Here is a 51,436-nt window from a genome sequence, read left to right as displayed (position 1 = left end):
CCCCCGCCCCCCCCGCCCCCCCCGCCCCGGCGCCCCCCCCCCCGCCCCCCCCCCCCCCCCCCCCCCCGCGGGGGCGGGCGGCCCCCCCCCCCCCCCCCCCCCCGGGCCGATCGGCAGGACCGATCACCCCTCCCTCTCCCAAGGAGTCCAGCATGTCCAGAATGCGCGCCCGCCTGGCCTCGTCCGGCGCCGCCGTCGTCCTCGCCGTGACCGCAGCGAGCGGTGCGGCCGTCGCGGACACCACTACCACGCCGGCCGCCGGTCAGGCCGTGATCACCACCGATGTGGCCTTCCTGTCGAACGCCGCGCGCAACGGCATCGTGGTCATTCCGCTCCAGCCCGCCAACCCGGCGTTCGACCCGAACGCCGGGCTCACCGTGACCCTCCCGGTGAGCGGTGGCGCCGCGAACATCCCGGCCTTCTACGGCGACGTGCAGTTCGGCGGCGGCCTGCTCTTCCTGAACCTCGCCACCGGCAAGAGCGTGACCTTGAAGCAGTTCGACTTCTCGGTCGCCAACGGCTACTTCACCGCCGTGCCGAACGGCTCCACCACGCCCGTGCCGCTGCTGGACCCGGCCGGCGACAACGTGATCAACCGCACCGGCCTCACCCAGAGCCTGAACTCCTCCAGCTTCCAGGTGGACGCGGAGGGCGCGAACTACCTCGACGCCAAGCTCGGCACCACCTACTTCACCGCCGGCCAGCAGATCGGCTCGCTCGCGCTGTCCTACACCCCGGCGCACTGAGCGGCGCCGCATCGGACCGCAGGTCGGCGGGCCTGCGCCTCGGCGCCGGCCAGCCGCTTGCGGATTTCTGAACTCCGGTACGGAGTCGCCGCGTTGTGGTCTCGTACACCTGGCCGACCGGATCCCGCCACATCCGGCTGGCCGAATAGTACGCACGGGACCGTCCGTCCCCAGCGCGATCGACGTCCTCGCGCCGCCTCCCCCGGCGGCCCGCACCTCCCGGAGGCCTCGCCATGAGAAACCGCGTACCCGACCCGAGAGGCCGAGGGCGGTGGCGCCGTAGACTGCCGGCCCTGGCGCTCGTCTGGGCCGTGGTGGCGGCGCTCGCCGTCGTTCCGATCGGGTTGGGCGCGGTGCCGCAGGCGCACGCCGACTCGGCCGTCACGGTCAAGGGCCCGAAGGTCTGGATCCCGGCCACCAAGCAGTACGGCCCCGAGGGCAGCGTGACGGTCTCCCAGACGGCCAACCTGACCAACCAGGTGCTCCAGGTCTCCTGGAGCGGCTTCACGCCGACCGTCTGGCTGGGCTCCAAGGCCCCCGTCGCGGTGGCGCAGAAGGAGTCGAACGTCATCCTCTACGCGGTGCGGGTCTACCAGTGCCGCGGCACCGACCCGGAGGTGACGGACTGCTACGGCAGCACGCTCTACGGCGGCGACCGGTCGAAGGGCTTCGAGCAGCCGCCCCGTCCCACCCGCCTGGAGACACCGGAATGGCCCACCAACCAGGTGATCGCCGCGACCGGGCCGGACGGCTCCGGCACCGCCTCGATCGAGGTGTGGAGCGCCAAGGAGAGCGCCACACTCGGCTGCGACGCGACCCACCCCTGCTCCCTGGTGGTCGAGCCGAACTACGGCGGTGACCCGCTGGACCTCTTCCAGGTCCACGACGGCGGGGCCGACTGCGAGTTCCACGACCTGGACGACGACCCGGACGGCTACACCGCCGCTGACGGCATCATGAAGCCCGGCCCCGCCTTCCAGAACTGGAAGACGGGCAACCGGACCAGCGAGCAGTGCGCCTGGAAGCACCGGACCGTGATCCCGCTCAGCTTCGCCGCCACGCCGGACTCCTGCGCGGCGAGCGCCCAGGCCTTCGGTGCCGCCGGGCTGGAGATGGCCAACCGGGCCATGCAGCAGTGGCGGGCCGGGCTGTGCCTGGGCAGCTCGCCGATGACCGTGGGCTACGTCCCGGCCGGCGGCGAGCCGCAGGCCCGCGCGGCGTTCCTGGCCGGCAGCGGCACCACGGAGGTCGCGCTGACGGCCCGCCCGGACGGTTCACCGCCCCCGCGGCCGTACGTCTACGCCCCGCTCGCCACGACCGGCATCTCGGTCACCTACGTGGTCGACGATCCGACCACCGGCCGCCAGATCCGCGACATGAGGCTGAACGCCCGGCTGCTGGCCAAACTGCTGACCCAGTCCTACGCCTCGCCCGGCGCGACGATCCCCTCCGTGGCCGGAAACCCGGTCTGCCTCTTCACCGACCCGGAGTTCAAGCAGCTGAACCCGGAGACCGCGGCCAACGGGATCCACTGGCCGACCAGCTGCGGCGGGATCCTGACGATCTACCCCGGCGTTCCCGGCGGCACCACCGACCTCACCTACCTGACGACCTCGTGGGTGGCCGCCGACCCGGACGCGGCCCGCTTCCTCGACGGCGAGCCGGACCCGTGGGGCATGCACGTCGACAGCTTCTACCTGAAGCCGAAGTTCGCCGGCTACCCGGCGGAGGCCTTCCAGACCCAGGACTTCACCGGACCCGAGCAGGACAGCACGGGCGTGGACCTGCGGCACTGGAAGCAGTACGAGTGGAACCCCTCCCTCGACGGTGTCGGTCGGGTGGCCCGCAACCTGATGCAGAGCCAGCCGAACTGCCAGGACCCGAACGTCGACCCGGCCACCAACGGCCACAAGCCGTGCGCCACGCAGGCCGTCGGCCAGCGCGCGATGCTCGCCATCATGGACACCGCCCAGGCCAAGGCGTTCTCGCTGCCCGAGGCCGCGCTGCTCAACCCGGCCGGCTCCTACGTGGCGCCCTCCACAGCCGGCTTCCAGGCCGCGCTGGCCGACATGCCGACCGACGCCGCCACCGGGGTCCAGCAGCTGCCGTACGGCACGCCCGACACCGCCTTCGCGCGTGACCAGCGGGCGTACCCGCTGAGCGTCGTCCAGTACGCGATGGTGCCGACCGGCGGCGTGCCGGCCGACAAGGCGGCCGCGATCGCGCAGTTCCTGAAGACGGTGACCACCGACGGCCAGACCTACGGCCTCGGGCCGGGCCAGCTCGCCCAGGGCTACCTGGCGCTGACCGGCGCCCAGCGGCAGCAGGCCCAGGAGGCCGTGCAGCACGTCGCCGCGCAGGACGGCAAGCTGCCCGGCAACCAGACCGCGCCGACGACCCCGGGCACCGACCAGGGCGCCCCGGAGAGCGGGAACGGCGGCGGTTCCGGCTCCGGCGGCACTACCGGCGGCACCACCGCGGTGAACGAAGCCGGCACCGGCGGCACCACCGCGGACGGCAACTCCGGCGGCACCGGCGCCAGGTCCTCCGACGTCCTGTCCTCCGACGGCCTGTCCGGCAGCGGCCTCTCCGGCACCGGTTCCACCGGGACGGGCACGGCCGGCGGCGCAGCGGCGCCCGGCACCGCGGCGGCCGGCGGCGGCAAGCCCGGCGCGACCGCCAACCCCTCCGCCAACCCCTCCGCCGCCCCGCTCGCCGCAGCCCCGGTCGGCACCCCGGTGCCCGACCGGCCCGGCACCGCCCGGCTGCTGCTGCCCATCGCGCTGATCGCCGGCCTGGTGCTGCTGGTCGGCGGACCGGCCGCGCTGTTCCTCGGCGGCACCCCGGCCGGGGCGAAGGTGCTGGCCGGCGCCCGCACCCAGTGGTCGCGGCTGCGCCGCAGGTAGGAAGCCGTGCTCGGCGGGGCCGCCCGTTCCGGCCCCGCCGAGCGCTTCGCCGTCCACCGAGGCAGCGCCCCGGACCGTCACCGAGCAGGGCCGTCACCGCGCACGTTCGTTCCCGAGCAGGGCCGTCACCGCACGTCCGTCACCGAGCACGTCCGTCACCGAGCACGTCCGTCACCGAGCACGGAGAGCAGACCATGACATCCGCCGCTGAGCCCGCGGCACCGTACGCCGGGGTGCCACGCCAACCCGACCACGGCCCCGAGCAGGACGTCCCGCGCGCCATCACCGCCCCCGCGACCCCGGGCGACCGGGTGTTCCGCGGCGTGCTGCGGCTGGCCGGCCTCTCGGTCTTCGCGATCATGGGACTGATCGCCTTCTTCCTGGTCCTGCGCGGCACCGACGCGCTGCGCGCGGTCGGCTGGTCCTTCCTGACCGAGCAGAAGTGGCAGACCGCCGCCCACAACTTCGGCATCGCCGCCGTCCTGCCGAACGGCCTGCTGATCGCCGTGATCGCGCTGGTCATCGCCGTCCCGGTGGCGCTCGGCACTGCGATCTTCATCTCCGAGTACGCGCCGGTGCGCCTGCGCGCCGCGCTGATCTCGCTCATCGACCTGATGGCGGCGATCCCCAGCATCGTCTACGGCCTGTGGGGCCTGTTCTTCCTCCAACCGCGGATCATCGGCTTCGTCCGCTGGATGGCCAACCACCTGGGCGACACGATCCCGTTCCTCAAGGTGCGCATCGGCGACATCGGCACCTCGTACACGTCCTCGACCTTCATCGCCGGCGTGGTGGTCTCCCTGATGATCATCCCGATCATCACCTCGCTGAGCCGGGAGGTGTTCTCCCAGGCCCCGCAGGGCGAGCGGGAGGGCGCGTACGCGCTGGGCTCGACCCGCTGGGGGATGGTCCGCGCGGTCGTCCTGCCGTTCGGCAAGGGCGGCGTGATCGGTGCGGTGATGCTGGGCTTCGGCCGCGCGATGGGCGAGACGATCGCCGTCGCGCTGATCATCTCGCCGAACTTCGAGGTCATCACGCACATCCTGGAGAACGGCGCCAACTCGATCTCCGCGCTGATCGCCCTGCGCTTCGGCGAGTCGGACTCGCTGTCGCTCTCCGCGCTGATGGCCGCCGGTCTGGTGCTGTTCGCGCTCACCCTGCTGGTCAACGTGCTGGCCGGGATCGTCATCAACCGCTCGCGCTCCGGCGCCGCGACGGCGGACTGACCGTGACGAACCGCCAGCCCGCCCGCCGGGCACGCCGTCACCCGAACCGTGAAGGGACCATCCGATGACCACGCTCGACCTGCCGCCGGTCACGGCGCCCGGGCCTGCCGGAGGCCCCGTACCCGCCGGGCCCGCCGCGGTCGACGCCCCGCGCCCCGAGAAGAAGCTCCGGATCGGCGGCGTCACCCGCGACGACGTCCTCACCGTGGCGGGCGCGTCGGCCGGCTCGCTCGCGCTGGACTGGGTGCTGTACGAGCGGGTGCTGCCGTTCAGCGGCGCCCTCGGCTTCCTGGTCTGCTGGTACCTGTTCTTCCTGACCGGCTACTACCTGCTCGGCCGGCTCCAGTGGCACCCGATGATGGTGCGGGACCGGCTGGTCGCCGTGGTCGCCTGGAGCTCCGGGCTGCTGGTGGTCGGGCTGATCGCCGACCAGATCGGCTACGTCGCCGGCCGGGGCTGGGAGGCGGCCCAGCACCTCAACTTCTTCACCGAGTCGATGGAGCACACCGGCCCGCTCGACCCGCTCTCCTCGGGCGGCGCGCTGAACGCGGTCGTCGGATCGCTCGAACAGCTGGGCCTGGCAACGCTGTTCGCCGTTCCGCTGGGCATCGCGGCGGCCGTCTTCATGTCCGAGGTCGGCGGCCGGATGGCCCGCCCGGTGCGCACCCTGGTCGAGGCGATGACGGCGCTGCCGTCCATCGTGGCCGGCCTGTTCATCCTCGGCGTCGTGATCATCACCTTCGGCTTCGAGAAGAGCGGCTTCGCAGCCTCGCTCGCGCTCACCGTGATGATGATGCCGATCGTCACCCGGGCCGCCGAGGTGGTGATCCGGCTGGTGCCCGGCACCCTGCGCGAGGCCTCGTACGCGCTCGGCGGCAGCCAGTGGCGCACGGTGTGGAACGTCGTGCTGCCGACCGCCCGGCCCGGCCTGGTGACGGCGGTGGTGCTCGGCATGGCGCGCGGCGTCGGCGAGACCTCGCCGGTGCTGCTCACCTCCGGGTTCACCTCGCAGTTCAACGGCAGCCCGTTCGACGAGCACCAGGTCTCGCTGCCGCTGTACATCTGGAACTACGTCAAGCAGCCGTACGACGGGATGGTCGCGCGCGGCTTCGCCGCCGGCCTGACCCTGATGGGCGTCGTGCTGATCCTCTTCGTCACCGCGCGCGTGATCGGCGGCCGCCGCCCCGGGCAGCTGACCCGGGCCCAGAAGCGCCGGATCGACCGGGAGGCCCGCCGCCTGGAGGCGGCCGCCGCCCGTGCCGCCACCCGCCCGTACGCCCTCCGGCCGCGGGCGCAGCAGTGATGCCCCGACCAACCACCCTCCGTCCCAGAGGAGTTCACATGTTCCGGGAGGCCGCAAGGCGCTCCATGGCCCGGCTGCTGGCAGGGGCGCTGTCCCTGTCGCTCGCCACGGCCTCCCTGCTGCTCGGGCAGACCCCGGCCCACGCGGCCTCCGTGTCGCTGAGCGCGGACGGCTCCAGCTGGGCCGGCCCCGCCATCGACCAGTGGCGGCAGGACGTGTCCCCGCAGGGCATCCAGATCAACTTCAACCCGGTCGGCTCGGCGGCCGGCCGCACCCAGTGGTCGATCGGGCAGGACGACTTCACCGCCTCGGACGTGCCGTTCCGGTCCGCGCCGGACACCGGTGTGGGCCAGGGCGGCCAGGCCTCCGGCACCGGCAGCAAGGAGAACCCGGTCTTCGGCTTCTCCTACGTGCCGATCACCGCGGGCGGCACCACCTTCATGTACAACCTGGTGGTCGGCGGCAAGCGGGTCACCGACCTGCGACTCTCCCCGCAGACCATCGTGGACGTCTTCACCGGCAAGATCACCAACTGGAACGACCCGAAGATCACCGCCGACTACGGCAAGCTCCTGCCCAACCTGCAGATCACCCCGGTGATCCGCTCCGACGGCTCCGGCGCCACCGCGCAGTTCACCCGCTGGATGGAGCACACCCACAAGGACCAGTGGGACGCCTACTGCACCTCGGTCAACGGCGTGAACTGCGGCGACTACACCGAGTTCTTCCCGAAGTCCGGCCGGATGGTCGCCCAGAACGGCTCCGACGTGGTGGCCGGCTACATCAAGTCCCCGTCCAACCTCGGCACCATCGGCTACGACGAGTACGCCTTCGCCAAGCGCAGCAACTGGCCGGTCGTGAAGGTGCTCAACACGGCCGGCTACTACGCGCTGCCGACCGCCTCCAACGTCGCCGTCGCGCTCACCGCCGCCAAGGTCCGCGGCGTGGACGACAGCACCCCGCCGAACGACCCGAACTACCTGCAGCAGAACCTCGACGGCGTCTACACCATGAACGACCCGCGCGCCTACCCGATCTCCAGCTACAGCTACCTGATCGTGCCGCGCGCCGGAGCCGCCCAGCCCCCGCCGCCGCGCTTCAACAACGACAAGGGCTCCGCGCTCAGCCGCTTCCTCGCCTACGTGCTGTGCGAGGGCCAGGGCAAGGCGGACGACCTCGGGTACTCGCCGATCCCGCGTGGCCTGGTCCGCGGCGGTCTGCTGCAGACCAAGGCCATTCCCGGCAACGCCAGCCCGGTCGACCCGGACACCCTCGCCAACTGCGCCAACCCGACCTTCAACTCGGCCGGTGAGCTGACCGTCCTCAAGAACGCGCCGCAGCCGAGCGAGTGCGACAAGCAGGGCGCGCCGCTCAACTGCGTCGTGCAGGGCGGCAAGGCGACGCCGACCGGTTCGGGCTCCGGCTCCGGCTCCGGCACCGGTGGTGCGGGCGGCGCGGCCGGTGCCGCAGGCGGTACCGGTGGTACCGGCGGGTCCGGCACCGGTGGCTCCGGGGGCGGCAGCGGGACCGGGGGCGGTACGGGCGGCGCCGGGGCCGGTGCGGGCACCGGTGGGGCCGGTGGCACCGCCGGCGGCGACCCGAACGCGCCCGGCGGTGCGGCCGCCGGTGACCCCGACGCGCCCGGCGGCGGTGACGGCACCGGAGACGTGATCGACCCGCAGACCGGCCAGGTGGTCGCCCGCGGCCGCGGCGGCGCCACCGAGGTGGCGGCCAACGTGGTCGAGGTCAGCGGCAAGCCCGAGGACTGGACGCTGTCCACCCTCACCGCGGTGGAACTGCTCGCCGTGGTGCTCGTCCCGCCGCTGCTCGGCCGCCGTCTGCTGCGCCGCCGCAACGGCTCGGGCGGCACCTCGTGACCGCCCCGGTGCTGGAGAAGCCGACCGCCCGGCCGGCACCCGCGGCCGCGCCGCCGCCCGCCGCCACCGGGGCCGCCCCGGCCCGGCCCGCCGGCCCGCCCGGGCGGCGGCGGTTCCTCCAGGGCGCCTGGGCGGTCAGCCTGGCGGCCGCGCTGGTGCTGGGCTTCGTCGGCTACCTGTTCACGCTCTCGCACGTCCAGGAGAAGCACTACCAGTCCACCGCGTACAAGACCTTCCGCGACCGGCTGGCCCGGGCCGTCGCCCCGACCGGCGCGGCCGCCGACGGCGACCCGGTGGCCCTGCTGGACATCCCCGCGATCGGCCTGCACCAGGCGGTCGTGGTCGAGGGCACCACCGGCCGGGACCTGATGCGCGGCCCCGGCCACCGCCGGGACACCGCGCTGCCCGGCCAGAGCGGCGTCGCGGTGGTCTTCGGCCGCGGCGCCACCTTCGGCGCGCCGTTCGCCGAACTGTCCAGGCTGCGGGTCGGCGACAGGATCGAAGCCACCACCGGGCAGGGCAAGTTCACCTACACCGTCAACGTGTACGGCGACGGCGACCACCCGATCGGCGACCAGGCCCGCAACCGGCTGGTGCTGGTCACCGGCGACTCCGACTGGATCCCCGGCTCCACCGTGCTGATCGGCGCCCGGCTCGAGGGCGCCCCCGAGCAGAACCCCGGCGGCCGGCCCGCGACCGTCCCGTACGACAAGGCGCTGGCCGCGGACAAGGGCGCGCTGGCCACGCTGCAGCTGTGGTCGCTCGGCCTGCTGGGCGCGGTGCTCGGCGCGCTGGTGCTGGCCCGGTACTGGCGGCGCTCGGCCGCGTACCTGAGCCTCGCGCCGGTGGTCGGCGCGCTGCTCTGGGCGGTCTACGAGAACGCCGCCGCCCTGCTGCCCAACCTCTACTGACGCGCGCCCGGAGGACCGTACCGATGACCGACGCACCACTGGCCGACGTACCGCTGGCCCACGCACCACTGGCCGACAACCCGGCGACCGACCCGGCCGCCGACACCCTCACCCTCCCCCCGGTCGCCCCCGCCCCGCACGCCGCCCCGCACGCCGAGGGGTCGGCCGACGGCGAGCCGCTGGCAGGGCTGGAGACCCGCGACGTCTCCGCCTGGTTCGGCAGCCGCAAGGTGCTGGAGCGGGTCTCGCTGGCGATGCCGGCCGGCGGGGTCACCGCGCTGATCGGCCCGTCCGGCTGCGGCAAGTCCACCTACCTGCGGATCCTCAACCGGATGCACGAGATGGTGCGCGGCGCCGCCCTCGCCGGCGAGGTGCTGCTGGACGGGGACGACGTCTGCCGGCCCGGGCGGCGCCCCGCCGAGGTGCGGCGCCGGATCGGGATGGTGTTCCAGCGGCCCAATCCCTTCCCGGCGATGTCCATCCAGGACAACGTCTCCAGCGGGCTCAAGCTCGCCGGGATCAAGGTGTCCAAGGAGGAGCGCCAACACCTGGTGGAGACCAGCCTGCGCCGCGCCGGCCTGTGGGACGAGGTCGCCACCCGGCTGCACACCCCGGGCGGCGCGCTCTCCGGCGGGCAGCAGCAACGCCTGTGCATCGCACGGTCGTTGGCCGTCTCGCCGGACATCCTGCTGATGGACGAGCCGTGCTCCGCGCTCGACCCGACCTCCACCCGGCGGGTCGAGGAGACCATCGCCGAACTGCGCGGGCGGCTCACCATCGTGATCGTCACCCACAACATGCAGCAGGCCCAGCGGGTCTCGCAGACCTGCGCGTTCTTCCTGGCCACCCATGACACCCCGGGCCGGATCGTCGAGGCCGGGCCGACCGAGCAGGTCTTCGGCAGCCCGCGCGACCAGCGGACCTCGGACTACGTCAACGGGCGCTTCGGGTAAGGGCGTCAGCGGCGTCGAGGGCGTCAGCGGCGCTCAGGGCGTCAAGGGCGGCAAGGGCGTTGACGGCGTTACCGCGTGGGGCTGCTCGGCCGGCCGAGTCCGAGCAGCTCCTCCAGCACCGCCGCGACGCCGTCCTGCTCGTTGCTCACCGTGTGCAGCGGCACCGCCGCCAGCACCTGCGGGTGGGCGTTGGCGACGGCGTACGCGGTGCCGGCCCAGGCCAGCATCTCCAGGTCGTTCGGCATGTCGCCGAAGGCCACCACCTCGCTCCGGTCGATCCCGTGTCCGGCGCACCAACGGGCCAGCGTGCTGGCCTTGGTGACGCCGGGCGCGCTGATCTCCAGCAGCGGGATCGGCGCCGAGCGGGTGATCTCGGCCAGGTGCCCGGCCGCCGACCGGGCCTGGGTGAGGAAGGTGTCCGGGTCGAGTTCCGGGTGTTTGGCGAGCAGCTTGAACAGGCCCCGGACCGGCCCGTCGGCCCCCAGCAGCTCCTCCGCCGAGCCGACTGCCTGCCCCAGGTCGTCGCCCCACATCGGCACCGCGTAGTCGGCCTCGCGGGCCCAGCCGCCCGGGTACTCGAAGGCGAACGCGGTGCCGGGCAGCTTGGCCCGCAGCACCTCGACCACCGCCAGCGTGGTCTCCACCGGCAGCGGGAAGGACTCCAGCAGCTCGCCGCGCCGCACGTCCACCACCGCGCCGCCGTTCGAGCAGATCGCCACCCCGTGGCCGCCGATGTGCGGGCTCACCTGCTGCATCCAGCGCGGCGGCCGCCCGGTCACGAACACCACCTGCACCCCGGCCGCCTCGGCCGCCGCCAGCGCCGCGGCGGTGCGGTCGGTGACGGTGCCGCCGGAGCAGAGCAGCGTGCCGTCCAGGTCGGTGGCGATGAGGCGCGGAGCGCTACGGGGTTCGGTCACCGGTCCATCTTCGCCCATCGGCGCCGCCCGGTCACCGCCGCGGTCGGGGCCGGGTCCGGAGGTGCCCAGGGGGCCGGGCGCGCCCCGATCCGGCCCTTCGTACGCCGTTTCCGGCCGATCCGCCCCCGCCCGGGGTGTCCCGGCACCGTACGGCGGGCAGGCACTGCCCACGGCCACCCCGTCGGCAGGAAGAGCCATGCCCACTCGCCAGCTCCGTGACCAGCCGCCCCCGACCGTCCGTCCTGGCCCCTGCGGCCCGGACGAGCCCGACACCTCGCGCGACCCGGTCCTGCTCGGTGACGTCCTCTTCCACACCCTCGCGGACCTCGCCCGCCGCACCGAGGCCCCCAGCCTCCCGGCGCAGCGCACCCGCCCGCACCCGTAGGGCCCCTTCGTCTTCGTCGGGGCGCGCCGGTGCCCGGAAACGCCGGGGGCCTCCCGGCCGCTCGCGGTGCGAGCTGCCGGGAGGCCCCTTTCACGGGTTCCTGAGCGCGTCGTCCTAGTGGAGCGCCAGCGACAGGGCCGTCACGTTAGTGCTGTTGACCGGCAGCAGGCCGTCGAACCAGTTGCCGTCGGCGCTGTGCACCTCGTGCAGCTTGCCGTCCTCGATGGCCTGGATCACGCGGTCACCGCCCGGGGCGATCTTGCCCGAGAGGGCGGTGATGTTGCCGCCGACACCGGGGATCACGCCGTCGTGCCAGCCGTCGGAGGCGCTGTACACCTCGTGCAGCTGGTTGTTCTTGATGGCCTCGATCACGCGGACACCGGCGGAGTTGTAGTTGAAGCTCAGCGTGGTGATGCCGGACAGGCCCGGGATCACGCCGTCGTGCCAGCCGTCGGAGGCGCTGTAGATCTCGTGCAGCTCGCCGCCCTTGATGGCCTCGATGACGCGGTCGCCCGAGGGGCTGTAGCTGAAGCTCATCGCGGTGATGCCGGACAGGCCCGGGATCACGCCGTCGTGCCAGCCGTCGGAGGCGCTGTAGATCTCGTGCAGCTCGCCGCCCTTGATGGCCTCGATCACGCGGTCGCCCGAGGGGCTGAAGCCGAAGCTCATCGCGGTGATGCCGGACAGGCCCGGGATCACGCCGTCGTGCCAGCCGGTGGCGTCGGTGTAGATCTCGTGCAGCTCACCGTTCTCGATGGCCTCGATCACCCGGTTGCCGTTGGCGTTGTAGGTGAAGCTCAGCGCGGAGAGGCCGGTGACGCCGGGGACGGCGCCGTCGTGCCAGCCGGTCACGTCGGTGTAGACCTCGTGCAGCTGGCCGTTCTCCACGACCTCGATCGTCCGGTCGTAGCCGGCGTTCGGGTTGCAGACCAGCTTCATCACCTTGTCGGCGTCAGGGGTGCCCAGGCCGGTGGCCATGTCGTAGCCCTGCCCGGCCCAGTACAGGCCGCCCTGGATGCCGATGTCGTTGTTGCCGGAGGTGACGTCCCGCAGCGCGTTGATGCCGTTCTTCGCGGCCCAGTAGAACGCCGGGGCGATGAAGCCCACCCGGCCGCTGCAGCCCGGGTTGTTCTGGTGCGCCGTGATGGCGGCCCAGAGCGGAGCGGAGCCGCTGGTGCCGCCGATGATCATCCAGGAGCCGGCGCCGGTGGCGACCACGTAGCCGGTCGACGGGTCGGCGTTGGCGGCCACGTCGGGGACCTGGCGGCAGGTCGTGCCGGCCGCGCCCTGGCACCGGTTGGTGTAGCCCGGGCCGTAGTAGCCGGCCTGGTAGGAGGTGCTGAGGGCCCAGCGGGAGACGCCGCCGCCGCTCGCGCCGCCGTTGTGGTTCCACACCGACTCGGAGACGGCGCCGCCGTTGCTGCTCAGGGTGGTGCCGCCGACACCGGTGACGAGCGGCTGGCTCGCCGGGTCGGAGGTGCTCAGCAGGTTGGTGACGGAAGCCGGCGCGCCGGCGTTCGCCAGGTAGTTGCAGCCGCTGGAGCCGTCGTCACCCGAGGCCGCCACCACGGTCTGGCCCTGCAGCGCGGCCTGGAGGAAGATGTCGCGCTCGGCCGACAGGTCGCTGCCCGACATCACCTGGTCGCAGACGCCCCAGCTGGTGGTGACCACCTGGGCGTGGTTGTCCGAGACGATCTGGCGGTAGGTGTTCTGGATGTCCACCTGGGTGGCGCGCGAGGCGTCCGGACCCTGGTAGACCAGCACGTTCGCGCGGGGCGCGAGACCGATGACGGTGTCGATGTCCAGCGCGGTCTCGACGCCGACGCCGTTGTTGGTCGGCGGGGCCTGGTAACCCGAGTTGACCTTGACCCGCTGCACCGAGGCGTTGGTGCCGTAGCAGGACTGGAAGGTGCTCAGACCGGCGTCCGAGTAGTCCTCCAGCGCGAAGACGGCGACGGTCGTGCCGAAGCCGCCGTCGGTCATGCCGTTCAGGCCGTAGGCCGAGGCGAGCGCGGACGGGCTGAAGTAGTCCTTGCCGTCCGTCTTGCCCGGGAACTGCGAGGCCGCGCCGGTGCACATCGCCGGGTAGCCGCCGGTCGCGGCGGGCGTCGCGGCCGGGTGCGCGAGCCCCGCGCCGCCCTGGCCGGTGGCCCCGATCACGTGGCTGCTGTGCGCCTGGGCCAGCGTGTTCAGGCCGACGACGCCGGTGATCGCCCCGGCCACGTCGGAACGCACGGCGGGGGCGGCGGTGTTGAGGAAGCCGGTCCGGCCGTCGGGCGTCGCGTAGCCGGCCAGGTCCACGTCGAAGGACTTCTTGGCCTCGGCGACGGTGGTGGCGACCGGGATGGTCAGGCCGTCGGCCGCGAGCGCGCCGGGCTTCAGGCCCTGGGCCTTGAGGGCCTGGCTGACCTTGGCGACGGTGGCCGGGTCGGCGCCGAAGCGCTGCGCGAACTCACCGGTCTGCAGGAAGTGGTGGTACTGCGGCGACGCCTGGTCGCTCACCGCCGCGGCGAGCGCGTTGGCGCCGGCCTCGTTGCGGGACTTCAGGTGCACGCTCAGCTGCACCGGCGTGTCGTCCGCGGGTGCGGCGGTCTTGGTGGCGTTCCCCGGGGCGGTCGGCACGGTGCCGACGCGCTGCGTCGTCGGAGCGTCGGCGTGGGCGGCCGGCAGGCCCGCGTAGGTGACCAGGGCCGCGGTGGCTATGGCCAGGACGGCCGTGCGGGACAGTGGTCTCGCGGTCCACACCGGCCGGGCGTGTGGCGTCGGATGGGACATCCGCGCTCCCCCCAATTTGATGATTCGATGGACTCTCGAACGAAGGTCCGACCGGAGTTCTATCAGGCCGTGCGGACACCTCCGCAACCGAATACCCCCCTCGCCGCGCGCGGAGGCCCCCGGCTCGCCTCCCGTGGGGTCGTCGGCGTGCGACTGAGCACGGTGGTCCTCCCCGACCACCGGTGGAGCGAGGGGCAGAAGATCCGGCGTCAGGCCGAAGACCTCGGCTTCCACGCTGCATACACCTACGACCACCTGTCCTGACGGACCTTCCGGGACGAGCCCCGGTGCGGCTCGGTCCCGACCCTGACCGCCGCCGCCACGGCGACCGAGTTCGGGGCCCGCTCCGCCCGGCGGCGCGGGCGGAGCGGCCCGGCCGTTCAGGAGGAGAGGCGGTTCAGTGCTGCGGTGGCGATGCCTTCGACGCGGGCCGGGGCGTCGGTGGGGCGGCCGGTGAGCTCGACGATGGCGACCTTGGTGCCGCTGCGCAGGACCGCGACCCCGCCGCTGACGGTGCCGTCGCCGTTGTAGGCCGGGTACCAGTGGGCGGTGCCGCCGGTGACGGTCAGGGTGTGGGCCGCGCCGTAGTGCCAGTGGCCGGCGGGCTCGTCCTGGCAGTCCTGAACGAGCGCGACGAGCTGCTTCTCCCAGGTGGCGGCCGCGGTCTCGGTGGGGGCGCTCGCGGCCGACTCGAACAGCCGGCCATCGGTGTCGAAGGTCCAGGTCACGGACGCGTACGCGGTGGCCTTGTCCTTGGTCAGGTCGCGCATCGTCTCCTCGCCGGAGCACGCGGACAGCGCCTGGCGTCCGGTCAGCGCAACGGTCGCGCCAACCGGGTTCAGGCCCTGCTGGAAGTCCTCGCTCTGGACGAGGTCGGCGGAGCCGAGTCCGGGCGCGGCGACCACAGCCGGGTGGGCGGCGACCGCGGTGCGGTGCGGTGCGTTGTGCGCGGCCCCGTCGGCGGCGGCCGACTGGGTGCCGACGACGCCGGCCGTGATCAGTGCGGCGGCGAAGCAGGCCGCGGCGGCGATCCGGTTGCGGCGAACGGACTTCTGCTGGACGGTCTGGTTCTCGGTCATCTGGTCCCCCTGCTGGTCGGGACGCCTGCTGCGTCCTCGTACAACCGGGGAGATGCCGCCGGGGGAGGGAAAGTTGGAGCCCTGACCGGCTGTTTCACAGCTGTGACAGAGCGGTCCTGACGACGCGATCCATCGCGGCCGTGCCCAGGCAGGCATCGACCTCCAGCACCCCGTAGTGGTTGCCGCTGCGCAGCACGGCGATGCCGCCGCAGGGCTCCTTGCCCTCGGGCGCTCTGCCGGTGGTGTTGAGCGATCCCTGGTAGGTGCCCATCCAGCTCGCGGTGACGTCCGGGGCGAGTCGCACCGTCGTGGTCCTTCCGTAAATCCAGTGCCCTGGCTGTTCCTCCTGGCAGGGCACCTCCTCCAGCAGCAGGCGCTCGGTGAAGTTCTGCGCCCGGGAAGGGCTCGGGGCATCGGCGGCGACCTCGCGGGCGACCTGGTCGACGCCGGCGGCGGCCAGCGTGGGGTCGTCCGGGTTGGTGTGGGGGCTGGTCATCAGCCCGCGGAAGTGGGCGCCGGGCCCGCCCAGGGTCTGAGTGAGGGTCTTCTCGCCGGAGCAGGCCGCGTTGGCGTAAATTCCGTCGCCGTACCGGTCGGTGACGTGGATCTGCCCGATGGCGACGTCCGGGCTGAACGCCGCGGGTTCCAGAAGGTTCGCGGTCGTCACCGGCCCGGTCGCACCGGTCGGCGAGGCGGAGCCGGAGGCCGAGGACGCGGGCGTCGGGACGGGCACACCGGGCGTCGCGAGAGCGGACGCGCCCTGGGATGCCCCGCCGACCGCGGCACCCGAGCGCGCTGCCGGGTGCGCGGTGGCGCCGGGGGGCGGTGGCAGGACGAATCGGCCGGTCGCCAGCCCGAGCACGACCGCAGCCACCAGGGCGGCGACGGCGGACCGGGGCCGGACGACGGCGCGGCCGCCGCCCGCCGCGGGACCGTCGTTCACAGACCGGTGACCAGGCGCTCGCGCATGAAGCGGCGGGCCTGGTGGATACGGTCCTTGACCGTGCCCAACGGGGCGTCCAGTTCCTCGGCCACCTGGACGTAGGTCAGGTCGCACAGGTCGCGCAGCACGAAGGCCTCCACCAGGGTGGGGTGCTGTCGTTCCAGCGCGGCCAGCGCCTCCATCAGGTCGAGCCGGGTCCCGGCGATGACGCTGGTGGTGCGCGGGTCGACGGACTCGGGGAGGTCGGCGTGGCTGTCCTCGGCGCGCCGGCGCATCGAGCGGTAGGTGGACCGGGCGGCGTTCGAGGCGATCACCGTCACCCAGCCCAGGAAAGAGCCGCGGCCGCCGTACTCGCCCAGGTGCGTGCTGATGGACAGTAGCGCGTCCTGCGCGGCCTCCTCCGCGTCGGCGTGGTGGGGCAGGAAGCGCGAGCAGCGGCGCAGCAGCACCGGCCGCAGCTTGGCCAGCAGGTGCTCCATCGACCCCGGGTCCCCTGCCTGAGCAGCCGCCACGAGCCGTTCCAGCCCGCCGTCCTCGAACACCGGATCCCCCGTTTCGTCCCGCCTGGCATCCCGCTCGTCGAACGGGAGTTCCGCACTCCCCCCGACTCCGGCAGAATGCTGCCACATGCGCAAGCTCGGCCGTTACCTCCTCCTGGAGCGGCTCGGAGCCGGCTCCTTCGCGACGGTCTGGAAGGCCTACGATCCGGAGCTCGACACCGAGGTCGCGGTGAAGGTGCTGGCCGAGAACTGGGCCGCCAACGCCGATGTGCGCGAGCGGTTCCTGGCGGAGGCGAGGCTGCTGCGCCGCATCGCCAGCCCGCGGGTGGTCCGGGTGCACGACGTCGGGGTGCAGGAGGACCGGCCCTACTTCGTCATGGACTACGTACGCGGCGGCACCCTGGCGGACCGGGTCGGGCAGTGCGACCCGCAGGAGGCGCTGCGGCTGGCCGCGGAGGCGAGCTACGCGGTCCAGGTCCTGCACGAGGCGGGCGTGGTGCACCGCGACGTCAAGCCGTCCAACCTGCTGCTCGCCGCCGGCCCTGCGCCCGCCGCGGTGCTGGTGGCGGATCTGGGCAGCGCCAAGCAACTGGCCGACGCATCCGGGCTTACGGTGACCACGGGCACGCCCGCGTACATGGCACCGGAACAGGCCTTCCAGACCGGTGGGTTCGACGGGAGGGCCGACGTGTACGCGTTGGCCGTCGTGGCCTACGAGCTGCTGACCGGGCAGAAGCCGTTCGGTCCGGGCGGACGCGCCACAGCCCTGATGACCGACCGGCAGTCCGCCTCGACGCTGCCGGCGCTCCCAGCCGGAGCGGAGCTCCCACCGAACGTCGCCGTGCTGCTACGGGCCGCGATGTCCGTCGAGCCGGCGGACCGACCGCCGACCGCCCAGGCCTTCGCAGACGCGCTGCTGGCTCCGGTCCCGCAGTCCCAGCCCCTGGAAGGCCCCGGGTGGCTGACCCCGCGCGCGGTCTGTCTGGCGTCGGGCACGGTGTTCACGGCGACGACCCTGCTGAGCTGGCTGCAGCGTTGAATCCGCGTTGCCCCGACTGCTGCGAATCCCGCAGGCCAGGGCTCCGTACCGGCTTCATCACGGGGCAAAGAGGTCGTCCGGTCAGAGGGCGTCGGCCGCTGACGGCTGCCGTAGGGTCGTTGCCATGCGACTGAGCACGGTGATCCTCCCCATCCACCGGTGGAGCGAGGGGCAGAAGATCTGGCGTCGGGCCGAGGACCTCGGCTTCCATGCCGCGTACACCTACGACCATCTGTCCTGGCGGTCCTTCCGCGACGAGCCGTGGTTCGGGTCGGTCCCGACCCTGACGGCGGCGGCCACCGCCACCGAGCGGCTACGGCTCGGGACCCTCGTCACCTCGCCGAACTTCCGGCACCCGGTGACGCTGGCGAAGGAACTGGTCACGCTGGACGACGTGTCCGGCGGACGGCTCACCCTGGGGATCGGGGCCGGCGGCACGGGATTCGACGCGACGGCGATGGGCCAGGAGGCGTGGTCGCCGAAGGAGCGGGCGGCCCGGTTCGGCGAGTTCCTGCCGCTGCTGGACGAGTTGCTGCGCGAGGACGCCACCACCCGCGAGGGCACCTACTACTCGGCGGTCGAGGCGCGGAACATCCCCGGCTGCGTGCAGACGCCGCGGGTGCCGTTCTACGTCGCCGCGACCGGCCCGCGCGGCCTGAAGCTGGCCGCCGAGTACGGGCAGGGCTGGGTCACGTACGGCGACCCGAAGGGCCCGGCGGACGTGCCGGTCGAGCAGGCGCCCGGGGTGATCGCGCAGCAGATCGGGAAGCTCACGGCGGCCTGCGAGGAGACCGGCCGGGACGTGGCCACGCTGGAGAAGGTGCTGCTCCAGGGCTCGACGGCGGAGAAGCCGCTGGCGTCCGTGGACGCCTTCGTCGACTGGGCGGGCACCTACCGGGAGTTGGGCATCACCGAGCTGGTGGTCCACTGGCCGGTCCCCGACTCGATCTTCGAGAACGACCTCGCCGTCTTCGAGCGGATCGCCACCGAGGGTCTGGCGCAGCTGGGTTGACCCCTCCCGCCGGAGCGCCCGACGCCCCGGGCGCTCCGGCGGGACGGACGGGGCCCTTCGGCGGGCCGGGTGGGGCGTCGGCGGGCGGGACGGGGAGGGAGGGCCCCGGAGGGCGTCGGGACGAGGCGCTAGTCTGTCCGCCGCACCTTCAATCTGATCATGCGTTACAACGGGGGTTCCTTCTTCATGTCTGCATCCAGGAGACTGCTCGCCACCGCTCTGGTCGCCACCGCCGCGTTCGGCCTGGCCGCCTGCGGACCGGACAACTCGTCGGACCAGGGCGCGGGAAGCGGGTCGAACACCGCGTCCGCCGCCCCGACCGCCGCGGCTCCCGCCTCGCCCACCGCCGCCCCGGCCGGCACCGGGAAGCCCGCGCCGTCCGGCACCCCGGGCAGTGAGGAGGGCTTCTGCACCCACGACCCGCTGCCGGCCGGCCAGAAGTGGATCTACCCGGTGAAGGGCACCACCGCGACCAACCTGGTCTACAAGGAGACCAAGGACGTCTGCGGCGTCGACGACGTCGGCTTCGACCCGGTGGGCCCCGACAAGACCGCCGCGTTCGCGCCCGCCGCCAAGGGCCACCTCCGGTCGGTGATCGCCGCGCCCAAGGACGTCAACGTGGCCGACCTGGTCAAGCACATCACCGAGTGCCTCGCGACCCCGCACAACGAGAAGGGCTCGTACCCCTGCTCGGCCGGCGACTACAAGCTGGCGCTCGACGCCTCCGGCAAGGTCACCGAGCTGTGGGAGCGCCCGCACTCCTGATCCGGCACTCCTGATCCGGCACTCCTGATCCGGCGGGCCTGACCCCGCACGCCTGACCCGCCCGCCTGACCTGCACCCCTGACGGCGGGCTGCTGACCCCGGGCCGATCCCCCCTACCCCTAGGGGAGATCGGCCCGCGCGTCATACCGCAGCAGCAGACGGGCTCGTCATTCCAGCTCATGACCCCTGCCGCGCAGGGCCATTACGTTGAAGGCGTGTCCACAGCTGTCATCAAGACGGACGGCCTCACCAAGAGGTTCCCCCGGGTCACCGCCCTCGACCAGCTCACCGTCGAGGTGCAGCCGGGGGTGGTCGGGCTGGTCGGGTCCAACGGGGCGGGCAAGTCCACACTGATCAAGATCCTGCTCGGGCTCGCCCCGGCGACCTCCGGCCGCGGCGAGGTCCTCGGCCTGGACATCGCCACCCGGGGCTCCGAGATCCGCGAGCGGGTCGGCTACATGCCCGAGAACGACTGCCTGCCACCGGACGTCTCCGCCACCGAGTTCGTCGTGCACATGGCCCGGATGGCGGGCCTGCCCGCCACCGCCGCCCGTGAGCGCACCGCGGACACCCTGCGGCACGTCGGCCTCCACGAGGAGCGGTACCGGCCGATGGGCGGGTACTCGACCGGCATGAAGCAGCGGGTCAAGCTCGCCCAGGCCCTGGTGCACGACCCCAAGTTGGTGCTGCTGGACGAGCCGACCAACGGCCTCGACCCGGCCGGCCGGGACGAGATGCTGGCGCTGATCCGCCGCGTGCACACCGACTTCGGCATCTCGGTGCTGGTCACCACCCACCTGCTCGGCGAGCTGGAACGCACCTGCGACCACCTGGTCGTCATCGACGGCGGCAAGCTGCTGCGCTCCTCCTCCACCGCCTCCTTCACCGAGGCGACGGCGGTCCTCGCGGTCGAGGTCACCGACCACCCGCAGGACCACGCCCTCGAACCCGGCACGGCGCTCCGCGAACGCCTCGCCGCCGCCGGCATCGACGTCCAACCGGAGGGCTCGCACCTGGTGCTGGTCCGGCTGGCCGACGAGTCGACGTACGACACCATCCGCGACACCGTCGCCGACCTGGGCCTCGGCCTGGTCCGGCTGGAACAGCGTCGGCACCGGGTCGCCGAACTCTTCACCTCCCCGGCCGACGGCACCCGGGCCCCCGACTCCCGGGCCGACGACACCCGGGCCACCGAGCAGAGCAAGGGAGGGACGGACGATGTCGCTGCCTCCTGAGACCAGGCCCGCCGACACCGGCGTCATCCACGACATCGGCTACCGCGGCTACACCGGCCCCCGGCTCGGCCGCGGCTACGCCACCCGTTCGCTCTTCACCCAGAGCCTGCGCGCCGCGTACGGCCTCGGCCGCTCCGGCAAGTCCAAGGTGCTGCCGATGCTGGTGCTGGGCGTGGTCACCGTGCCCGCCGTGATCATCGTGGCGCTCGCGATCACCCTGAAGCGCGACCAACTGCCGGTCGAGTACGCGGGCTACCTCGCCAGCCTCAACCTGGTGGTCTCGGTCTTCCTCGCCTCCCAGGCGCCGGTGCTGCTCTCCCGGGACCTGCGGTACCAGACCGTCCCGCTCTACTTCTCCCGCCCGATCACCCGCACCGACTACGTCCGGGCCAAGTTCGCGGCCATGGTCTGCGCCCAACTGCTGCTGATGGCAGCCCCGTTGCTGGTGCTGTACCTGGGCGCGCTGCTCGGCGGGATGGACTTCTCGTACAACACCGGGCACTTCCTCTACGGCCTGGCCGCGGCGGTGCTGTACGCCCTGGTGCCGACCTCGGTGGCACTGGTGATCGCGGCCGCCACCCCGCGCCGGGGCTTCGGGGTCGCCGCCATCATGGGCTACCTGGCGATCAGCGCCGCGGTGGCCGGGATCGCGGTCGGCATCAGCAACCCGGGCACGACCGGCTCCGACGCCGCGCAGTGGACCTCGCTGATCTCGCCCACCAACCTGGTGGAGTCGCTGGTCAACGAGGTGTTCGACCTCGGCGCCGGCCTCGACCGCCGGTACGCCCCGGGCGGGCTCGGCACGGCGGTGTTCGCACTCGTGGCCGCGGCCCTGGTGGTCGGCTCCTACCGGCTGCTGCTGAGCCGCTACAAGAAGGTTTGAGAGGGCGGCATGGCCACCATCAGCATCGACAAGGTCTCCCGCTGGTTCGGGAACGTGGTCGCGGTCAACGACATCACCATGGTCATCGGCCCCGGCATCACCGGCCTGCTCGGGCCCAACGGCGCGGGCAAGTCCACCCTCATCCACATGATGAGCGGCTTCCTCGCGCCCTCCAGCGGCGCGGTCACCCTGGACGGCGTGCCGATCTGGCGCAACCAGCAGGTGTACCGGCAGATCGGCCTGGTTCCCGAGCGGGAGTCGATGTACGACTACCTGACCGGCTGGGAGTTCGTCCTCGCCAACGCCGAACTGCACGGCCTGCCCCAGCCGGGCGCCGCCGCCCGCCGGGCCCTGGACCTGGTGGAGATGGCGTACGCCAAGGATCGTCGCACCGGGACGTACTCCAAGGGCATGAAGCAGCGGGTCAAGATGGCCTCCGCGCTGGTCCACGACCCGGCCGTGCTGCTGCTCGACGAGCCCTTCAACGGCATGGACCCGCGCCAGCGGCTCCAGCTGATGGAACTGCTGCGCCGCTTCGGCGCGGACGGCCGCACCGTGCTGTTCTCCTCGCACATCCTGGAGGAAGTCGAACAACTGGCCCGGCACATCGAGGTCGTGGTGGCCGGACGGCACGCGGCCTCCGGCGACTTCCGCAAGATCCGCCGACTGATGACCGACCGCCCGCACCGCTACCTGGTCCGCTCCAGCGACGACCGCCGGCTCGCCGCCGCGCTGATCGCCGACGGCTCCACCACCGGCATCGAGGTGGACGAGCGGGAGCGGGCCCTGCGGATCGAGGCGGTCAACTTCCAGGGCTTCACCACCCTGCTGCCCAGGGTCGCCCGGGAGGCCGGCATCCGGCTGTACACCGTCTCCCCGGCCGACGAGTCGCTGGAGAGCGTCTTCTCGTACCTGGTCTCCGCGTGAGCGCCGCCGTGACCCCGGGGACCGCCGCCCTGACCGCCGGGACCGCCCTGACCGCCGCCCTGACCGCCGTTGCCCAGGAAGGGGCCGACCGACCATGAACCCCACCGTCGCCAGGCTCACCCTGCGCGGGCTGCTGGGCCGCCGCCGCGGCCTCCTGCTGCTGGTGGTCCCCGCGCTGCTGCTGCTCATCTCCGCCATCGCGAGCGGGTCGAGCGCCGACGCACACGGCCTGACCGTCAAGATCCTCGGCCAGCTCGGCCTCGGCACCCTGGTCCCGATCCTCGGCCTGGTGGTCGGCACCGGGGCCATCGCCACCGAGATCGACGACGGCTCGATCGTCTACCTGCTCGCCAAGCCGCTGCCCCGCTGGCGGATCATCACCACCAAGCTGGCCGTCGCGACCGGCGTCACCTGGCTGTTCTCGGTCGTCCCGACCCTGCTGTCCGGGCTGCTGCTGTACGGCACCCGGGACGGCATGGTGCTCGGCTACACCGTGGCGGTCCTGGTCGCCGGCGCCGCGTACAGCGCCCTGTTCCTGCTGCTCGGCGTGGTCACCCGGCACGCGGTGGTCGCCGGACTGGCCTACGCCCTGATCTGGGAGTCGGTGGTCGGCAACTTCGTCGAGGGCGCCCGGACGCTGAGCGTCCAGCAGTGGGGCCGGGCGGTGGCCGAGGCGGTCGCCGGGGACACCGCGATCGGCGCCGACGTCTCCCTCGGGGCGGCCGTCCCGCTGCTGCTGGTGGTCACCGTCGGGGCGACGGTGCTGGCCTCGGTGAAGCTGGCCGGACTGACCCTGGCCGGCGAGGAGTGAGCCGCGAGCCGTAGACCGTAGGGCCGCGAGCCGTAGGGCCGCGAGCGGTAGAGCCGCGAGCCGTAGGGCGGCACGCGGCCCGGCCGTGAACCGTACGGCTGAAAGCCGAACGGCGCTCCGGTCCACCGTCGGGTGGTCCGGAGCGCCGTGCGGAGAGCCTCAGAGCGTACGGTTGCGGCCCGCGCCCCAGCCGGCCGCGCCGACCACCGCGACCAGCACCAGCATCAGCACCAGGGTGGTCTCCCAGCCGCCGGTGAGCTGGTGCAGCGCGCCCGCGCCGACCGGGCCGATCGCCGCGACCAGGTAGCCGATCGCCTGCGACATCCCGCCCAGCTGGGCGGCACCGGCCGCGTTGCCGGTGCGCAGCACGATGAACGCCAGGCCCAGGCCCAGCGAACCGCCCTGGGCCACGCCGAGGACCGCCGCCGACAGCCACGCCGCGGAGACCGGTGCGACCAGCAGCATCGCGATGCCCAGCCCGTTCAGCGCGGCCATGGTCACCGCCAGGGCGCGCTGGTTGGTCATCCGGCCGGCCATCAGCGGCACCAGGAAGGCACCGGCCACCTGCACCAGGTTGGAGAAGGCGAAGACCAGGCCGGCCTGGCCGCGGTCCATGCCGTGGTCGGCCAGGATGGTCGGCATCCAGGCCACCAGGGTGTAGACCAGCAGCGACGAGATGCCCATGAACAGGCTGATCTGCCAGGCCAGCGGGGACTTCCAGATGCCCTCGATCGGCTTGCCCGGCACCGCCGCCGCGGCCACCGCGCCCCGCTCCTGACGGCTGCGCAGCACCTGCGGCAGCCACGCCACCGCCGCGACCAGCGCGAGCAGCGACCACGCGCCGAGCGAGGCCCGCCAGCCGCCGCCGAGCACGTGCTCCAGCGGCACGGAGGTGCCGGCGGCGAGGGTCGCGCCGACCAGCATGGTGGTCGAGTAGACGCCGGTCATGGTCGCCGCGCGGTCCGGGAACTCCCGCTTGACCAGACCCGGCATCGACACGTTCAGCACCGCGATGGCCACGCCGATCACCACGCAGCCCGCGTACAGCGCCGCCACCGAGGGCAGCACCCGCAGCAGCACGCCCGCGCCCAGCACCAGCACCGCGCCCAGCACCACCCGCTCGGCGCCGAACCGGCGGGTGAGCCGGGGGGTGAGCGGGGCGCCGACGCCCTGGAACAGGACCGGCACGGTGGTGATCAGGCCGCTCGCGGTCGCGGAGAGTCCGAAGGTCCGCTGGATCTCGTTGACCATCGGGGAGATCGCGGCCAGGCAGGCCCGCATGTTCAGCGCGACCAGCAGGATGCCGGTCAGCAGCAGGAGCGGATGGGCCAGCCGGGCGCGGACGGGGAGCGGGGCAGGGGTGGTGGCAACCGGCTGCTGGGCACGGGTGACGGCCATGGGTGTGCTGTTCTCTCTCGGATGTGCGTGGATGCGGGCGGGAAGGGGGAGGAGGCTCGCGCCGTCCTACTTCCGGGCCGCGATGGCCGCGAGCAGCTGCTCGACGGCCGCGGTCGGGCCGGCGAGCAGCGCACGACACGCCGCCTCGGCCCGGTCCGGGTCACCGCTCTCGATCGCGTCGACCAGCGCCTCGTGGGTCGCCACGACCGCCTCGGGCATGTCGTGGTCGCCGAAGGCGGAGGTCATCGCCTCGCGTACGGAGGCGCCGAAGTAGCGGTACACCTCGGCCAGCGCGGGGTTGTGCGCGGCCTCGACGACGGCGGTGTGGAACTCCAGGTCGTGCTCGACGGTGGCCTCGCGGCTCGCCCGCTCGGGGTGCGCCGCGAACACCTCGGCCTCACGGGCCAGCGCGGCCCGCATCCGCCGGATGTCCTCGGGGGTGTGCCGCAGCGCGGCCAGCCGGGCGCCCTCGGCCTCCAGTGCCGCGCGGACCTCCAGGACGTCCCGGATGCCCGAACGCTGGACGCCGCGCAGGACGGCCGCCGGGTCGCTGGTCGAGCGGACGAACGTCCCCTCGCCCTGCCGGGAGACCAGCATCCCGGCGTGCACCAGCACCCGGATCGCCTCCCGCACGGTGTTCCGCCCGACCTGCAGCCGTTCGGCCAGCTCGTGCTCGGTGGGAATCCGCGACCCCACCGGCCAGACCCCGCCGGCCAGTTGCTCGCGCAGCTGGTCGATCGCGGTGTCCACCAGGGATCGCCGTCCGGCTGCCTGCAGGCCGCTGCCGTCGCCGCTCATTCCGGACCTCCCTTCGCCACCGCAACACGCGCCTTGACCAGTCGTGGGTCATCCTACAACTGCTTGCCCGGTCATCCTACAACTGGTGGGGAACAGTGCGTGAACGCCGAACCGGCGACACGCCGCACCCTCTCCGGCGCCCGGTCAGCGGGCGGGGTCAGCGAGCCCGGTCAGCGGGCCGGCTCGGCGGGCGCGGGGTCGGCGGGCGGGGTCAGCGGGCCGGGTAGAGGCGCTCCAGGACGGCCGCGACGCCGTCCTCGTCGTTGCTGGTGGTGACGGCGTCGGCGACGGCGAGGAGCTCTTCGTGGGCGTTGGCCATGGCCACGCCGTAGGCGGCCCAGCCGAACATCGGGACGTCGTTGGGCATGTCGCCGAAGGCGATGGTGTCGGCGGCGCGCAGGCCCAGGCGGCGGGCGGCGACGGCCAGGCCGGTGGCCTTGGACAGGCCCAGCGGGAGCAGTTCGACCACGCCGGGGCCGGCCATCACGACGCCGACCAGATCGCCGGCGGCGCGGCGGGCGGCTTCGGCGAGGGCGTCGTCGGTGAGCGCGTGGTGCTGGATGTAGAGCTTGCTGACCGGGGAGGCGAGCAGTCCGTCGCGGTTGACCCGGACGACGGGCAGGTCGGAGCCGATCAGCAGTTCGTAGCCGGGGCCGGCCAGCACCTGGCCGTCGAGGCCGTCCTGGTTGGCGGCGACGGCGAGCGGGCCGGTCTCGGCCTCGATCTTCTCGATGGCGAGCGCGGCGAGCCGGCGGTCCAGGGTGAGCGAGGTGAGCAGCTTGTGCGCGCCGGCGTCGTAGACCTGGGCGCCCTGGCCGCAGACGGCTATCCCGGTGTAGCCGATCTCGTCGAAGACCGGACGGGCCCAGACGGCTGAGCGGCCGGTGACGACGATGTGCAGCGCGCCCGCGCCGGTGGCCGTGGCCAGGGCGGCGCGGGTGCGCTCGGAGACGGTTTCCTCGCTGGTCAGCAGGGTGCCGTCGAGGTCGGTGGCGACCAGCCGGTAGGGCAGGTCGCCACCGTCCCGGGTGCCTGCCGGGGAGACGGGGCTGGGGCTGGTGGTGCTCATGGGCCGGTCGTCTCCCGGGAGTTGCGGGTGGAGCGGGTGGAGCGGGTGGAGCGGGTGGAGCGGGTGCTGCGCGGTGGTGCGGGTGATGCGAGTGGTTACTTGACCGGCTCGAGGACGGTCCGCCCGCCGAGGAACGGCCGCAGCGCCTCGGGCACGACGACGGAGCCGTCGGCCTGCTGGTGGTTCTCGAGGATCGCCACGATGGTGCGCGGGATCGCGACCAGGGTGCCGTTCAGGGTGGCGAGCGGGCGGGTCTTGCCCTCTTCGCGCATCCGGATCGACAGGCGGCGGGCCTGGTACTCGGTGGTGTTGGAGGTCGAGGTGACCTCGCGGTACTTGCCCTGGGTGGGGATCCAGGCCTCGATGTCGAACTTGCGCGCGGCCGAGGCCCCGAGGTCGCCGGAGGCGACGTCGATGACCCGGTACGGCAGCTCCAGCGCGTTGAGGAAGTCCTTCTCCCACTGGAGCAGGCGGCGGTGCTCGTTCTCCGCGTCCTCCGGCGTGGTGTAGACGAACATCTCCACCTTCTCGAACTGGTGGACGCGGATGATGCCGCGGGTGTCCTTGCCGTAGGTGCCGGCCTCGCGGCGGAAGCAGGACGAGTAGCCGGCGTAGCGCAGCGGCAGCTTCTCGGCGTCGAGGATCTCGTCCATGTGGTACGCCGCGAGCGGGACCTCGCTGGTGCCGACCAGGTACCGGTCGTCCTCGGCGAGGTGGTACACGTTCTCGGCGGCCTGGCCGAGGAAGCCGGTGCCGTCCATGGCGGCCGGGCGGACCAGGGTCGGGGTGATCATCGGGGTGAAGCCGGCCGCGGTGGCCTGGGCGATCGCCATGTTGACCAGGGCGAGCTCCAGCAGCGCGCCGACACCGGTCAGGTAGTAGGAGCGGGCACCGGCGACCTTGGCGCCGCGCTCGGTGTCGATCGCGCCCAGGATCTGGCCGAGTTCGACGTGGTCGCGCGGCTCGAAGCCCTCGGCGGCGAAGTCGCGCGGGGTGCCGATCTCCTCGAGGGTGACGAAGTCCTCCTCGCCGCCGACCGGAGCGGCCGGGTCGATGAGGTTCGCCAGCGAGCGGAGCAGGCGGTCGGCCTCCTCCTTGGCGGCACTCTGCTCGGCGTCCGCGGCCTTGACCGCGGCGGCCAGGTCCTTGGTGCGCTGCAGCAGGGCGGTCTTCTCGTCGCCCTTGGCCTGGGCGACCTGCTTGCCGAGCACTCGCTGCTCGCTGCGCAGTTCGTCGAAGCGGCTGCCCGAGGACCGGCGCCGTTCGTCGGCGGAGAGGAGGGCGTCGACCAGGTCGACGTCCTCGCCACGGACGCGCTGCGAGGCGCGCACTCGGTCAGGGTCCTCACGGAGCAGGCGAAGGTCAATCACAGGCCCAAGCGTACCGGGCGGGCGTTCCTCCACCGGTACCGGTTTTTCCCTGGGGATAACCGGCCCGATCCTGTGGATAACTTCTGTGGGGAACTCGCCGTAGGCGGGTTATCCACAGGGCTGGGGCCGGGGCTGTGGATCGAAGAGGAGGATCACCCTCCGCGTGGCCGAACCAGGGAATTGATGTTTCAAACCTCATTCGACCTTCTCGAGTGAGGGAATTGAAGCACTCAGACGGGTGATTTGCTGGCAACCAGGTGACTCTGGTCCGATTAGTCATCTCTGCGGCGCAAACCGATGATCCGACCAGTTCTGGGCAATGGCTATACCGGTTTGTCGACTCATCCCCAGGCCTGTGGATAACTTCCGGCTGTGGACAGCGGAGAGGCCTGTGGACAGTGGCCCCCGGTGCCGGACCGCCCTGTGGATGACGGGGACGGTCGCCCGCCCCGCCTGATCGGCCCGATCCAAAACGGTCGGAAAAGGTCAGAAAGACAACAGGTGTCGCTCAGATGTCTCAGATGTCCCCGCGCCCGTCGAGCGCACGGGAGAGCCAGTCCGCTGCCGAGGTGAAATCCTCGTCCGAGGTCCCCGGCCGCCGGTGGGTGGAGACCTGCCGGTCGGCGCGCGGATAGGAGCCGAGGTAGCGCACCTGCGGGCAGATCCGCTTGAGCCCCATGATCGCCTCGCCCACCCGGCGCTCGGACAGGTGGCCCTCGCAGTCGATCAGGAAGCAGTAGTTGCCCAGGCCCTCGCCGGTCGGCCGGGACTCGATCCGCATCAGGTTGACCCCGCGCACCGCGAACTCCTGCAGCAGCTCCAGCAGCGCGCCCGGGTGGTCGTCCGGCAGCCAGACCACCATCGAGGTCTTGTCCGCGCCGGTCGGCGAGGAGACCCGGCCCGGGCGGCCCACCAGGACGAACCGGGTGGCCGCGCTCTTGGCGTCCGCGATGTCCTTGACCAGCGGGTCCAGCCCGTAGATCGGCGCCGCGAACTCGCCCGCGAACGCCCCGTCGTAGCGGCCCTCGGAGACCAGCCGGGCGCCGTCCGCGTTGGAGGCGGCCGACTCCCAGGTAGCCTCCGGCAGGTTGGCCGCCAGCCAGCGGCGCACCTGCGGCTGGGCCACCGGGTGGCTGGTCACCGTCTTGACCCCGGACAGCTCGGTGCCCGGCCGCACCAGCAGCGCGAAGGAGATCGGCAGCAGCACCTCGCGGTAAATCATCAGCGGTGCGCCGGAAGCCAGTTCGTCGTTGGTCGCGGTGACCGCGCCCTCCACCGAGTTCTCGATCGGCACGAACGCCCCCGCGGCCTCCCCCACGCGCACCGCGTCCAGCGCCAGAGCCACCGAGGACAGCGGCACCAGCTCCCGCGTCCCCGCCTCGGGCAGGGTGTGCAGCGCCGCCTCGGTGAAGGTGCCGGCCGGGCCGAGGTAGGTGTAGCGGGTGGCCGACATGACGCCTCCGTGGGACTCGGTGCTGCAGGGTGGTGCCGAAACAGTCACCCTAACGATTCCGCGGTCCCGGCAGGAAAGCGTTCCAATGGCCGGGACCGCCTGTGCTAAGGGCCTCGGGCGCCTGGGCCGGGTGCCCCGGGCAGCGGCCTGCGGCTACCCCTCCAACAGCTGCTGACCGAGGTAGCCCCCGGCCGGCGCGGCCGGCGGCACCGCGTACAGGCCGCTCGCCTCGTGCCGCAGGAAGCGGGAGAGGCCGTCGCCCCGGGAGAGCTTGCGCTGCACCGGGGTGAAGCCCTGGCGCGGGTCGGCCTGGAAGGCGAGGAAGAGCAGCCCGGCGTCCGGCGAGCCGTCCGGCAGCAGCCCGTCGTGGTACGAGAAGCCGCGCCGCAGCATGGCCGCCCCGCCGTTGGCCGCCGGGGCGGCGACCCGGATGTGCGCGTCGGCGGGGATCGCCAGGGCGCCGTCCGGGCCCTGCGCGGACAGGTCGACCGGGGTGTGCTCGCCGGCTCCGGCGGGCGAGCCGAGCGGGGCGCCGTCCGCCTTGCGCCGGCCGATCACCCGCTCCTGCCGGTCCACCGGGAGCGCCTCCCAGTGGTCCAGCAGCATCCGGATCCGCCGGAACACCAGGTACGAGCCGCCCGCCGACCAGCCCGGCCGGTCGCCGTCGGCGGTGCAGAACACCTTGGCGGCGAAGCCGTCCTCGCCCGGCTTCGGGTTGTTGGTGCCGTCGACCTGGCCCATCAGGTTGCGGCCGGTCACCGGCCGTGCGGCGGCCCCGGGGGTCCGGGCGAAGCCGGCCGACTGCCAGCGCAGCGCCGCCGTACCGGCCGCCAGCCGCTGCAGCACCCGCAGCGCGTGCACCGCCACCAGCGCGTCGTCGGCGCCGATCTGGACGAACAGGTCGCCGTCGCCGCGGGCCGGGTCGAGCGCGTCGCCGGGGAAGGCGGGCAGCGGTTCGAGCCCGGGCGGGCGGCGGTCGGCGAGCCCGGCCTTGTCGAAGAGCGCCGCGCCGAAGCCGACGGTGAGGGTGAGCGAGCAGGGCCCGGCGTCCAGGGCGATCTGGTTGTCGAACTCCTCGGCCGGCTCCCCGGCGGTCAGCCGCTCGGCCGCCTTCGTCCAGCGCTGCAGCAGGGCGCGCAGCCCGTCCCGGCCCGCCCCCTCGGCCAGGTCGAACGCGGCCAGCTGGACCCGGGCCTGCTGCGGTTCGAGGATCCCGGCCTGGTGCTCGCCGCGGAACGGCACCCGGGCCGCGCCGAGCGCGCCGCCCGCGGGTGCCGCACCGGCGGGGTGGTCGGTGCCGTCCAGGGCGACCGCCCCGGCGACGCCCGCGCCCGCGCCGACCAGCAGCCCGGCGCCGGCGGTGCCGAGCAGCGCCCGCCGGGTGAAACCCGTACGGCCCGCCGGGTCCTGCCCTGCCGAGGCCTGCTCCGTCGGGTCCTGCCCTGCCGAGGCCTGCTCCGTCGTCGTCACGTCGTCCATCGCCGTCAGCCGATCTTGAACTGCCGGGTCGGCGTGGTCTGGTCGATGTCGGAGGAGCGGATCTGCACCGACACCACCCAGGTGCCCGCCAGCGGCAGCTGCGCGGTACCGCTCCAGCGGCCGGTGCCTTCCGGGGTGAGCGCGACCGGCAGTGGGCCGAGGTCGCGGTCCGGCAGGGTGAAGGCGAGCTGCACCTCGGGGACGTCCACCGGCTGCCCGTCCGCGCCGTCCAGCGCGAGCTTCACCTCGTTCGGGCCGGTCCGGGCCGGGTTGAGGGTGACGGTCGCGGTGCCCTTGGCGTTCGGCGTCCGGCCCTTGGTGTCGTACGGGAGCTTGAGCTCGACGGTGCGGCCCGGCTCGGTCTGCGGCGCGGCCACGGCCCCGCCGGCGGCCGGCGCGGCGGTTCCGGCCGTGACCTCGCTCGCGACCCGTCCGGGCGGGGAGTTGGTGAGCATGGTGGTGACCACCAGCACCGCGACCGCGACCAGGGCCTCGACCAGCACCGAGCGGCGCAGTCCGGCCCGGGTCGGGGTCAGTCCGCGTTCGCGTCCGGCGTTCTGGCGGGCGGCCCGCTGGCGGGCCAGCTGGGCCCGGCGGACCGGGTCCTCGCCGTGCGCCGTGGCGCCGACCGGCTCCGGCACCTCGGCCTGTTCGACCTCGGCCGCCTCGGCCGGGGCCGACCGCAGCCGGGCCAGCCAGGAACGGGACATCCAGGCGACGCCGATCATCACGACCACGCAGCCGCTCTTCACCAGCAGCAGCCGCCCGTACGCGGTGCCGGTCAGCGCGCCCCAGCTGCCGAGGCCCCGCCAGGACTGGTAGATCCCGGTCGCGGCGAGGACGGCCACCGAGCCGAAGGCGATCCTGGAGAAGCGGTCGACCACCTCGGCGCCCACGCCCTCGCGCAGCGCGACCAGCAGCGCGGCCAGCCCACCCAGCCAGAGCGCCATCGCGATCAGGTGCAGGATGCCGAGCGGCAGCGCCAGCCAGACCTGGATGCCCACCGAGGCGTGGTCGGCGCCGACCCAGGTCGCCGAGAGGGCGACCGCCAGCAGCAGCCCGGCCACGCCGAGGCCGAGCCGGGTCTCCCGCTGCGGCCGTTCGGCGGCCCGCTGCTCCAGCTCGCGCAGTTCGGCGGCCTCGGCGTCCTCGCCCTCGTCGCCGCTGTCCTCGGCGGGCTTCGCGGGGAGCGGCCGTGGCGGCTGTCCCAGCTGGCCGACCAGCAGCGACAGGAACACCCCGCCCGCCGCGAGCAGCAGCAGCCGGGCGGCCAGCGCGGTGCCGATCCGCTCGTCGAGCGTGGCGCGCACCAGCGACAGGTCGAAGGCCTGCCCGACGCCCGAGCCGCGCTCGTACGGGCCGCGCAGCATCAGCACCGCGACGGTGGAGACCAGCAGTGTCGTCCAGCCGGTCATCAACAGCCGCTGCACCGGGCGCCGGGCGGTGCCGGCCGGCCAGCAGATCAGCACGAAGGCGGCGACGCCGGCCAGGAGCGCGAACGCGGCGTACGCGACCGTGCGCCCGGTGCCGTAGAGGGCGGCGACCACGTCGTCGGCCTTGGCGCCCTGCAGCGCGGTGGCCGACACCGAGGTGTCCGAGGGGGCGCCGATGGAGAAGGTGAACGCCCCGCCGACCGGGTGCGAGTCCTCCGAGACCGCCCGCCAGGCCACCGTGTACGTGCCGTTGGCGAGCCCGCCCTTCAGCCCGACCCGGGCGGTGTTGCCCTTGCCGTCGGCGTGCGCGGGGTTGCCGGTGTCCACGGCCTTGCCGGCCGGGTCGAGCACCCGGACGGAGTCGGAGGAGAGCGACACGGACTCGCTGAAGGTCAGGGTGACCTCCGGCGGGGCGGTGGCGACCACCGAGTTCTGCCGGGGGTCGGTGGAATCCAGGGTGGCGTGCGCGGAGGCCGGAACGGCGCCCGCGAGCATCAGCGCGAGCAACGCGCCGAGCACTCCGAGTACCCCGGCGGTCCGGCGGTGCGAGGCCTTCTCCAGGCCGGCCGACTGCATGGTGGCGGTCCCCTTAACTCTGGCCGGGGCGGTAGGTGAGCTCCTTGACCGGCACCTTGACCGAGATGGTGCCGGACTTGGCGAAGGTGAGGTCGAGTTCGACCTCGTCGCCCAGGGTGGGGGCCTTCTGCCAGCCCATGATCATGAGGTGGGTGCCGCCGCGGGCGAACTGCAGCGCGCCGTGGGCGGGCACGTCCAGGGTGTCGACCTGTTCCATGCTCGACGGGGTCGAGCGGTGCATGGTGACCGACTCGGCGCCCGGGCTGGTCACCTTGACCAGCTGGTCCTGCCCGCCGTCGTTGCGGACGGTCAGGTAGCCGGCCGCCATGCCGCCGGCCGGCGGCAGCGGGATGTAGGAGTCGGCGACGCTGAGCCTGGCCGGCCCGCCGCCGGCCCCGTCCTGGCCGTCCGTCCCGCAGGCGGCCAGGATGGCGCCGCCGCCGAGGGCGGTCGCGACGACGGCGCCCAGCAGGGCGGTCCGGCGGAAGCGGCGGGTGCCCGTCGTCACGCCGCGACCCCCTTGGCGAGCAACGGCAGGTCGTGCTCGTAGGTCTTCTCCTCGGTGCCGCTCATGTAGAGCACGTGCGCCTTGTCGTCCGAGGGGAGGAAGGCCAGCACCTGCGCGCCGTGGGTGGAGGTGACCGTGCCGTCCGCGTTGACGACCGGGTCCTCGATCATGATGCCGAGCGACTTGGCGGCGGTCTTCACCTTGGCCAGGTCGCCGGTGAGGCCTATGAAGTCGCTGCCCATCGAGTCCAGCCAGGTGCGCAGCACCTTGGGGGTGTCGCGCTGCGGGTCGGTGGAGACGAAGACGACGTTGACCTTCTGCCGGTCCTCCGGGGAGAGCGCCTTCATCGCGACGCCGATGTCGCCCATGGTGGTCGGGCAGACGTCCGGGCAGCTGGTGTAGCCGAAGAACAGCAGGGTGGCCTTGCCGTTGGTCTGCTGCCGCAGGTCGTACGGCTGGCCGGAGGTGTCGGTCAGCTGGAGGTCCGGCTTCTCGAAGTTCTTCGCCAGCTTGGTGCCCTGGTACGGGGTGTCCTCCTTCTGCTGGGTGACCTTCGCGGCGGTGGAGTCACCGCCGGAGGAGCCGCAGGCGGACAGCGTCAGGGCGGCGGCCAGCGCGAGGGCGGCCGCGCCGGCCAGGCGGGTGGTGCGGGCGGTACGGGCGGTGCGGGGCATGCGTACGTGATCCGATCGTGCGCGGTGGACCGCCGACGGGGCCGGACCCGGGGTGCGGGTACGGCGGGGGTGCGGCCGTACGGCCTGGGTACGGCCCCGTCGGCGCGGGGGGTCAGGAGGCGGAGCCGCCGTTCTTGCGGCGCAGGCCGAGCACGCCGACGGCGGTGCCGATCACGCCGACCACGATGCCGACCACACCGAGGGTGCGGGCGGTGGAGTCGCTGCTCTTGCTGCCGCCGTCGGAGGCGGCGGCGTGGTCCGAGCTGCCGCCGTGGGCGTCGGCGGCCGGGGAGGCGGTGACGCCGTGGTCGTCCCCGCCCGCGGCGGCCTTGGTGAGCTTCAGGACCGGGGCCGGGTGGGCCGGCTCGGGCTGGCCGTCCTTGGACTCGTCGATCCAGCGGACGACATCGCCGTTGTCGTAGGTCTGCAGGGCCTTGAAGACCATGCTGTCGGCGTCGGTCGGCAGCGGGCCGAGCGAGACCCGGAACTCCTGGAACTGCCCGGGGGAGACCTTGGTGCCGGCGTCGGCGGTCCAGGTGATCTTGGAGACGGCCTCGTTGACGTCGCTGCCGTGCACCTTGATCGGCTTGTCGAGCTTGGACTTCTCCAGGGTGGCGGTCCAGCCCGGCAGCGGCAGGGTCCGGACCGACGCCAGCGGGTGGTCCAGCGGGAGGTTGACCTCCAGCTTCACGGTGCTCGCGGCGTCGCTCTCGTTCGGCACCCGGAAGTCGACGGCCGTGTAGCCACCCTGGGCGGCCGAACCCGGGTTCACGGTGACGTGCGCGAAGGCCGGACCGGCCAGCGCCACCACGGAGGCGGCGGCGGTCAGGGCGACGGCGGCGAGACGACGGGCGGGAAGGGAACGCATGATGCGGGTCTCCGATCGGAGCTGGGCGGCAGGCCGGGACCGGGCGACGGACTGAACCGCGCCTCGGCGGTACCTCGGTGGTGCCGCGCGTGGGGATGTGTGGGGCAGAGCCTCGGGGCCGGACCCGGTGGTCGGGAAACGGCCCGGACGGTGCGCACACCGCGACCCGGCACGGCCCGCAGGCCGCCGGGAGACGCGGATCAGTACGCGAAGGCCCCGCACGGCGGTCCACGTCGCACCACGCTGTGCCGCAGCACGGCACCCGCCGGAAGCGGACGCTCCCCGCCCCGGACCCCGAGCCGGCGGACCGGACCGGCCACCCCGAACAGACCCCGCAGCACCGCGGCCACCAGCGCGAACACCGACCGCAGCGGCGCCGCCCAGCGCTCCCGCGCCGCCGAGGCGACCACCCGCAGCAACCGCCACAGCGCCGCCTCGCCCCGCCGCAGCCACCAGCCCGCCACCAGCGCGGCGACCAGGTGCCCGGCCAGCATCGACGGCGTCATGCCGAACATGCCGCCGCCCTGCCACCACGGCGCGGCGGCGAACGCGTGCGGGTCCAGGCCCGCCGAGGAGACCAGCTGCTCCGGGGACGGGCCGCCGGGCAGGCCGAGCAGCGTGCCCGGGTGGGCCTCGTTGCAGATCAGCCGGCCGGCCACCTGGGGAACGGTCAGCGGACCGGAGCCGCCGTGGTGCATGCCGGACATACCGGACATGGCGGTGAAGCCGTGGCCACCGAGGCTGTGGAAGAGGAAGTGCAGTCCGAGCTGCCCCGCGGCCAGTGCCCCGGCGATGCCGGCCAGCGAACGCTCCCGTCCACCGCAGGCCACCGCGAGCGCCAGCACCGCGACGAAACCCGCTGCCAGCGCGGTCGGCGGTACGTTCCCGCCACCGGCCACGGCGTGCCCGGCGGCCGCTATCAGCGTGCAGAAAAGCGCGAACGGGACGGCCCGGGCAAGCCGCAGATCCCAGGCGGCGGACCCCGCCGGCTGGGCCGGTCCGGGGGCGCCCGGGAACGGGGCGGCAGCGAGGGCAGGCATGGCCGGGCCATCCTCTCATTGCGTACGCCGGCGACACGGGCAGGGTGGGAAATCCCTACGAATGCCCCTTTCGGCGGCGGCGTGCAGGCCCCCGTGTGCGCCGCGGCGCACAGACCCCGTCCCCCAGTCCATCCGCCGAACGGGCGGTAGCGGCCCCCGTGCACGGTTCACCGCCGAATCGCCCGGAGATACCTAGTTGTATGTGGAGCCGCAGCCAGGAGGGACCTCCCGTGGACATCTGGTGGACTCTGCACCTCAAGCGCGACCCGGCCAGCGTCCCGCTGGCCCGGCGCATCCTGCTCGGTGCCATGGCGACGGCGGGCGTCGACCCGCAGATCGCCGACGACCTCGGCGTCGCCCTCAGCGAGGCCTGCGCCAACGCCGTCGAGCACGGCGCCACCGGGCGGCCCGACGACGGCTTCCAGGTCACCGCCTCGATCAGCGGCGACCGACTGCGGATCGAGGTCACCGACTCCGGCCCCGGCCTGCCCGCCCCCGCCGCCCCGCCGGTCCGGCGCCCAGCTGCCGCCGCCCCGACCCGCCCGGCCGCCACCGGCCGCGGGCCCCACCGCTCCCGCCGCGGCCGCGCCACCGTCCCGGCCCGCGTCCTCACCGGCCACCGCCCCCGCCGCGACGACCACCCGTACGACACCCACGTCCTCCCCTGCCGCCCCACACCCCCCACCCTCCGCCCGGTCGACCTCGACACCCTCCCCGACCTCACCGCCGAATCCGGCCGCGGCCTCTTCCTCATCCACGCCCTCACCGACCACGTACAACTCCGCAACCACCCCCTGCGGGGGGCGATCGTGAGCTTCGACAAGATCCTCAAGTGGCAGGACGGCGCGCTGCTGCGGGCGTCCTGAGGGTGCGGCCGGGGAGACGCCGAGGGGCGCGGGCCTGGGTGGCCGCGCCCCTCGGGGGTGAGTCGGGGTGGGATCAGCCGTGGGCGCCGGCCTTGCGGCGGCGCAGGACGAACAGGGTGCCGGCGCCGGCGGCGAGGACGGCCGCGCCGCCGAGGGCGATCGGCAGGGTGTCGGCGCCGGCGCCGGTCTCGGCCAGGTGCGGGCCGCCCGCCGAGGGCGAGGCGGAGACGGCGACGGCCGGGGTGGTGGCGGCCGTGGTGGCGCCGCCGGTCGCGGCGACGTGGAACTCGCCCAGGTAGTGGTCGAGGAACTGCGTGCAGGCCTGCGGCTTGTTGTTGGCCGGGGTGGGCACCTTGTCGTTGTCGAAGGCGTCCGAGCCGGCTTCGTAGTTTGCGCCGTACTTTCCGACCGGGGCCTTGGCAGTCGCGGCTATCCGGACCTTGTAGGTGACCTTCTCGCCCTTGGCCAGCTTGAAGTCGGGCACCCGGAGGGCCCGGTCGTCGAGCTTGGCGGGCTTCCAGCCGGAGCCGGTGTCCAGCTGGACGTCGAAGAACTCGGTGCTCCACTGGACCGGACCGGCCCCGTCGAACTCGTCGGTGACGTAGAGGCCGTTGTGGATGACCGGCAGGTCGACGCCGCTCTTGTTCTCCCATGTCATGGTCATCTCGGCGGCCGGGCCGCCCTTGACCAGGGTGGTGCCGTACAGGCCGGTGCCGGTGACCTTGAGCAGGGAGCTCTGGTAGACGCCGCCGTGGCAGCGGTTGTCGGCGGTCGGCGTGGGGGCCGGCAGCGTCGGGAGGTTCGTCGGCTTGCCGGTGGCCGGCGGGGCCGGGGTGGTCGTGGCGGTGCGCGGCGGGGCCGAGGGGGTGGCCGGGGCGGTCGCGGCGGCGCTCGGGGTCGGGGCGACTCCGACGGCGCCGGCGGTGGCGGCGCCGATCGTGGCGCCGAGCGAGAGCGCCACCAGCGTGGACGTGGCCAGAAGGCGGGAAGAGCGCACGGTGAGGGCTTCCAGTTTGGTGAAATATGGCTGAAATCGGGCTACTTCGGGCTTCGGCAGGGCCATCGGCGCTGGTCGCGCCCGCGCACCTTATCCGGCCATGGTGGCTGGATTTCGCCCCGGGGCCGGGCGGTCCTGCGGCCGGCGGCGGAGAGCCTCGGCGGGTTTCCCGGTGGCGGCGCGAAAGGCCTGGCGGAGGCTCCGGTTGCCGGGGCTGGGAGGCGGTCGGACGATGGGGGGCATGATGCACCAGATGCGAGCCGAGTACGGCGCCGGCGGCGCGGCCGAGGGCGTGCGGCTGTGGCACGTGGTCCGGGGCGAGGAGAGCGTGGCCATGTGCGGCCGGGAGCTCGATCCGCAGGCGCCGGTGCGGGAGGCGGTGGACTGGGGGAGGACCCCGGAGCTGTGCTGCCACACCTGCGGGGCGTACTTCCTGCGCGAGGCGCCGTACCTGGCGGCCGAGCACCCGTAGACCCGGTCTACTGTGCCCGGTATGGATGAACCCCCCGTCCGGCCGCGGTCGTTGACCCGCGAGGTCGCCGGGCTGCGTGCCGGGGAGCCGGGGCTGCCCGAGTACGTCGACCGCTTCTGCGCGCTGCTCGAGCGGGTGGACCCGCTGATCCACGCGTTCGTGCCGGAGCCCGGGCGGCACGACCGGTTGCGGGCGCAGGCGCGGGAGCTGGCGGCGCGGTACCCGGGGCCGGACGGGCGGCCGCCGCTGTACGGGGTGGCGGTGGGGGTCAAGGACATCGTGCACGTGGACGGGCTGCCCACGCACGGCGGGTCGGCGCTGCCGCCCGGGGTGCTGGCCGGGCCGCAGGCCGCGGTGGTGGACCGGCTGCGCGCGGCGGGGGCGCTGGTCGCGGGCAAGACGGTGACCGCCGAGTTCGCCGCGAGCGCCCCGGGCCCGACCCGCAACCCGCACCACCCGGGGCACACCCCGGGCGGCTCCAGCAGCGGTTCGGCGGCGGCGGTCGCGGCGGGGCTGGTGGCACTCGCGGTCGGCACCCAGACCGTCGGCTCGGTGATCCGCCCGGCCGCGTACTGCGGGGTAGTGGGGTTCCGGCCGACGTACGGGCGGATCCCGATCGACGGCGTGCTCCCGAACGCGCCGAGCTTCGACACCCTGGGGGTGTTCACGGCCGACCTGGCGGGCGCGGAGCTGGCGGGCGCGGTGCTCTGTGACGACTGGCGGCCGGTGGCGGAGGGCCCGGTGCCGGAGCCGGTGCTCGGGGTGCCGGACGGGACGTACCTGGAGCACGCCGATCCGGCCGCGCTGCGCGCCTTCGAGGAGCAGCTGGAGCGGCTGGTACGGGCCGGGTTGACGGTGCGCCGGGTCGAGCTGTTCCCGGACTTCGCCGAGGTGAGGCGGCAGTTGCAGGCCGTCAACCGGTTCGAGCTGGCCCGCAGCCACGCCGACTGGTTCGCCCGGTTCGGCGGCCTCTACCGGCCGGAGACGGTGGCGAGCATCCGGGTCGGCCAGGGCGTCGCGCCCGAGGACCGGGCGGCCGCGCTGCGGTTCCGGGATCGGCTGCGCGAGCGGGTGGACGGGGCGGGAGCGGCGGCCGGGGTGGACCTGTGGCTGGCGCCCTCGGCGACCGGCGGGGCGCCGGAGGGGCTGCACAGCACCGGGGACGCGGTGATGTCGCTGCCGTGGAGCTTCCTCGGGCGGCCGGCGCTGAGCCTGCCGGCCGGACGGACCCGGCACGGGCTGCCGCTGGGCCTTCAGGTGGTCGGCGCGGCCGGTGAGGACGAGCGCCTCCTGCTCCGATCCGCCGTGCTGGAGCGGGTGTTCGCGGAGGGCTAGGCGAGCGCCGGGTCGGCCGGGTCGGCCGGGTCGGCGGCCTCGGTGCACCGCAGGAGGCGGCCGGCCCGCTCGTACGGCGGCTCGACCTGGTGGTCACCCGCGGGCTCGGCCACCGCCGGATTATCGCGGAACCGGCCGTCGTTGATCAGGTGATCGGATTCCTGTCCGCCGACCTGGAGGTCACCGTCGTATGAAGCTCGTCGAATTACACGCACAGTCCATGGAGTTGGCCGCCGACGTGGTGGACGCGGTACGGCCCGAGCACCTGGACCTGCCCACCCCGTGCGCGGACTGGACGCTGCGTCAGCTGCTGGAGCACTGCGTCGGCCAGCACCAGGGGTTCGCGGCGGCCGCCCGCGGCGCCGGGCCCGACCTCGCGCTGTTCGCGGACGCCCCGCTCGGCGCCGACCCGGCGGGCGCGTTCCGCCGGACCGGCCTCGACCTCGGCGCCGCCTTCCGCGAGGCGGCCGCCGCCGACCGGGCCCTCTGGCTCCCGGAGATCCGCGACGGCGGCCCGTTCCCGCTCGCGCAGGCGGTGGGCTTCCACCTGCTCGACACCCTCGTGCACGGCTGGGACGTCGCGGCCGCGCTCGGCACCGGGGCGGGCCTCGTCGCGGCGGTGGACGGCGACGAGGCGCTGATCGCCGCGCTGCTGGCGGTGACCGAGGCCGTTCCGGACACCCCGGAGGCCCGGGCGCCCGGCCGGGCCTTCCGCCCGGGCCTGCGACCGGGAACCGGGCCGGGCCGGTTCGAGCGCGCCCTGGCGCTGCTCGGCCGCGATCCGGCCTGGAACGGGCAACTCGGGAACGGGCAACTCGGGAACGGGTAGCTCGGCAGCGGGTGACTCAGGAACGGGCAACTCGGGAACGGGTAGCTCGGCAGCGGGTGACTCAGGAACGGGTGACTCAGGAACGGGCGGCTCGGGAACGGGCGGCTGGGGGGCTTTCGTCGCGCTGCTCGTCGGGGAAGCGCGGCCCGCCGATCAGGAAGAGCAGTGCGGCGGTCGGAAAGCCGAGCGAGGCGGCCAGCAACACGATGAACTGCCAGAACATCTTCCGCTCCTCGTCAGTCACGGGCTGCCCGGGCACCCGAAGGTGATCCCAAACCTGACCCGCCCCGATTGGCCGAATTGTCCGGTCACTTCCCGACGGTATGGCCGAATCGCCCCGGCTGCCACCGGACGTCGCGCCCGGGCTCGCGCCGCACCGGCGCACGGGTCTGGGCGCGGGCCGGGGGCGGCGTCCACACTGTCGGGATGCAGCTACAGCTCGCAGGGGAAGCACGGCGGCCCGACCGCGAGAGTGAGGACTTCGCGGCGGCCTCGCCGGAGGCGCTGGTCCTGCTGGACGGCGCGAGTTCGCCGGCCGGCCTGGAGTCCGGGTGCCGGCACGGGACGGCCTGGTACGTGCGTCGGTTGGGCGTGCACCTGCTCGCCCGGCTCACCGACCGGGCGGACCGCTCGATCACCGAGTGCCTGGCCGACGCCATCGTGGAGACGGCCGCGCTGCACGGCGGCCGTTGTGACCTGGCGCATCCCAACACGCCCGCCGCGATGGTGGTCGCGGCCCGCAGACACGGCAAGACGCTGGAGTACCTGGTGCTCGGCGACTCGCTGCTGGTCCTGGAGTTCAAGGACGGCCCGCCGAAGGTGATCGGGGACAACCAACGCTTCCCCGGCGGGGAGGGGCTGCGCCGCCAGGTCTGGTCGACCGTCCCCGGCTCGGCCGAGCGGGCCGCGCTTCACCTGGAGTACGCGCTGGCCGTCCGTGCCGCCCGCAACCGGGGCAACGGCCCGTGGATCGCGGCCGCCAGCCCGCGTGCCGCCGAGCACGCCGAGACCGGCTTCGTCCGGCTCGACCGGCTGCACGCGCTGGCCGCCCTCACCGACGGCGCCTCCCGCTTCACCGAGCGTTTCGGACTGGGCAGTTGGGGCGACGCCCTGCGGCTGCTCGCCGAGTCGGGCCCGGGCGAACTGATCGCCCAGGTCCGCGCGGTGGAGCGGGCGGATGCCGCCTGCGAGCGCTGGCCGCGCGGCAAGACGCACGACGACGCCTCGGCCGTGTACGCGCTGCTGTAGACCCCGTACGCAGCCGACCGGGCCGCGAGAACGGCAGAACGGCCGGGACAGGAGAACGGCCGGGACAGCAGAACGGTAGGACTGCGGGGGCGGCCGCAGGTGAGACCCGCGGCCGCCCCCTCCGGGTCGGTGCCCGGACCTGTCCGCCTTACCTGCCGGAGGCCGGGACGGTGCCGAGGCGGCCGGCCTGGAAGTCCTCCATGGCCTGCTGGAGTTCGCGATGGCTGTTCATCACGAACGGTCCGTACCAGGCGACCGGCTCGCGGATCGGCAGGCCGCCGAGCAGTACGACCTCGAAGTTGGGGTTGCGGGAGTCCTGGTTCTCGTCGGCGCGCAGGGTGATCGAGTCGCCGTCGCCGAACAGGACCGCCTGGCCCCTGTGGAACGGGCGCCGCTCCTGGCCGGCCGAGCCCTTGCCCGCCAGGCCGTAGGCGAGGGCGTTGAAGTCGGAGCGCCAGGGCAGGGTGACCTGGGCGCCGGGGCTCACCGAGGCGTGGATCATGGTGATCGGCGTGTGGGTGGCACCGGGTCCCTGGTGGCCGTCGAGCTCGCCGGCGATCACCCGGAGCAGGGCGCCGCCGTCCTCGGTGCTGAGGAGCTTGACGCTGCCGCCGCGGATGTCCTGGTACTTCGGGGCGATCATCTTGTCCGAGGCGGGCAGGTTCACCCACAGCTGGAGGCCGTGGAAGAGGCCGCCGGACATCACCAGCGACTCCGGCGGGGTCTCGATGTGCAGCAGGCCGGAGCCGGCCGTCATCCACTGGGTGTCGCCGTCGGTGATGACGCCGCCGCCGCCGTGCGAGTCCTGGTGCACGAAGGTGCCGTCGATGATGTAGGTGACGGTCTCGAAGCCGCGGTGCGGGTGCCAGGGGGTGCCCTTGGGCTCGCCGGCCGCGTAGTCCACCTCGCCCATCTGGTCCATCATGATGAACGGGTCGAGGTACTTGGTGTCGATCTTGGCGAAGGCGCGGCGGACGGGGAAGCCCTCGCCCTCGAAGCCCTCGGGGGCGGTGACCACGGTGCGGACCGGGCGGGCGCTCGTGACGGCAGCGTCCGGCGTGGTGACGCGGGGAAGGGTCAGCGGGTTGTCGACGGTCACGGCGGGCATGTCGGCCTCCTTCGAGGGGGGTTCTTCGGCCTACGTGCACGAGGTTAGTTCAATTCTCAACAACAAGCAAGTTGAAAATTGAACTATGCAGATACGGAGGAGCGTGGGCTCCTCTTCCTTACAGGGTGGACTAGCCGTACATCCGGCGCATGGTGAAGTCGACCATCTGCTCGACGGCCTTGGCGTCGAACACCATCCGGTGCTCGCCCTCCATGTCCAGCGCGAAGCCGTAGCCGGTCGGCAGCAGGTCCAGGACCTCGGCGCCGGTGACGGTGAAGTGCTTGGAGTCCTTGCCGGCGTAGCGGCGCAGCTCCTTCAGCGAGCTGAACATCGGGATCACCGGCGTCGGGGTGTTGTGCAGTGCGAGGAAGCCGGGGCGTTCGCCGCGCGGGCAGTGCACCTTCGAGGTGATGAAGATCGCCTGGAAGTCCTCGACCGCCATCGAGCCGGTGGTGAAGGCCCGGACCGCGTCCGCCAGCGAGGGCGGGGAGGGTTCGGGGTAGAGCGACTGCTGGTCCGTCTGTGCCTGCGCGCCGTAGGCGTCCGGTCCGGGCATGCCGTTCATGCCCGGCTGCGGTCCCGCCTGCTGCTGGTAGGGGTCGCCCGGGTATGCGTTCTGGTCATATCCGTACACACGGACAGGCTAGCGGGAGCGCACCCGCCCGCGCTGGCGCCGATCCTGACAAGGAGTGGTCGCCGGGACTGTGGGACGTGACCACGTTCATAGCGGATTCACCGTCGAGGGCTTGCCCAAGTTACCGCTGGGTAGCATCATGATGCCTACTGGTGGGTACGGGACGCCGGAACGCGGCGGTCTCCCGGAAGCGACGAACCGGAGAAAACGGCCATGGGTCACTACAAGTCCAACCTGCGTGACGTGGAGTTCAACCTCTTCGAGGTGTTCGGCCGCGAGCAGGTCTACGGCACCGGACCGTTCGCGGACATGGACGTCGAGACCGCGAAGAACATCCTCAGCGAGATCTCGCGCCTGGCCGAGAACGACCTCGCCGCGTCCTTCACCGACACCGACCGCAACCCGCCGGTCTTCGACCCGGAGACCAACACCGCGCCGATCCCGGCCGCGTTCAAGAAGAGCTACCAGACCTTCATGGACGCCGAGTGGTGGCGCCTGGGCATCCCGGAGTCGATCGGCGGCCAGGTCACCCCGAACTCGCTGATCTGGGCCTTCGCCGAGCAGATCCTCGGCTCGAACCCGGCCATCTGGATGTACTCCTCCGGCCCGGCCTTCGCCGGCGTCATCGCCGAGGAGGGCACCGAGGCGCAGCTCGAGGTCGCCAAGCGGATGACCGACCGCCTGTGGGGCTCCACCATGGTCCTCACCGAGCCCGACGCGGGCTCCGACGTGGGCGCCGGCCGCACCAAGGCGATCCAGCAGGAGGACGGCTCCTGGCACATCGAGGGTGTGAAGCGCTTCATCACCTCGGGCGAGCACGACATGTCCGAGAACATCATCCACATGGTGCTGGCCCGCCCCGAGGGCGGTAAGCCGGGCACCAAGGGCCTGGGCCTCTTCATCGTCCCGAAGTTCGACTTCGACTGGGAGACCGGCGAGCTCGGCGAGCGCAACGGCGTCTACGCCACCAACGTCGAGCACAAGATGGGACTCAAGGCCTCGAACACCTGCGAGATGACCTTCGGCGCCAAGCACCCGGCCAAGGGCTGGCTGCTCGGCGACAAGGTCGACGGCATCCGCCAGATGTTCAAGATCATCGAGTTCGCCCGCATGATGGTCGGCACGAAGGCCATCGCCACCCTCTCCACCGGCTACCTGAACGCGCTGGAGTACGCCAAGGAGCGCGTGCAGGGCGCCGACATCTCGCAGTTCCTGGACAAGACCGCCCCGCGCGTCACCATCACCCACCACCCGGACGTGCGCCGCTCGCTGCTCACCCAGAAGGCCTACGCCGAGGGCATGCGCGCGCTGGTCCTGTTCACCGCGTCCACCCAGGACGACATGATGGCGGCCAAGCTGCGCGGCGAGCACGACGAGGCCGCCGAGCGCCTGAACGACCTGCTCCTGCCGATCGTCAAGGGCTACGGCTCGGAGAAGTCCTACGAGCAGCTCGCCCAGTCCCTGCAGACCTTCGGTGGCTCCGGCTACCTGCAGGAGTACCCGATCGAGCAGTACATCCGCGACGCCAAGATCGACACCCTGTACGAGGGCACCACCGCCATCCAGGGCCAGGACTTCTTCTTCCGCAAGATCGTCAAGGACGGCGGCCAGGCGCTCACCGCGCTGTCCGAGCAGATCCAGAAGTTCCTCGGCTCCGCCGCCGGCGGCGACGCCCTGGCCGCCGAGCGCGAGCTGCTCGCCAAGGCCGCGGGCGACCTGGAGGCCATCGTCGGCAAGCTGCTCGCCGACCTGACCTCGGTCGAGCAGGACGTCAAGAACATGTACAAGGTGGGCCTCAACACCACCCGCCTGCTGATGGTCTCCGGCGACGTCGTCGTCGGCTGGCTGCTGCTGCGCCAGGCCGTGGTGGCCCTCGCCAAGCTGGAGGCCGGCGCCTCGGAGAAGGACATCCCCTTCTACCAGGGCAAGGTCGCGGCGGCCCGCTTCTTCGCCAAGAACGTCCTGCCGACCGTCACGCCGCAGCGCGTGATCGCCGAGGGCATCGACAACGAGATCATGGAGCTGGCGGAGGAGGCCTTCTAAGGCCTTCCTGCACCTTCTGACTGCCTGACGAAAACCCTCACACCGAAGGGCCCGGCTGCCACCGGGCCCTTCGGTGTGTCCCGGCCCTTTTCCCGGGCGCTTTTCTCCGGTGCTTTCCTCTGTGCTCTTCCTCTGTGCTCTTCCGCGGTGCTTTGCTGCGGTGCTCTCCCCGGTGGCCGTCGGCTTCACGGCCTGCTGACCGTATGCGACCAGGGAGTATCCGTCCGGCGGGCGGCGTGTGTTGCGGGTCGTTCACGGTTGCGTCCGGGTTGAGAGCTTCCGAATGCCCTGTCCGTGTACGGGCATATGCTCAACGTGCGAAGTCGACTCCCCATCCGGCTTCGGCCCTCCCTCAACCCAGGAGCAGTATGTCGACCGCCGCCCGCCAGGCTTTTTTCGACCGGACGCACAGCGACGATCTGATCGCGTTCCTCGGCACCTCGCCGTCCCCGTACCACGCGGTCGCGAGCGCCGCGGAGCGGCTGGAGAAGGCGGGCTTCCGGCAGGTCGCCGAGACGGACGCCTGGGACGGCGCCGCCGGCGGGCGGTACCTGATCCGCGGCGGCGCACTGATCGCCTGGTACCTGCCGGAAGGGACGGGCCCCGAGACCCCGTTCCGGATCGTCGGCACCCACACCGACTCGCCCAACCTGCGGGTCAAGCCGCTGCCTGACACCGGCTCGGCCGGCTGGCGGCAGGTCGCGGTGGAGATCTACGGCGGCGTCCCGCTGAACACCTGGCTGGACCGGGACCTCGGCATCTCCGGCAGACTCGCGCTCAAGGACGGCACCGCCCGGCTCGTCCAGTTGGACGAGCCGCTGCTGCGCGTGCCGCAGCTCGCCATCCACCTGGACCGCCAGGTCAACGAGGGCATGAAGCTCGACAAGCAGCGCCACCTCACCCCGATCTGGGGCCTCGGCCCGGTCGACGAGGGCTCCCTGATCTCCTACGTCGCCGAGCGGGCCGGCCTGGCCGCCGCCGACGTGGTCGGCTGGGACCTCATGACGCACGACGTCCAGCCCGCCTCCTACCTGGGCCGCGACCGCGAACTGCTGGCCGGCCCGCGCCTGGACAACCTGCTCTCGGTGCACGCCGCCACCGCCGCGCTCGCCGCCGTCGCCACGGCCGACGGCGCCGCCGAGCTGCCGTACATCCCGGTCATGGCCGCCTTCGACCACGAGGAGACCGGCAGCGAGTCCGACACCGGCGCGCAGAGCCCGCTGCTCGGCAACGTCCTGGACCGCACGATCCACGCCCGCGGCGGCACCCCGGAGGACCGCGTCCGGGCGCTGGCCGGCACCGTCTGCCTCTCCTCGGACATGGGCCACGCCGTCCACCCGAACTACAGCGAGCGGCACGAGCCGGGCCATCACCCGATGCCCAACGGCGGGCCGATCCTCAAGGTCAACGTCAACAACCGCTACGCGACCGACGGCGTCGGCCGGGCGGTGTTCGCGGCCGCCTGCGAGAAGGCGGGCGTGCCGTGGCAGACCTTCGTCTCCAACAACGCGATGCCCTGCGGAACGACGATCGGCCCGATCACGGCGGCGCGCCTGGGCATCAAGACCGTGGACTGCGGCATCGCGGCCCTCTCCATGCACTCGGCGCGCGAGCTGTGCGGCGCGGAGGACCCGTACCTGCTGGCGAGCGCGATCAAGGCCTTCCTGGAGGGCTGAGCACCTCCGGTACGACAGGGGCCCGGCTTGCGAGCCGGGCCCCTTGTCGTCCGGTCGTCCGGGCCCCGTGTCGTCCGGGGGCTACTCCATCCCGGCCAGGACCAGCGGGAGGCGGCGGGCACCGCCGGCGACCAGCTTCACCGGCACGCCCCAGTCCTGCTGGTGCACGTGGCAGGCCGGGTACTCGATCTCCGGGTCGTCGTCGCAGGAGGCCGCCATCGCCGAGACGTGCAGCACGCCCTCGGCGACCTCGTCGGAGAGCACCAGCTCCCGGGAGAGGTCGCTGTCCGCGCCCCCACCGGAGACCAGCAGCTCCGGCGGGGTCGCGCTGACCAGCAGCCGGGTGGACGGGCCGTAACGCTCGTCCAGCTTCTGGCCGCTCGGCGCCGAGAAGACCACGTCCAGCCGGAAGGCGCCCGGCGCGACCTCGGTGGCCGCGCGCTGGGTGCGGTGCGCCACCGACTCGACCCGCACCGCCTCCTCCGGCAGCCGCAGCCTGGTCAGCCGGTGCCGGGCCGACTCGACCACCACGATGTCGCCGTCCACCAGCACCGCCCCGGAGGGCTCGCGCAGGTCGGTGGCCAGCGTGCTGACCTCGCCGGTCGCCGGGTCGTAGCGGCGCAGCGCGTGGTTGTAGGTGTCGCTGACGGCCACCGAGCCGTCCGGCAGCACGGTGACGCCCAGCGGGTGCTGGAGCAGGGCCTGGTCGGCCGCGCCGTCGCGGTGGCCGAAGTCGAACAGGCCGGTGCCGACGGCGGTTTGGACCGTCTTGGTTTCACGTGAAACCGAACGCAGCGCCGAGGTCTCGGAGTCGGCGACCCAGAGCCGCTCGCCGTCCGCGGAGACCGCGAGGCCGGACGGCTGGGCGAACCAGGCCTCGGCGACGGGCCCGTCCACCAGACCCTCGTTGGTGGTGCCGGCCGCGACGCCGACCTCGCCGGCCGCCGGGTCGTACGCCCACAGCTGGTGCACGCCCGCCATCGCGATCCACACCCGGCCGTCGAACCAGGCGACGTCCCACGGCGAGGAGAGGTCCACCTCGCGGGCCGGGCCCTCGGTGGGCGAGCCCTGCCACCACTGGCGGCCGGTGCCGGCCAGCGTGGTCACGCTGCCGTCGGCCAGCCGCAGGCCGCGCAGGGCGTGGTTGACGGTGTCGGCCACGACCACGTCGTACTCCGAGCCCTCCGGCAGCAGCGCCAAGCCCTGCGGCTCGCTGAACCGGGGGCTGGTGCCGTCCACCAGGCCGCGCTGCCCGTCGCCGATCCGGCGCACCACCGTCTCGCCGTCCTCGGCCAGCTCCACCAGCGAGTGATGGCCGGAGTCGGCGACCAGGAAGTGCCCGTTCGGCAGCCGCACCGCCTTGCCGGGGAACTTGAGATCCCCCGCGGTCGGCTCCGGCGCCACGTACGGGCCGTCGCCACGGCGCAGCGTGCCCTTCGCGGCGTGCTCGGCCTCCAGCTCCTCGACCAGGCGGGCGATCGCATGGGCGTGCCCCTCACCGGCGTGCTGGGCGACCACGTACCCCTCCGGGTCGATCACCACCAGCGTCGGCCAGGCCCGCACGGCGTACTGCTTCCAGGTGGCCAGCGCCGGATCGTCCAGCACCGGGTGATGCACCTCGTACCGGGCGACGGCGTCCACCACGGCCTGGTGGTCGGCCTCGTGCACGAACTTCGGCGAGTGCACCCCGACGATCACCACCGTGTCGCGGTGCTTCTCCTCCAACTCCCGCAGCTCGTCCAGGACATGGAGACAGTTGATGCAGCAGAAGGTCCAGAAGTCCAGGACGGTGATCTTGCCCCGGAAGTCGGCGAGCGTGAGCTCCTTGCCGCCGGTGTTCAACCAACCGCCTGCCCCGACCAGCTCGGGGGCGCGTACACGTGCACGAGATGCCATAACCCCATCAAACCGCATCGCGCCTGCCCGCATTCCGGAGCGGGCGGACCCCTGCGTCACAACCTCACCGGCGGGTGAGGTTGGCCTGCCAGCGGGTTTCGCCGTCCTGGGTGCGGGCGGTGGGATGCAGGCCGAGGGCGGTTGCGACCCTGGCGGAGGCGTGGTGGTCGGGGTGGATGTGGGCGACGGCGGTGGTGACGCCGGCGGCGATGAGGTGGTCGAGCAGAGCGCGGGTGGCCTCGGTGGCGAGGCCGCGGCGCTGCCAGGGGGTGCCGACCACCCAGGCGAGTTCGGCTTCGTCGGGGCGGACGGTGGCCTGCACGTAGCCGAGGAGGGCGCCGTCGGCGCGCAGCCGCAGGACCCAGTTGCCCCACTGCTCGGCCGGGTCGGGGGAGCCGGCGGCGAGCCGGGCGCAGCGGGCGTGCATCTCCTCCGCGGTGGCCGGGCGGCCGCCGGTGAAGGCGTGCAGGGCCGGGTCGGCGAGTGCGGCCGCCAGCTCCTCGGCGTGCTCCGGGGCGATCGGCAGGAGGTCGAGGCGCTCGCTGTGCAACGGGGCGGCGGTGGGGTGGGGGTGCATGGCGGTATTGAACGCGACCGGATGCCGCCGTGCGACGGGGTTTCCGACGGGTGCTTCGTGGCGGTGCTTTTCGGCGGGCGGGGGAACAGGGTCGAATGGGGCCGACGTCAACACGGAGGAGGTTCCGCGGTGCGGTATCTGGTCAGGGAGAAGCTGTTCGCGGTCGGCGACGACTACTGGATCGAGGACGACCAGGGCCACAAGGCGTACCTGGTGGACGGCAAGGTGCTGCGGCTGCGGCACACCTTCGAGCTGAAGGACGCGCACGGCCGGGTGGTCGCGGTGGTGAAGGAGAAGATGCTCACCGTCCGCGACGCGATGAAGATCGAGGACGCCGAGGGCGAGGTGATCGCGACCGTCCGGGAGAAGCTGTTCACCCCGTTCCGCGACAAGTACCTGGTGGACCTGGCTTCCGGCGGCGAGCTGAAGATCCACGGCAACCTGATCGACAAGGACTACCGGGTCGAGAACGACCACGGCGACGAGCTGGCCCGGATCAGCCGCAAGTGGTTCCGGATCCGGGACACCTACGGGGTGGAGATCGCCGACGGCGCGGACACCGGCCTGCTGCTGGCCATCGCGGCCTGCGTCGACCACCTGGTGCACGAGGAGGACTGACCCTTCCCGCTTTCCGGATCCCCGGTCCGCCTCTCACCCGTGTGGGGTATCTTTTGCCAACCCTTGACCAGGCCGGTCGAGGGGCCCTGACCAGCCGGTCGGGGCGTACGGCGAGGGCGGACCGGGGGCTGGAACCACGATGAACGACATCCTGCACGGGCTCGGCGCGGCGGCGGCCTACGGCGCCCTCGGGGTGGTGCTGCTGCTCCTCGGCGTCGGCCTGGTGGACCTGCTGACGCCCGGCAAGCTCGGCCACCAGATCTGGGTCGAACGCAACCACAACGCCGCGGTCCTGCTCAGCTCCGCGCTGCTCGGCATCGGCGGCATCGTCTTCACCGCGATCATGTACACCTACGCCGACTTCGCCAAGGGCCTGGTCTCGACGGCCTGTTACGGCCTGCTCGGGCTGGTGCTGATGGCCCTCGCGTTCTGGCTGGTGGACCTGCTGACGCCCGGCAAGCTCGGCGCCGTGCTGGTCGAGCCGGAGCCGCACCCGGCGGTGTGGGTGTCGGCCAGCTGCAACATCGCGGTGGCGGCGGTGGTGTCGGCCGCGATCGCGTAGCGGAACGGGAAAACGCGGGACGGAAAACGCGGGGCGGAAGGCGCGGGGCGGAAGGCGCGAGGCGGAAGGAGCGGGGCGGGTCAGGCCGGGTACGGCGCCCGGCCCAGGACGTGCTCCCGTCCCCAGTCCCCCAGCGGCCCCAGCGCCGTGTTGAGGCGGCGCCCCGCCTCGGTCAGCGTGTACTCGACCCGGGGCGGCACCTCGTCGTACGCCTCCCGGTGCACGATGCCGTGCGCCTCCATCTCGCGCAGGTGCGCGGCCAGCACCTTCTCGGTGATCCCCGGCAGCAGCCGGCGCAGCTCGCCGAAGCGGCAGCTCGGGCGTTCGCCCAGGGCCCAAAGGATCGACACCTTCCACTTGCCGCCGATCACGTCCATCGCGGCGTCCGTCCCACAGATGTACGCCCCCGGCCTCGGCACGGTCGCCATGCCCACCCCTTCCGAACCCCTCGACCTGGATGCTCACTTCAGGGTAACCACCCACTTAGAAGTGCGTACTTGATCGTTCCCGGGGGCGGCGCGGAGGCTGACTCCCATGACGAACGAGCTCCTTGAGAACGCTCCCGAGACCGCCCCCGAGAATCCGTCCGAGAACCCGTCCGAGCACGCGGCCAGGACCCCGCTCACCCTGCTCGGCCTCGGTGCCATGGGCACCGCACTGGCCGACGCCTGGCTCACCGCCGGGCATCCGCTGACCGTCTGGAACCGCACCGCCAC

The 51,436-nt window shown here is 73.1% G+C and carries 48 protein-coding genes and 1 pseudogene (1 of these 49 running past the window's edge); 26 read left to right on the top strand and 23 right to left on the bottom strand.

What is annotated here, in order from left to right; genetic code table 11:
* The first annotated feature begins 152 nt into the window (after positions 1-152).
* The 7 genes from ACIBEC_RS26370 to ACIBEC_RS26340 all read left to right on the top strand — a co-directional run bounded on the left by ACIBEC_RS26370 (position 153) and on the right by ACIBEC_RS26340 (position 9,922).
* Entirely contained in the window at positions 153-746 is a 594-nt protein-coding gene (locus tag ACIBEC_RS26370) for a hypothetical protein (protein ID WP_360498011.1), read from the top strand.
* A 233-nt stretch (positions 747-979) separates the two neighbouring features.
* Positions 980-3,652 carry a hypothetical protein gene (locus ACIBEC_RS26365; protein ID WP_360498009.1) on the top strand — a complete coding sequence of 891 codons (2,673 nt, stop codon included), beginning with the start codon at positions 980-982 and terminating at the stop codon, positions 3,650-3,652.
* Between the two features lie 194 nt (positions 3,653-3,846).
* Positions 3,847-4,878, top strand: a complete 1,032-nt coding sequence (gene pstC, locus ACIBEC_RS26360; protein ID WP_360498007.1) for a phosphate ABC transporter permease subunit PstC — start codon at positions 3,847-3,849, stop codon at positions 4,876-4,878.
* A 64-nt stretch (positions 4,879-4,942) separates the two neighbouring features.
* Entirely contained in the window at positions 4,943-6,181 is a 1,239-nt protein-coding gene (pstA, locus tag ACIBEC_RS26355; RefSeq protein WP_360498006.1) for a phosphate ABC transporter permease PstA, read from the top strand.
* A gap of 38 nt (positions 6,182-6,219) precedes the next feature.
* Positions 6,220-8,058, top strand: coding sequence for a substrate-binding domain-containing protein (locus ACIBEC_RS26350; RefSeq protein ID WP_360498004.1), 1,839 nt, complete (start codon positions 6,220-6,222; stop codon positions 8,056-8,058).
* Positions 8,055-8,969, top strand: coding sequence for a class E sortase (locus ACIBEC_RS26345; RefSeq protein ID WP_360498002.1), 915 nt, complete (start codon positions 8,055-8,057; stop codon positions 8,967-8,969). Before ACIBEC_RS26350 ends, ACIBEC_RS26345 begins: the two co-directional genes overlap by 4 nt.
* A gap of 23 nt (positions 8,970-8,992) precedes the next feature.
* The gene (locus ACIBEC_RS26340; protein WP_360498000.1) at positions 8,993-9,922 is read left to right on the top strand and encodes a phosphate ABC transporter ATP-binding protein; all 930 of its coding nucleotides are present in this window, start codon (positions 8,993-8,995) and stop codon (positions 9,920-9,922) included.
* Positions 9,923-9,990: 68 nt separating this feature from the next.
* Here the strand turns inward: ACIBEC_RS26340 and ACIBEC_RS26335 are convergent, their stop codons facing one another.
* On the bottom strand, positions 9,991-10,857 hold the full coding sequence (locus ACIBEC_RS26335; protein ID WP_396288980.1) for an HAD family hydrolase: 867 nt from the start codon (positions 10,855-10,857) through the stop codon (positions 9,991-9,993).
* A 178-nt stretch (positions 10,858-11,035) separates the two neighbouring features.
* Between ACIBEC_RS26335 and ACIBEC_RS26330 the strand changes: the two genes are divergently transcribed.
* A complete protein-coding gene (locus tag ACIBEC_RS26330; protein WP_360497996.1) occupies positions 11,036-11,224 on the top strand; it encodes a hypothetical protein in 189 nt (62 codons plus the stop codon).
* A gap of 114 nt (positions 11,225-11,338) precedes the next feature.
* On the opposite strand, the gene ACIBEC_RS26325 is transcribed toward ACIBEC_RS26330, so the two are convergent.
* Entirely contained in the window at positions 11,339-13,999 is a 2,661-nt protein-coding gene (locus ACIBEC_RS26325) for a S53 family peptidase (RefSeq protein WP_360497994.1), read from the bottom strand.
* 147 nt (positions 14,000-14,146) lie between these two features.
* Between ACIBEC_RS26325 and ACIBEC_RS26320 the strand changes: the two are divergent.
* Positions 14,147-14,332 (top strand): annotated as a pseudogene (locus tag ACIBEC_RS26320) (LLM class flavin-dependent oxidoreductase); the annotation flags it as partial.
* Between the two features lie 47 nt (positions 14,333-14,379).
* On the opposite strand, the gene ACIBEC_RS26315 reads toward ACIBEC_RS26320, so the two are convergent.
* From ACIBEC_RS26315 to ACIBEC_RS26305, 3 genes are all read right to left on the bottom strand, one after another.
* Positions 14,380-15,078, bottom strand: a complete 699-nt coding sequence (locus ACIBEC_RS26315; protein ID WP_360497992.1) for a hypothetical protein — start codon at positions 15,076-15,078, stop codon at positions 14,380-14,382.
* A gap of 94 nt (positions 15,079-15,172) precedes the next feature.
* Positions 15,173-16,021: a hypothetical protein gene (locus tag ACIBEC_RS26310; protein WP_360497990.1), complete on the bottom strand. Its 849-nt coding sequence runs from the start codon at positions 16,019-16,021 to the stop codon at positions 15,173-15,175.
* Entirely contained in the window at positions 16,018-16,563 is a 546-nt protein-coding gene (locus ACIBEC_RS26305) for an RNA polymerase sigma factor (RefSeq protein WP_396288978.1), read from the bottom strand. The genes ACIBEC_RS26310 and ACIBEC_RS26305 overlap by 4 nt, the downstream gene beginning before the upstream one ends.
* 85 nt (positions 16,564-16,648) lie before the next feature.
* On the opposite strand from ACIBEC_RS26305, the gene ACIBEC_RS26300 reads away from it, so the two are divergent.
* The 7 genes from ACIBEC_RS26300 (at position 16,649) to ACIBEC_RS26270 (ending at position 23,193) form a co-directional block, all read left to right on the top strand.
* Complete coding sequence (locus tag ACIBEC_RS26300; protein WP_360497986.1) at positions 16,649-17,560, top strand: serine/threonine-protein kinase; 912 nt, start codon at positions 16,649-16,651, stop codon at positions 17,558-17,560.
* 124 nt (positions 17,561-17,684) lie between these two features.
* Positions 17,685-18,572 carry an LLM class flavin-dependent oxidoreductase gene (locus ACIBEC_RS26295; protein WP_360497984.1) on the top strand — a complete coding sequence of 296 codons (888 nt, stop codon included), beginning with the start codon at positions 17,685-17,687 and terminating at the stop codon, positions 18,570-18,572.
* A gap of 159 nt (positions 18,573-18,731) precedes the next feature.
* The gene (locus tag ACIBEC_RS26290) at positions 18,732-19,337 is read left to right on the top strand and encodes a hypothetical protein (protein ID WP_396288975.1); all 606 of its coding nucleotides are present in this window, start codon (positions 18,732-18,734) and stop codon (positions 19,335-19,337) included.
* A gap of 179 nt (positions 19,338-19,516) precedes the next feature.
* Positions 19,517-20,572, top strand: coding sequence for an ABC transporter ATP-binding protein (locus tag ACIBEC_RS26285; RefSeq protein ID WP_396288973.1), 1,056 nt, complete (start codon positions 19,517-19,519; stop codon positions 20,570-20,572).
* A complete protein-coding gene (locus ACIBEC_RS26280) occupies positions 20,556-21,455 on the top strand; it encodes an ABC transporter permease (RefSeq protein WP_360497978.1) in 900 nt (299 codons plus the stop codon). The genes ACIBEC_RS26285 and ACIBEC_RS26280 overlap by 17 nt, the downstream gene beginning before the upstream one ends.
* A 9-nt stretch (positions 21,456-21,464) precedes the next feature.
* Positions 21,465-22,382 (top strand): ABC transporter ATP-binding protein, encoded by a 918-nt coding sequence (locus tag ACIBEC_RS26275; RefSeq protein WP_360497976.1) that lies wholly within the window; start codon positions 21,465-21,467, stop codon positions 22,380-22,382.
* A 94-nt stretch (positions 22,383-22,476) separates the two neighbouring features.
* Positions 22,477-23,193 (top strand): ABC transporter permease, encoded by a 717-nt coding sequence (locus tag ACIBEC_RS26270; RefSeq protein ID WP_360497974.1) that lies wholly within the window; start codon positions 22,477-22,479, stop codon positions 23,191-23,193.
* A 159-nt stretch (positions 23,194-23,352) separates the two neighbouring features.
* On the opposite strand, the gene ACIBEC_RS26265 is transcribed toward ACIBEC_RS26270, so the two are convergent.
* The 11 genes from ACIBEC_RS26265 to ACIBEC_RS26215 form a co-directional block, all read right to left on the bottom strand.
* Entirely contained in the window at positions 23,353-24,474 is a 1,122-nt protein-coding gene (locus ACIBEC_RS26265) for a CynX/NimT family MFS transporter (protein WP_396289026.1), read from the bottom strand.
* Positions 24,475-24,657: 183 nt separating this feature from the next.
* Entirely contained in the window at positions 24,658-25,389 is a 732-nt protein-coding gene (locus tag ACIBEC_RS26260) for a FadR/GntR family transcriptional regulator (RefSeq protein WP_360497970.1), read from the bottom strand.
* A 211-nt stretch (positions 25,390-25,600) separates the two neighbouring features.
* On the bottom strand, positions 25,601-26,458 hold the full coding sequence (locus tag ACIBEC_RS26255; protein WP_360497968.1) for an HAD family hydrolase: 858 nt from the start codon (positions 26,456-26,458) through the stop codon (positions 25,601-25,603).
* 95 nt (positions 26,459-26,553) lie between these two features.
* On the bottom strand, positions 26,554-27,828 hold the full coding sequence (gene serS, locus ACIBEC_RS26250; protein ID WP_360497966.1) for a serine--tRNA ligase: 1,275 nt from the start codon (positions 27,826-27,828) through the stop codon (positions 26,554-26,556).
* 517 nt (positions 27,829-28,345) lie between these two features.
* Positions 28,346-29,281, bottom strand: a complete 936-nt coding sequence (pheA, locus tag ACIBEC_RS26245; protein WP_360497964.1) for a prephenate dehydratase — start codon at positions 29,279-29,281, stop codon at positions 28,346-28,348.
* 153 nt (positions 29,282-29,434) lie between these two features.
* Positions 29,435-30,760 carry an iron uptake transporter deferrochelatase/peroxidase subunit gene (gene efeB, locus ACIBEC_RS26240; RefSeq protein WP_360497962.1) on the bottom strand — a complete coding sequence of 442 codons (1,326 nt, stop codon included), beginning with the start codon at positions 30,758-30,760 and terminating at the stop codon, positions 29,435-29,437.
* A gap of 5 nt (positions 30,761-30,765) precedes the next feature.
* Positions 30,766-32,769 (bottom strand): FixH family protein, encoded by a 2,004-nt coding sequence (locus tag ACIBEC_RS26235; RefSeq protein WP_360497960.1) that lies wholly within the window; start codon positions 32,767-32,769, stop codon positions 30,766-30,768.
* A gap of 13 nt (positions 32,770-32,782) precedes the next feature.
* Positions 32,783-33,277 (bottom strand): copper chaperone PCu(A)C, encoded by a 495-nt coding sequence (locus tag ACIBEC_RS26230; protein WP_360497958.1) that lies wholly within the window; start codon positions 33,275-33,277, stop codon positions 32,783-32,785.
* Positions 33,274-33,951: an SCO family protein gene (locus ACIBEC_RS26225; protein WP_360497956.1), complete on the bottom strand. Its 678-nt coding sequence runs from the start codon at positions 33,949-33,951 to the stop codon at positions 33,274-33,276. Before ACIBEC_RS26225 ends, ACIBEC_RS26230 begins: the two co-directional genes overlap by 4 nt.
* Before the next feature lie 112 nt (positions 33,952-34,063).
* Positions 34,064-34,819 carry a YcnI family protein gene (locus tag ACIBEC_RS26220; RefSeq protein WP_360497955.1) on the bottom strand — a complete coding sequence of 252 codons (756 nt, stop codon included), beginning with the start codon at positions 34,817-34,819 and terminating at the stop codon, positions 34,064-34,066.
* Positions 34,820-35,019: 200 nt separating this feature from the next.
* Complete coding sequence (locus ACIBEC_RS26215) at positions 35,020-35,859, bottom strand: hypothetical protein (protein WP_360497953.1); 840 nt, start codon at positions 35,857-35,859, stop codon at positions 35,020-35,022.
* A gap of 230 nt (positions 35,860-36,089) precedes the next feature.
* Between ACIBEC_RS26215 and ACIBEC_RS26210 the strand changes: the two genes are divergently transcribed.
* A complete protein-coding gene (locus ACIBEC_RS26210; protein WP_360497951.1) occupies positions 36,090-36,725 on the top strand; it encodes an ATP-binding protein in 636 nt (211 codons plus the stop codon).
* 73 nt (positions 36,726-36,798) lie between these two features.
* Here ACIBEC_RS26210 and ACIBEC_RS26205 read toward each other — a convergent pair whose 3' ends face one another.
* Positions 36,799-37,722: an LPXTG cell wall anchor domain-containing protein gene (locus ACIBEC_RS26205; RefSeq protein WP_360497949.1), complete on the bottom strand. Its 924-nt coding sequence runs from the start codon at positions 37,720-37,722 to the stop codon at positions 36,799-36,801.
* 241 nt (positions 37,723-37,963) lie between these two features.
* On the opposite strand from ACIBEC_RS26205, the gene ACIBEC_RS26200 reads away from it, so the two are divergent.
* From ACIBEC_RS26200 to ACIBEC_RS26190, 3 genes are all read left to right on the top strand, one after another.
* Positions 37,964-38,194 (top strand): hypothetical protein, encoded by a 231-nt coding sequence (locus tag ACIBEC_RS26200; protein ID WP_360497947.1) that lies wholly within the window; start codon positions 37,964-37,966, stop codon positions 38,192-38,194.
* Between the two features lie 21 nt (positions 38,195-38,215).
* Positions 38,216-39,529: an amidase gene (locus tag ACIBEC_RS26195; protein ID WP_360497945.1), complete on the top strand. Its 1,314-nt coding sequence runs from the start codon at positions 38,216-38,218 to the stop codon at positions 39,527-39,529.
* A gap of 190 nt (positions 39,530-39,719) precedes the next feature.
* Positions 39,720-40,358: a TIGR03086 family metal-binding protein gene (locus ACIBEC_RS26190; protein WP_360497943.1), complete on the top strand. Its 639-nt coding sequence runs from the start codon at positions 39,720-39,722 to the stop codon at positions 40,356-40,358.
* A 76-nt stretch (positions 40,359-40,434) separates the two neighbouring features.
* Here ACIBEC_RS26190 and ACIBEC_RS26185 read toward each other — a convergent pair whose 3' ends face one another.
* The gene (locus ACIBEC_RS26185) at positions 40,435-40,581 is read right to left on the bottom strand and encodes a hypothetical protein (protein WP_360497941.1); all 147 of its coding nucleotides are present in this window, start codon (positions 40,579-40,581) and stop codon (positions 40,435-40,437) included.
* 203 nt (positions 40,582-40,784) lie between these two features.
* On the opposite strand from ACIBEC_RS26185, the gene ACIBEC_RS26180 reads away from it, so the two are divergent.
* Complete coding sequence (locus ACIBEC_RS26180; protein ID WP_360497939.1) at positions 40,785-41,606, top strand: integrase; 822 nt, start codon at positions 40,785-40,787, stop codon at positions 41,604-41,606.
* 148 nt (positions 41,607-41,754) lie between these two features.
* Here ACIBEC_RS26180 and ACIBEC_RS26175 read toward each other — a convergent pair whose 3' ends face one another.
* Both ACIBEC_RS26175 and ACIBEC_RS26170 read right to left on the bottom strand, forming a co-directional pair.
* The gene (locus tag ACIBEC_RS26175; protein ID WP_360497937.1) at positions 41,755-42,714 is read right to left on the bottom strand and encodes a pirin family protein; all 960 of its coding nucleotides are present in this window, start codon (positions 42,712-42,714) and stop codon (positions 41,755-41,757) included.
* Positions 42,715-42,844: 130 nt separating this feature from the next.
* A complete protein-coding gene (locus tag ACIBEC_RS26170) occupies positions 42,845-43,348 on the bottom strand; it encodes an SseB family protein (protein WP_396288965.1) in 504 nt (167 codons plus the stop codon).
* A 213-nt stretch (positions 43,349-43,561) separates the two neighbouring features.
* Here ACIBEC_RS26170 and ACIBEC_RS26165 point away from each other — a divergent pair, with 213 nt between their 5' ends.
* Positions 43,562-45,391: an acyl-CoA dehydrogenase gene (locus ACIBEC_RS26165; RefSeq protein ID WP_360497935.1), complete on the top strand. Its 1,830-nt coding sequence runs from the start codon at positions 43,562-43,564 to the stop codon at positions 45,389-45,391.
* A gap of 368 nt (positions 45,392-45,759) precedes the next feature.
* The gene (locus tag ACIBEC_RS26160) at positions 45,760-47,067 is read left to right on the top strand and encodes a M18 family aminopeptidase (RefSeq protein ID WP_360497933.1); all 1,308 of its coding nucleotides are present in this window, start codon (positions 45,760-45,762) and stop codon (positions 47,065-47,067) included.
* An 81-nt stretch (positions 47,068-47,148) separates the two neighbouring features.
* Here ACIBEC_RS26160 and ACIBEC_RS26155 read toward each other — a convergent pair whose 3' ends face one another.
* Positions 47,149-48,963: an NHL domain-containing thioredoxin family protein gene (locus ACIBEC_RS26155; RefSeq protein WP_360497931.1), complete on the bottom strand. Its 1,815-nt coding sequence runs from the start codon at positions 48,961-48,963 to the stop codon at positions 47,149-47,151.
* Between the two features lie 64 nt (positions 48,964-49,027).
* A complete protein-coding gene (locus tag ACIBEC_RS26150) occupies positions 49,028-49,540 on the bottom strand; it encodes a GNAT family N-acetyltransferase (protein ID WP_360497929.1) in 513 nt (170 codons plus the stop codon).
* A gap of 129 nt (positions 49,541-49,669) precedes the next feature.
* On the opposite strand from ACIBEC_RS26150, the gene ACIBEC_RS26145 reads away from it, so the two are divergent.
* Together ACIBEC_RS26145 and ACIBEC_RS26140 are read left to right on the top strand one after the other, a co-directional pair.
* Positions 49,670-50,158, top strand: a complete 489-nt coding sequence (locus ACIBEC_RS26145) for an LURP-one-related family protein (protein ID WP_360497927.1) — start codon at positions 49,670-49,672, stop codon at positions 50,156-50,158.
* Positions 50,159-50,297: 139 nt separating this feature from the next.
* Entirely contained in the window at positions 50,298-50,720 is a 423-nt protein-coding gene (locus tag ACIBEC_RS26140) for a DUF350 domain-containing protein (RefSeq protein WP_360497925.1), read from the top strand.
* Positions 50,721-50,800: 80 nt separating this feature from the next.
* On the opposite strand, the gene ACIBEC_RS26135 is transcribed toward ACIBEC_RS26140, so the two are convergent.
* Positions 50,801-51,148, bottom strand: coding sequence for a helix-turn-helix domain-containing protein (locus tag ACIBEC_RS26135; RefSeq protein WP_360497923.1), 348 nt, complete (start codon positions 51,146-51,148; stop codon positions 50,801-50,803).
* A gap of 106 nt (positions 51,149-51,254) precedes the next feature.
* Here ACIBEC_RS26135 and ACIBEC_RS26130 point away from each other — a divergent pair, with 106 nt between their 5' ends.
* Positions 51,255-51,436 carry the start of an NAD(P)-dependent oxidoreductase gene (locus ACIBEC_RS26130; RefSeq protein ID WP_396288961.1) on the top strand. 757 nt of this gene lie beyond the right edge of the window, so the window shows 182 of its 939 coding nt (coding positions 1-182); it begins with the start codon at positions 51,255-51,257; the stop codon falls past the right edge of the window.

Source organism: Kitasatospora sp. NPDC051164 (genome assembly GCF_044455625.1).
Classification (GTDB): Bacteria; Actinomycetota; Actinomycetes; order Streptomycetales; family Streptomycetaceae; genus Kitasatospora.
This window is presented reverse-complemented; position numbering and strand designations above follow the sequence as displayed.

Coding starts and splice junctions, on each gene's coding strand:
- ACIBEC_RS26150 (WP_360497929.1), bottom strand. CDS start 49,540: ATGCACCCCCACCCCACCGCCGCCCCGTTGCACAGCGAGCGCCTCGAC.
- ACIBEC_RS26335 (WP_396288980.1), bottom strand. CDS start 10,857: ATGGGCGAAGATGGACCGGTGACCGAACCCCGTAGCGCTCCGCGCCTC.
- ACIBEC_RS26200 (WP_360497947.1), top strand. CDS start 37,964: ATGATGCACCAGATGCGAGCCGAGTACGGCGCCGGCGGCGCGGCCGAG.
- ACIBEC_RS26165 (WP_360497935.1), top strand. CDS start 43,562: ATGGGTCACTACAAGTCCAACCTGCGTGACGTGGAGTTCAACCTCTTC.
- ACIBEC_RS26350 (WP_360498004.1), top strand. CDS start 6,220: ATGTTCCGGGAGGCCGCAAGGCGCTCCATGGCCCGGCTGCTGGCAGGG.
- ACIBEC_RS26260 (WP_360497970.1), bottom strand. CDS start 25,389: ATGAGCGGCGACGGCAGCGGCCTGCAGGCAGCCGGACGGCGATCCCTG.
- ACIBEC_RS26340 (WP_360498000.1), top strand. CDS start 8,993: ATGACCGACGCACCACTGGCCGACGTACCGCTGGCCCACGCACCACTG.
- ACIBEC_RS26370 (WP_360498011.1), top strand. CDS start 153: ATGTCCAGAATGCGCGCCCGCCTGGCCTCGTCCGGCGCCGCCGTCGTC.
- ACIBEC_RS26270 (WP_360497974.1), top strand. CDS start 22,477: ATGAACCCCACCGTCGCCAGGCTCACCCTGCGCGGGCTGCTGGGCCGC.
- efeB (WP_360497962.1), bottom strand. CDS start 30,760: ATGGACGACGTGACGACGACGGAGCAGGCCTCGGCAGGGCAGGACCCG.
- ACIBEC_RS26160 (WP_360497933.1), top strand. CDS start 45,760: ATGTCGACCGCCGCCCGCCAGGCTTTTTTCGACCGGACGCACAGCGAC.
- ACIBEC_RS26290 (WP_396288975.1), top strand. CDS start 18,732: ATGCGTTACAACGGGGGTTCCTTCTTCATGTCTGCATCCAGGAGACTG.
- pheA (WP_360497964.1), bottom strand. CDS start 29,281: ATGTCGGCCACCCGCTACACCTACCTCGGCCCGGCCGGCACCTTCACC.
- ACIBEC_RS26215 (WP_360497953.1), bottom strand. CDS start 35,859: ATGCCTGCCCTCGCTGCCGCCCCGTTCCCGGGCGCCCCCGGACCGGCC.
- pstA (WP_360498006.1), top strand. CDS start 4,943: ATGACCACGCTCGACCTGCCGCCGGTCACGGCGCCCGGGCCTGCCGGA.
- ACIBEC_RS26300 (WP_360497986.1), top strand. CDS start 16,649: ATGCGCAAGCTCGGCCGTTACCTCCTCCTGGAGCGGCTCGGAGCCGGC.
- ACIBEC_RS26185 (WP_360497941.1), bottom strand. CDS start 40,581: ATGTTCTGGCAGTTCATCGTGTTGCTGGCCGCCTCGCTCGGCTTTCCG.
- ACIBEC_RS26235 (WP_360497960.1), bottom strand. CDS start 32,769: ATGCAGTCGGCCGGCCTGGAGAAGGCCTCGCACCGCCGGACCGCCGGG.
- ACIBEC_RS26180 (WP_360497939.1), top strand. CDS start 40,785: ATGCAGCTACAGCTCGCAGGGGAAGCACGGCGGCCCGACCGCGAGAGT.
- ACIBEC_RS26275 (WP_360497976.1), top strand. CDS start 21,465: ATGGCCACCATCAGCATCGACAAGGTCTCCCGCTGGTTCGGGAACGTG.
- ACIBEC_RS26325 (WP_360497994.1), bottom strand. CDS start 13,999: ATGTCCCATCCGACGCCACACGCCCGGCCGGTGTGGACCGCGAGACCA.
- ACIBEC_RS26155 (WP_360497931.1), bottom strand. CDS start 48,963: ATGGCATCTCGTGCACGTGTACGCGCCCCCGAGCTGGTCGGGGCAGGC.
- ACIBEC_RS26225 (WP_360497956.1), bottom strand. CDS start 33,951: ATGCCCCGCACCGCCCGTACCGCCCGCACCACCCGCCTGGCCGGCGCG.
- ACIBEC_RS26315 (WP_360497992.1), bottom strand. CDS start 15,078: ATGACCGAGAACCAGACCGTCCAGCAGAAGTCCGTTCGCCGCAACCGG.
- ACIBEC_RS26190 (WP_360497943.1), top strand. CDS start 39,720: ATGAAGCTCGTCGAATTACACGCACAGTCCATGGAGTTGGCCGCCGAC.
- ACIBEC_RS26255 (WP_360497968.1), bottom strand. CDS start 26,458: ATGAGCACCACCAGCCCCAGCCCCGTCTCCCCGGCAGGCACCCGGGAC.
- ACIBEC_RS26295 (WP_360497984.1), top strand. CDS start 17,685: ATGCGACTGAGCACGGTGATCCTCCCCATCCACCGGTGGAGCGAGGGG.
- ACIBEC_RS26365 (WP_360498009.1), top strand. CDS start 980: ATGAGAAACCGCGTACCCGACCCGAGAGGCCGAGGGCGGTGGCGCCGT.
- pstC (WP_360498007.1), top strand. CDS start 3,847: ATGACATCCGCCGCTGAGCCCGCGGCACCGTACGCCGGGGTGCCACGC.
- ACIBEC_RS26195 (WP_360497945.1), top strand. CDS start 38,216: ATGGATGAACCCCCCGTCCGGCCGCGGTCGTTGACCCGCGAGGTCGCC.
- ACIBEC_RS26330 (WP_360497996.1), top strand. CDS start 11,036: ATGCCCACTCGCCAGCTCCGTGACCAGCCGCCCCCGACCGTCCGTCCT.
- ACIBEC_RS26220 (WP_360497955.1), bottom strand. CDS start 34,819: ATGCGTTCCCTTCCCGCCCGTCGTCTCGCCGCCGTCGCCCTGACCGCC.
- ACIBEC_RS26265 (WP_396289026.1), bottom strand. CDS start 24,474: ATGCGGGCCTGCCTGGCCGCGATCTCCCCGATGGTCAACGAGATCCAG.
- ACIBEC_RS26140 (WP_360497925.1), top strand. CDS start 50,298: ATGAACGACATCCTGCACGGGCTCGGCGCGGCGGCGGCCTACGGCGCC.
- ACIBEC_RS26135 (WP_360497923.1), bottom strand. CDS start 51,148: ATGGCGACCGTGCCGAGGCCGGGGGCGTACATCTGTGGGACGGACGCC.
- ACIBEC_RS26280 (WP_360497978.1), top strand. CDS start 20,556: ATGTCGCTGCCTCCTGAGACCAGGCCCGCCGACACCGGCGTCATCCAC.
- ACIBEC_RS26285 (WP_396288973.1), top strand. CDS start 19,517: ATGACCCCTGCCGCGCAGGGCCATTACGTTGAAGGCGTGTCCACAGCT.
- ACIBEC_RS26175 (WP_360497937.1), bottom strand. CDS start 42,714: ATGCCCGCCGTGACCGTCGACAACCCGCTGACCCTTCCCCGCGTCACC.